The following is a 56,971-nucleotide window of genomic DNA, read 5'->3' on the forward strand; positions in this document are numbered from 1 at the left end:
TCTGGTGCGTGCGCTCGCAAGGCGGAGGGTCTTCCCGGTACTGGGCGTACCGGGGAGATCCCGACAACGCGGCGAGCGTGCGTGCCAGGCGTCGCAGGGCGGGGGGCACCTCCCGGACGGAGTCTGGGGGAGGGAGTTCGACGACAGGCCCCAGGCGAGCCGAGAGCGACCGAGGGAGAGCCAGCGTGGAAGCCGTACGGGACCAGGCCGTCGTCGTGACCGGAGCGGGCGGGGGGATCGGCGCCGCGCTGGCCCGCAGGTTCGCCGCCGAAGGCGCCCGGGTGGTGGTCAACGACCTCGACGCGGCCAAGGCGGCCAGGACCGCGCGGGAGATCGGCGCGGTCGCGGTACCCGGCGACGCGTCCGCCGTCGTGCCCGCCGCGCGCGAGGCGCTCGGCGGCGCCGTCGACATCTTCTGCGCCAACGCCGGCGTCGGCACCGGCGGCGGCCCCGAGGCGCCCGACGAGGACTGGGCGCTGGCCTGGGACGTCAACGTCATGGCGCACGTACGGGCGGCGCGCGAGCTGCTGCCCGGCTGGCTGGCGCGGGGCAGCGGCAGGTTCGTCTCCACGGTGTCGGCCGCCGGCCTGCTCACCATGGTCGACGCGGCGCCGTACAGCGTCACCAAGCACGGCGCGTACGCCTTCGCCGAGTGGCTGTCGCTGACCTACCGGCACCGCGGCATCGACGTGCACGCGATCTGCCCGCAGGGCGTACGCACCGACATGCTGGCCGCCACCGGCGCCGCCGGGGACCTCGTGCTGACCCCCACCGCCGTCGAGCCGTCCCAGGTCGCCGACGCGCTCTTCGACGCGATGCACGAGGACCGTTTCCTGGTCCTGCCGCACCCGGAGGTCGCCGGCTACTACACCGCGCGCGCCACCGAACCGGACCGCTGGCTCGGCGGCATGAACCACCTCCAGCGCAAGTTGGAGCAGGCCGAGGGCCGCGACGTGCGGTAGCCGGGCCGGCCTGGCGCCGGCCGGGCCACCCCGCGCACCACCCCGGATGTGCCTTCAGGGACGATCAGGCGATCAGGAAGAAAGGGCCGCACCCCGATGACCACGTACCAGGACAAGCCGTGGCTGACGCAGCTCAACGACGCGCAGCGGGCCCCCGTCCGGCCGCCCGCCTCGACGCTGCACGCCTTCCGTGACGCGGTCGGCCGGGCCCCCGACCGCACCGCGCTCGCCTACTTCGACGGCCGGCTCTCCTACGCGGAGACCGACGCGCTCTCCGACGGGATCGCCGCGCACCTCGCCGGGCGCGGTTTCCGGCGCGGCGACCGGGCGGCGGTCATGCTCCAGAACACCCCGCACTTCGTGCTCGCCGTCCTCGGCGTGTGGAAGGCCGGCGGCGTGGTCGTCCCCGTCAACCCCATGTACAAATCGGGCGAGATGACGCACATCCTGAGCGACGCCGAGGTCACCGCCGTCGTCTGCGCCGACCGCACCTGGGACGCCTTCCTCCGCGCCACCGCAGCCGAAGCCCCGTCCGTACGGATCGCCCTGACCGCCTGTGAGGCGGGACTCCAGACCCGCGACGACACCCGGGTGCTGCGCGGCGAGCGGCTCGGGCCGCGGGAGGGCGCCGACGACCTGCTGACCGTGGCGCGGGCGGCGGGCGCCCCGTACCCGGTGCCCGAAGACGCCGGGCTCACCGCCGACGACGTGGCGCTGATCAGCTACACGTCGGGCACCAGCGGCACCCCCAAGGGCGCCACCAACACCCACGGCAACATCACCTACAACGCCGAACGCCAGCGCACCGGCCTCGGCGTGCCCGAGGGCGGCACCTACTTCGCGCTCGCCCCGCTCTTCCACATCACCGGCATGGTCTGCGAACTGATCGCCTCCTTCGCCAACGCCGGCACCCTCGCGCTGGCCTACCGCTTCGACGCCGGCGTGGTCCTCGACGCCTTCCTGGAGCACCGCCCCGCCTTCACCGTCGGCCCGTCCACCGCCTACATGGCCCTGATGGCGCACCCCGGGGTCACCCGCGACCACTTCGCGTCGTTCGCGACCCTGTCATCGGGCGGCGCGCCGCTGCCGCCCGCTCTGGTGGAGTCCTTCCGCGCCGGCTTCGGTCCCTACCTGCACAACGGCTACGGGCTGACCGAGTGCACCGCCCCGTGCGCCAGCGTCCCGCCCGGCAAGCGGGCACCGGTCGACAAGGTCTCCGGCACCCTCGCGGTCGGCGTGCCGGGCCCCGACACCGTCGTACGGATCATGGACGAGGACGGCCGGGACGTGCCGTTCGGCGAGCAGGGCGAGATCGCGGTACGCGGCCCCCAGGTCGTGCCCGGCTACTGGCGGCGCCCCGACGCCACCGCCGAGGCGCTGCCGGACGGTGAACTCCGTACCGGCGACATCGGGTTCATGGACCGCGACGGCTGGCTCTACGTCGTCGACCGCAAGAAGGACATGATCAACGCCTCCGGCTTCAAGGTCTGGCCCCGGGAGGTCGAGGACGTCCTCTACACCCACCCGGCGGTGCGCGAGGCGGCGGTCGTCGGCGTGCCCGACGCCTACCGCGGGGAGTCGGTGAAGGCGTACGTCAGCCTGCGGCCCGGCAGTGAAGCGGACCCCGCCGGGCTGTCCGGCTACTGCGCGGAACGGCTGGCGGCGTACAAATATCCCCGGGAGGTCGAGATCCTGCCCGAGCTGCCGAAGACCACGAGTGGCAAGATCCTCCGACGGGAGCTGCGCGACCGTGCCTGACGTGGGCGCGCCCCGCGCCCGGCTCCCGAAGGACCCGCGTACGACGAAGGACAGGTGAGGGCGATGGCCGGCACGAAGGACGGCGCCACCGGCGGCGCCACGAAGCCGGTGGCCCAGCGGCTGCTCGCCACCGCCACCAGGCTCTTCGCCGAGCAGGGCTACGACCGCACGTCCGTCCAGGAGATCGTCGACGCGGCGGGAGTCACCAAGGGCGCGCTCTACCACTACTTCGGCTCCAAGGACGACCTGCTGCACGAGGTCTACGGCCGGGTGCTGCGCCTCCAGCAGGAGCGCCTCGACCACTTCGCCGGCGCCGACGCCCCGGTCGAGCAGCGGCTGCGGGACGCCGCCGCCGACGTCGTGGTCACCACCATCGAGAACCTCGACGACACCAAGATCTTCTTCCGTTCGATGCACCACCTGGGACCGGAGAAGGACAAGCAGGTGCGGGCCGAACGGCGGCGCTACCACGAGCGGTTCCGGGCGCTGGTCGAGGAGGGGCAGCGTGCCGGTGTGTTCGCCGCCGACATCCCCGCCGACCTCGTCGTGGACTACCACTTCGGCTCCGTCCACCACCTCGGCACCTGGTACCGCGAGTGCGGCCCGCTCACCCCGCAGCAGGTCGCCGACCACCTCGCCGACCTGCTGCTGCGGGCACTGCGCCCGTAGCCGGGAACGCTGCGTCCGTAGGCGGGAACGCTGCGCCCGCAGCCGGGAACACCACCCCGCCCCCCGGCGTTGTGGCCCCGCAGGGGGCGCGCCCGACCCCTACGGGAGGCGTTCGACCGCGCCCTACGGATACCCGTACGTCTACCGGTACCGCTTCAGCTCACGCCGGGCCAGCGAGCGCTGGTGCACCTCGTCGGGGCCGTCCGCGAGTTGCAGCGTCCGGGCGCCCGCCCACAGTTCGGCCAGCGGGAAGTCCTGGCTGACGCCGCCCGCGCCGTGCAGCTGCACCGCCTTGTCGAGGATGTCCACGACGGTGCGCGGGGTGGCGATCTTGATGGCCTGGATCTCGGTGTGCGCGCCCTTGTTGCCGACGGTGTCCATCAGCCAGGCGGTCTTCAGCACCAGCAGCCGCAGCTGTTCCACCGCGACCCGCGCGTCCGCGATCCACTCCTGGACGACGCCCTGCTGGGCCAGCGGCTTGCCGAACGCGGTACGTGCCACCGCTCGCTTGCACATCAGCTCGATGGCGCGCTCGGCCATGCCGATCAGCCGCATGCAGTGGTGGATCCGTCCCGGGCCCAACCGCGCCTGGGCGATGGCGAAGCCGCCGCCCTCCTCGCCGATGAGGTTGCCGGCCGGCACCCGCACGTCGTCGAAGATCACCTCGGCGTGCCCGCCGTGGTAGTGGTCCTCGTAGCCGTAGACCTGCATGGCGCGCTTGACGGTCAGGCCGGGGGTGTCGCGCGGCACCAGCACCATCGACTGCTGGCGGCGGATGTCCTCGCCGTCCGGGTCGGTCTTGCCCATCACGATGAAGATCTGGCACAGCGGGTTCATCGCGCCGGAGATGTACCACTTGCGGCCGTTGATGACGTAGTCGTCGCCGTCCCGGGCGATGTGCGTCTCGATGTTCGTCGCGTCCGACGACGCCACATCGGGCTCGGTCATCGCGAACGCCGACCGGATCTCGCCGGCCAGCAGCGGATCGAGCCACTGCTTGCGCTGCGCGGCGTTGCCGAACTGCGCCAGCACCTCCATGTTGCCGGTGTCGGGCGCCGCGCAGTTCAGCGCGGTCGGCGCCAGCTGCGGGCTGCGGCCGGTGATCTCGGCGAGCGGCGCGTACTGGAGGTTGGTCAGCCCGGCGCCGTGCTGTGCGTCGGGCAGGAAGAGGTTCCACAGGCCCTGCCGCCGCGCCTCGGCCTTCAGGTCCTCGACGACCGCCGGGGTGTCCCAGGGGGAGGCGAGCTGCGCCCGCTGTTCGTGGACGGTCTCCTCGGCGGGCAGGACGTGCTCGTCCATGAACGCCAGCAGCTGCTCGCGGAGTTCTTCCGTCCTGGCGTCGAATGCGAAGTCCATGGGTGGCTCAGCCTTCCTTGAGGGTGGTCAGTCCGCGGTCGATGAACACGGGCACCAGCTCGCCGATCCGGTCGAAACCGGCGCCGACGGTCTGGCCGAGCGTGAAGCGGTAGTGGATGCCTTCGAGGATCACGGCGAGCTTGAACCAGGCGAAGGCCGTGTACCAGGCGATGGCCGAGGTGTCCCGGCCGGAGCGGGTGGCGTAGCGCTCGATCAGCTCGGCGGGGGAGGGGTGGCCGGGCGCGCCGCTCGTGGTGCTGACCGGCGAGGCGGGCAGGCCCAGGTCCGCGCTGTACATCGCCAGCAGCCCGAGGTCGGTCAGCGGATCGCCGAGGGTGGACATCTCCCAGTCCAGGACCGCCTTGAGGGTGTCGTCGGCGCCGACGAGGACGTTGTCGAGGCGGTAGTCGCCGTGCACGACGGCCGCCGCGGACGAGGCGGGCAGCCTCCGGCCCAGCGTCTCGTGCAGCTCGTCGATGCCCGGCAGGTCACGGTTCTTGGACGCTGCCAACTGCTTTCCCCAGCGCCGCAGTTGACGCTCCAGGAAGCCGTCGGGGCGCCCGAAGTCGCCGAGGCCCACCGCTTCGGGGCCGACCGCGTGCAGGTCGACGAGGGTGTCGACGAGCGAGAGCACCACCGCGCGGGTGCGCTCGGCGCCCAGCGGCGCCAGCTGCTCGGCCGTGCGGTACGGCGTGCCGTCGACCAGCTCCATCACGTAGAAGGGCGCGCCGATGACCGACTCGTCCTCGCACAGCAGCAGCGCTTCGGGCACCGGTACGGGGGTGCCGTGCAGCGCGCTGATCACCCGGTGCTCGCGCCGCATGTCGTGTGCGGTGGCGAGGACATGGCCCAGCGGCGGGCGGCGCACGACCCAGGACGAGGTGCCGTCGGCGACGCGGTAGGTGAGGTTGGACCGCCCGCCTTCGATCAGCTGCGCGCGCAGCGGCCCTGCGGTGAGACCCGGCCGCGCGCGCTCCAGATGGCCGCGCAGATTCTCCAGGTCGAGGCCGGGTGGAGTCTCCCGGTCCGCGCCCGGTGGGGGAGGGGTGCCCTTGCTCATCGTGCTCCTCCGTACGGAGTGGACGGCCGGACTCCGGACGGTGCCGGCCGCTGGGTCACTGAGTCGCTGGGCACGATCATGCCGACTAGTCGGTATGGAGTCCAGAGGTGGAACATGGGGCGTCGGTCACGCACGGGCGCGCGGACCCGCGACCGGGGCCCGCGCGCCCGCCGCCGGCCCTCAGGCGTGGCAGCAGATCGGCACCCCGCCGTTGAGCGCCGTCATGTCCCCGAACCCCATCAGCGCGTCCAGCGGCGCCCCCGGCTCGCCGCCCGCCTGCTCCGCGTACGCGCGGTGCAGGTTGGCCACCAGCCGCTCGCTCTCGGCCAGTTCGGCGAACGGCCCGAGGTCGGCGTCCCTGGCCACCTCCAGCGGCGTCCGCCCGTCCGCCCTGCCCTGCCGCGCCAGCTCGTCGACGAACCGCAGATAGCGCTCGATGCCGTCGTACACCTCGGGCCCGGTCACCCGACCGTGCCCCGGGACGACGGTCACCGCGTCCAGCGAGCGCAGCAGCTCCAGCGCGCGCAGCGACCCGGCGAGCGAGCCCATGAAGACGAACGGGGTACCGCCGTTGAAGACCAGGTCGCCGGTGAAGACGATGCGCTGCTGCGGCAGCCAGACGATCGTGTCGCCCGGGGTGTGGGCCACGCCCGGGTGGATCAGCTGCACCTCTATGTCCCCGACGTGCACGGTGAGGGTGTCGGTGAAGGTCACCGACGGCGGCGTCAGCGGCGTCTCGCCGTAGTCCACGTCCGGCCACACCGCGTGCAGTTGGAGCCCGGCGGCGAGCAGCTCGCTGCGGCAGGCGGCGTGCCCGATGACCGTCGCACCGGGTGTGAACACCGCGTTGCCGTAGGTGTGGTCGCCGTGGTGGTGGGTGTTGACGACGGTGCGCGGGGCCGGGGCGCCGCTCTCCGCGATCATGCGGGCCAGCAGCCGCGCCCGGCGCTCGGTGGCCGCGGTGTCCACCACCAGGGTCGTGGAGCCGTCGGTCACCACACCGGCGTTGTTCAGGCACCAGCCGCCGTCCGGCTGGACGAACGCGCTGACCCCGGGGGCCAGTTCGGTGAGGTAGGGCTCGGCGAGCTGAGGCTCGGTCATGCGGGGGTTCCTCCAAGGCGATGGGTACACACCCGCCGCCCCGGGGACGGCCGTTGTGGCTCCCCGGCCGTGGCGGCGGGTCGCGTCACCGTACCGCCGGAGCCACCCGGGCCCGCAGGCCGGGACACCGCCGTGACCTGCGGCCCGTCGTCGGCCTGCGGTCCGTCGCCCGGCGCCGCGGACGCCCCGGCACCGGTCCGTTCACAGCCCCGGCAGCAGCAGGGCCGCGCCCAGGACCGCGAAGGCGACCGTGCAGCCGGCCAGCAGCAGGGCGCTGCGCGGCGCCAGGGAGGGGGGCCGGCCCGCGGCCATCGCCCGTATCCGGCGGTGCGCCACCAGCCCGAACACCAGCCACGCCACCCCCACCAGTGCCACCGCCGCCACCTGGACGGCCCCCGGTGCCCGGCTCTGCGCCAGTTGCCGGGCGGCCAGCACCGTGACCGCCGTGCAGGACAGGGTGGTACGCCGCCACGCCAGCCGGGTGCGTTCGGGCTGGAGCCCGGGATCCCGGTCGTCCCGCGCCGGCGGCCCGGCGCCCCGGTGTTCTCCCGTGGCCATCGGTCAGCGGGTCCAGCCGAGCGCGACCAGGACCACCATCGCCACCGCCAATGCCCCGACCCCCAGGGCCAGCAGCGAGGGGAAGCGGGAGACCGGCAGATCCGTGCCGCGCCGCATGGCCCGTTCGCAGCGCACCCAGTGGTTCACCGCGCGCACCGCACAGAGCGCCCCGCACACCAGCAGGAAGACGGTGAACGTCACCCGCAGCCAGGGGTGCAGCCCCGGCAGGAACTGGTCCACCGCGAAGCCGCCGCCGACCAGCGCGAGGCCGGTCCGCAACCAGGCGAGCAGGGTGCGTTCGTTGGCCAGCGAGAAGCGGTAGTCGGGGGTGGTGCCCTCCTCGCGGACCCGCGCGGGCGAGAGCCACAGCCGTACCGCCGCGCCGAGCGACCGCAGTCCGTCGATCATGGCCGAAACCCTACCGGCCGGTCCGCGCCGCCCTCGGGCGCCGTGGACATCAGCCCTTCCCGGAGGCGCGCCACTCCAGCATCCGCCGGTACGCCGCCAGTCCGTCCGGCACCCACGGCCACTCGTCGAGGCGCTGCGTCAGCTCGTCATCCGTCAGGAACGTGTGCCAGGCGACCTCCGACTCCTGCGGAGCGACCGGCAGCGTGCAGCGCACTTCGTAGACCGCCGACCACCAGGAGTGCCCGTCCTCCTCGTAGAGGAAGGTGAAACGCGGCTCCGGCTGCCCGAGCCCCTCGACCCCCAGCTCCTCCTCGGCCTCGCGCAGGGCCGCCTCGTCGTAGCTCTCGCCGGCTCCCACGACCCCGCCGACGAACATGTCGTAATGCGAGGGGAAGACCAGCTTCCGGTCGGTCCTGCGGTGCACGAAGATCCGGTCATCGGCGTCCCTGACCAGGACGAAAGCGCACCGGTGCCGCAGGTTGCGGGCGTATGCCTCACCGCGCGGCGCCTGCCCCACCACCCGGTCGCACTCGTCGACGATGTCGAGGATCTCGTCCGCGTTGAGCGGTTGCTGATCAGTCATGGGCCCATGCAATCACCCGCGCGGGCCGGGCGGCCGGGAGGGCCCGCACGCCGCGGCCGGGCGCCGGGCCGCCGCTTCAGTGCGGCTGCAACGCGCGCAGCGGGTGGTGCCTGCCCGAGCCCGGCGGCATCGCCGGATGCCTGCCGATCAGGACGATGCCCACGACGATCGCCACGATCCCGGCCGCCTCCCAGGCCAGCGCACCGGGGGTCAGCCGGAGCCGGTCGCCGAGGAACCCCACCCCGCAGGCGATCCCGGCCAGCGGCTGCGCCGCCGTCAGCGCGGGCAGCGACAGCCGCAGCGGCGCCGACTCGAAGGCGCTCTGCACCAGGAGCAGCGCCGTCACCCCGAGCACGAGCACCGTGTACGGCTGCCAGCTGGTGGCGATCGCCGGCCAGCCGCCCCGCGTGAAGAGATCGCCGCTCATCCGGGTCAGCGCGTCCTGGAGCCCGTAGAGCAGTCCGGCGGCGACCCCCAGCAGCGCCGCCTCCAGGGCCAGCCACACGCGCTTGGCGCAGGCCGTCAGCAGCAGGGCGGTGCCCAGGACGATGCCCATGATCAGCCACTGGACCAGCGGATCGGCCGCGCTGCGCCCGCCGTGCGGCCGGCCCGCCACGATGAAGGCCGTGACACCACCGGCCAGCAGCCACAGGCCGGCCCAGCCGCTGCGGCCGAGCCGCTGCCGGGTCAGCCACCGCGACAGCGCCATCGCGAACAGCAGGTTCGTCGCCAGCAGCGGCTCGACCAGCGTGATGTCGCCCATCCCCAGCGCGAAGGCGCCGAGCGCCATGCCGCACACCATCAGCCCGATGCCGGCCAGCCAGCGCGGCATCCGCATCAGATCGAGCAGCAGCCGCGGGGAGAGGAAGTCCTTCATGGGGGCGTGCTGCGCCGCCGCCTGCTGGAAGACGAAGCCCAGCCCCAGACAACAGGCCGCGCCCAGGGCCAGCAGGATCACCGTCACGTCGCACACCTCGTATCGCGCGGGGTGGAGGTGTGCCTGAGGATAGCCACCCGAAGGCCCGGGTGCGGTGGCCGTCGTCGCCCCGGCCTGCCGCGGCGGCCGTGCTGACCGGTCGGTAGCACATGGTTGACGGCGGTGGCCGGGGCGCTGAGGATCGGATCACCACGGCGGCCGGGGCGTCCGGCGCGCCCCGGTGAGGAGAGCTGAGATGGCGTACGACGCTGATGTGATCGTGATAGGCGCGGGTCTGGCGGGCCTGGCGGCCACCGCGGAGCTCGTGGACGCGGGCCGCAAGGTGATCCTCATCGACCAGGAACCCGAGCAGTCCATCGGCGGGCAGGCCCACTGGTCCTTCGGCGGCCTCTTCCTCGTCGACTCTCCCGAACAGCGCCGGCTGCGGATCCGCGACAGTCACGCCCTCGCCTGGCAGGACTGGCTCGGCACCGCAGGCTTCGACCGCCCCGAGGACCACTGGCCCCGCAAATGGGCCGAGGCGTACGTCGACTTCGCCGCGGGCGAGAAGCGCTCCTGGCTGCACCGGCAGGGCCTGCGGCTGTTCCCCGTCGTCGGCTGGGCCGAGCGGGGCGGCTACGACGCGACGGGGCACGGCAACTCCGTGCCGCGCTTCCACATCACCTGGGGGACGGGCCCCGGCATCGTCGCGCCGTTCGAGCGGCGGGTGCGCGCCGGTGTCGCCCGCGGCCTGGTGGAGCTGCGCTTCAGGCACCGGGTGACGGGGCTCGCGCGCAGCGCGGGCAGCGTGGACACGGTCAGCGGCGAGGTCCTGGTGCCGTCGGCCGCCGAGCGCGGCACGCCCAGCAGCCGCGAGGTGGCCGGCGCCTTCGAGCTGCGCGCGCAGGCCGTGATCGTGACGTCGGGCGGCATCGGCGGCAACCACGACCTGGTGCGGGCCAACTGGCCCGAGCGGCTCGGCACCCCGCCGCGGCGGATGCTGTCCGGGGTGCCCGCGCACGTGGACGGCAAGATGCTGGGCATCGCCGAGGCGGCCGGCGGCCGGATCATCAACCGCGACCGCATGTGGCACTACACCGAGGGCATCGACAACTGGAACCCGATCTGGCCGATGCACGGCATCCGGATCCTGTCGGGCCCGTCCCCGCTGTGGCTGGACGCCACCGGCAAGCGGCTGCCGGTGCCGCTCTTCCCCGGCTTCGACACCCTCGGCACCCTCGAACACATCATGCGGACCGGCCACGACCACACCTGGTTCGTGCTCACCCGGAAGATCATCGAGAAGGAGTTCACGCTCTCCGGATCGGAGCAGAATCCGGATCTGACCGGAAAGAGCATCCGCGACGTGCTCGGCAGGGCCCGCGGCGGCGCGCCCGGCCCGGTGCAGGCGTTCATGGACCACGGCGTGGACTTCCTCGTCGAGCGGTCGCTCGGCACGCTGGTCCGCCGGATGAACGAGCTGACCGGCGAGCCGCTGATCGACGAGGCGGCGCTGCGCGGCGAGATCGTCGCACGCGACCGCGAGATCGCCCACCCCTTCACCAAGGACCTCCAGGTCACCGCGGTGCGCGGAGCCCGCAAGTACCTCGGCGACCGGCTGATCCGCACCGCGGCCCCGCACCGGCTGCTCGACCCCAAGGCGGGCCCGCTGATCGCCGTACGCCTCAGCATCCTCACCCGCAAAACGCTCGGCGGGCTGGAGACGGACCTCTCCTCGCGGGTGCTGGGCGAGGACGGCGCTCCTCTGCCGGGTGTCTACGCGGCGGGCGAGGCGGCCGGATTCGGCGGCGGCGGTGTGCACGGCTACCGCTCCCTGGAGGGCACCTTCCTCGGCGGCTGCCTGTTCTCCGGGCGCACCGCGGGCCGGGCGGCGGCGAAGGCGGTGGACTGACGGGGCGTCAACAGGTGTCCCGGCGCGCCCGCGCCCTTGCTGAGCGAATGGTCAACACCCAGGAAAGCAAGCGGAGTTGACGGATTCGGTCATTCGCCGCACAGCCTTGACGCCGGGCAGTGCCGCCCGCTTTGCTGTGCGTGACCAACCGGTGGCGGACCGGGTACGGATCCTGCACACGCGGGCCGCGCTACGGAGCCGGACACCCGCGCCCCGAGGATGCCCCGCACCGCCCCGCCCGGCCCACGGCCCCACCCCGCACGGGTGACGCCGCCGCGCCGGGAGACCGGGGCAGGTGCGGGCGGACCGTCCCGCCCGGCCACCAAGGACGACACACGGTGAGGTGAACGCGCGGTGCAGCACGTCATGGAGGCACCTCTTCCATGACCCCTCCGCCACCACCCCTGGGCCGCCCCCGCCGCAAGGACGCGCCGGTCCTCACCCCGGCCCTGGGTGACACCCAACTCACGGCGGCGGCCGACGCGTTGGCCCACGGCAGATGGGCGCGGGTACGCACCCTGCTCGCCCGGACCGGCGAGGACTGGGACCGCAGGGGTCACCGTCTGGTCGTGCTCGGCGCGACACCGGGCGCCGCCGCCTGGGCCCGCGAGTGGCTGCTCGCCGAACCCGAGAGCGGCGACGCCGCGACCCTCGCCGCCCTCGCCGCCGTGCATCTCGCCCTGCACGGCAAGGAGGACACCGGAACGGCCGAAACCGCCTGCCGGACCGCGGCCCGTATGCTGCCCGCCGACCCCACCCCCTGGCTCGGCTCCCTCCTGCTGGCCCGCCGCGACGGCACCCCCGACAGTCGCGAGCAGGCGTTCGACCGGATCAGGGCCCGCCACCCCGATCACCACCACGCCCACCACCTCATGGCGGCCTGCCTCGCCGAACACCAACAGGGCACCGCCGACGACCCGTTGCACCAGGTCTACGACTTCGCCGCCTGGGCCGCCGAACAGGCACCCGCCGACTCCCCGCTCGCCGTCCTGCCCGTCGTCGCCCACGCCGAGCGCTACCGCGTACTGGCCGCGGCCGGCGCCGCGCCCCGCGACCCGCGGGACTCCGCGCACTGGACCACCCGCCGCGCCCGCCAGGCCATGAAGACCGCCTTCGACTGGTGGCTGGAGTGGGAGGGCGATGACCACCCGCGCGGCAAGGTCGACCTCAACTTCCTCGCCCACGCCAAGTTCCACGAAGGCCGGATGGCCGAGGCGGCGGCCCTCTTCCACCGCATCGGCCCCTACGTCACCCCGGCGCCCTGGTCGTACCCGGACCGCGACGCCCGTAAGGCGTTCAAGGCCGCCCGCGACACCGCGTTCCGCTCCATCTGACCCGGCGCCGCTCACCCCGCCCCACGGAAAGGACAACCCCGCCATGCCGACGGGCAGTTCGGGACGTACGCGCAGCGCCGCCACCGCGCACCGCACCGGGCGGCCGGACCGACCCCAGGGCGCGATCAGCACCTTCAAAGGGCAGGAACGCGCGCTGCGGGCCGGCCGGATCGGCACCCCGGGACTGCTGCTGTCCGTCCTCGCCGCCAGCGCCCCGCTGATGGCCGTCGCCGGGGTCATGGTGACCACCTATCAGGTCATGGGGATCGTCGGGCAGCCGCTGCTGTTCGTCATCCTCGGCGTGGTCATGGCCCTGTTCGGCGTCGGCTACGCCGAGATGAGCCGGCACGTCCACAACGCCGGAGCCTTCTACGCGTACATCGCCCGCGGCCTCGGCGGCACCGTCGGATCCGGCGCCGCCTGCGTCGCCCTCACCGCCTACAGCGCCCTCCAGGTCGGCATCTACGGCATCTTCGGCTTCGAGGTCGCCGGACTCATCGGCCGCTACCTGTCGGTGACCGTCGCCTGGTGGATCCCCGCGTCGGCCGGGGTGGCCGTCATCGGGGCGCTCGGCGCCCTGAAGATCGACCTCAACGCCAAGGTGCTCGGCGTCCTGCTCGTCATCGAGGTCGCCCTGATCGCCGTCTTCGACGTCGCGTTCGCCGCCGCACCGGGACCGCAGGGCCTGTCCCTGCGCGCCTTCGACCCGGCCGCGCTCGGCGGGGCGGGACTCGGCACCGCCCTGTGCTTCGCCGTCGCCGCGTTCGTCGGCTTCGAACAGGCCCCCGTCTACGCCGAGGAGACCAGCCGCCCGCAGACCGTCGTGGCCCGGGTGATGTTCCTCGCCGTCGGCTTCGTCGCGGTGTTCTTCGCCGTCAGCTCCTGGCTCATCGGCGTCGCCACCGGCCCGGGGAACGTCGTCGCCGCGGCCGGCAAGGAGGGCCCGGGGCTGATCTTCTCGCTCACCGGGCCCAGGCTCGGCGCCGCCTTCACCGACGCCCTGCACCTGTTCTTCGTGACCGGGATCTTCGCCTCGATGCTCAGCTTCCACAACGTCGTGGCCCGCTACGCCTTCGCGATGGGCCGCGAGGGCCTGCTGCCCGCCGCCCTCGGCAGGACCGCGAAGGCCGGCGGCGCCCCGGTCACCGGCTCCCTGCTCCAGACCGTCGTCTCGGCCGTCGTCGTCCTCGGCTTCGCACTCGGCGACCACTCCACGGCAGGCGACCCCGCCACCCCCGTCCTCGCCCTCTTCACCTGGGGCGGCAACGTCGGCGCGCTCGGCGTGATCCTGCTGATGGCCACCGCGTCCGTCGCCGTCATCGCCTTCTTCGTCCGCCGCGGCGCGGGCCGCGTCCAGGCCGTCAGGCTGCTCGCCTCCGGCCTCGCCGCGCTGGCCCTGCTGGCCGTACTGGCCTACGCCGTCAAGGACTTCGACGTCCTGGTCGCCGCGGAGCGGGGCTCCGCCCTGCGCTGGCTGCTGCCGTCGCTGATCGGCGTCGCGGCCCTCGCCGGCCTCGTCCACGGCCGGGTGCTGCGGGTGCGCAGACCGGCCGTGCACGCCGGGATCGGCCTGGGCAACGAAGCCTTCCAACTGGAGAAAGCGGCCGGAGACGGTCACGGAACACCGCCGCCCGCGCCGCACCACGCCGCCCCGGAGAAGCGCCGGCCGTGCCCGTGACGGCCACCGCCGCAACCCGCCCCGCCCAGTTGCAGAGAAACCTCTGCAAAGGACTCTCTGCATCCCTACCCTGAGCACATGACCGAGGCCCACGAGCAGCCCACGCCCCCGGGGCAGGAGCCGGCACCCTCCGGCGCCCGGCCCACCCGCCACCTGGACGCCCGCAGCCTGCGCGGCATCGCCCACCCGCTGCGGATGCGGATCCTGGAACTGCTGACCCTCGACGGCCCCGACACCGCCACCGGACTCGGCCGCCGCCTCGACGAGAACACCGGCACGGTCAGCTGGCACCTGCGCCACCTCGCCGACCACGGCTTCATCGAGGAGGAGACCGGCCGCGGCACCCGCCGCGAGCGCTGGTGGCGCGCGGTCGCGGTCACCCGCAACCTCGACACCAACCGCTTCCGCGACGACCCCGGCAGCCGGGCCGCACTCGGCATCTACGTCGACGAAATCGTCCGGCAGCAGTTCCGGCAGGTCGCCCGCTACGTCGCCGAGGACTGGGATCCGGCCTGGCGGGACGCCGGAACCCTCACCCAGTGGCACGACCTGCGCCTGACCAGTGACCAACTCGCCGCGCTCAACGAGGAGTTGGCCGAGGTCGTGGACCGGCACCGGGCGGCGGCACGGCAGCCGCCGGCGGAGAGCGGACCCGCGCCGGACTCCCGGCCCGTCCTCGTCCAGCTGCAGTCCTTCCCCCGCAAGGAACGGCACCGGACGTGAGCGGACTGCTGCGCAGGCACCGGGACTTCCGGCTGCTGTGGTGCGGCGAGACCGCGGGAAAGTTCGGCGCCGCGGTCACCGGCGTCGCCCTGCCGCTGGTCGCGGTCGCCACCCTGCGGGCCGGCACCTTCGCCGTCGGCCTCCTCGCGGCGTGCAGCTGGCTCCCGTGGCTGCTGATCGGCCTCCCGGTCGGCGTCTGGGTGGACCGGGTGCGCCGCCGGCCCCTGATGCTGGCCGCCGCTTCCCTCTCGCTGGCCCTGTTCACCGCCGTCCCCCTGATCGCCGCCGCCGGCGGGCTCACCATCGGCCTGCTGATCGCGCTCGCCCTGCTGGCGGGCGCCGCCGCGGTGGTCTTCCAGACCGCCTACAGCGCCTACCTCCCCGTCCTCCTCGCCCCCGCCGACCGCGCGGAGGGCAACGCCGCCCTGCACGGCAGCGCGTCGGCCGCACAGATCGCCGGACGGGGGGCGGCCGGCGCGCTCATCCCCTGGGCGGGCGCGGTCGGCGGGCTCTTCGCCCAGGCGGCGGCCTTCCTGGTGTCCGTCCTGTGCCTGCTGGGCATCCGCCACCGCGAGCCCCGCCCGGCCACCGCTCCCGGCGGCCCGCGCGCCATGACCGCCGAGGTCGCCGCGGGGCTGCGACTGGTCGCCCGCGACCCGTGGTTCCGTACGCTGACGCTCTTCGGCGCCGCGTCCAACCTCGCCCTGATGGGGTACCAGTCGCTGCTCCCGGTCTTCCTGGTCCGCGAGGCCGGCCTGTCGCCCGCCGCCGTCGGCGGACTGCTGGCCGCGGCCGGCACGGGCGGACTGGCCGGCGCCTTCCTGGCCCGCCGGGCCGCCGACAGGTTCGGCACCGCCCGCGCCACCCTGCTGTGCGAACTGCTGCTGCCCCTGCCGGTGTTGCTGATCCCGCTGACGTCCGCGGGCGCCGGCGCCCTGCTGTACCTCGCGGGCGGATGTGCCGTCTCGGCCGGTGTGGTGGCGGGGAACATCATCAAGGCGGGCTTCCAGCAACGCCGTTGCCCACCGCACCTGCTCGGCCGGCTCACCGCCTGCGCCGCCTTCCTCAACTACGGAACGCTGCCGCTGGGCGCCCTGCTCGGCGGCGCACTCGGCTCCCTGCTCGGCGTCCGCACCGCGATGTGGATCACGACGGCGGGTGTCCCGCTCGCCGGCCTGATCCTGCTCTGCTCCCCGGTCCGCCGGGTCCGCGAGCTGCCGGGGGCCGACCCCGGTCCCGGACCGGGGAACGCAACCGCCCCGGCGGCCGAAGGGAACCACCCCGCACAGCCCACCACATGAGCACCGGACCCGGCCTCACGACCTGGGGAGTCAGCTCTCCAGCGCCTCCCGCACGCGCCGCGACACCGTGAACGCGTACAGATCGAGCACCCCGGGCGGCGGCGCGATGCCGGGACCGCCCGCACGGATCCACGCCGCGATGTCCGCCAGCGCGTCGTCGTCGTTGACCAGACCCAGCCACACCGGCCGCCCGCCCGCCGCCCGGCCCGCGGCCGACGGCTGCACCACGACCACATTGGCCTGATCGCAGACGTCCAGACACTCGGAGGCCCGTACCGGCGCGGCACCCGCGAGCGCGGCCCGCAGCCGGGGAATCTGCCCGGCGTGATCAACACCCGGGATCTTGGCGCCGTCGCCGCAGCAGCAGCCACGGCACACGGTGACCCGGCAGGGTGTCTCGACGGCCGCCCGGCCGGAACGCTTGGAGCTCATTGCCCCCATGCTACGGGGGCGCCCCGCCCGGCCCCACGGGCCGTCGCCCCCGGCGGGACGGCCCCCGGCCACCGCACGCCGCCGTACCCCGGCCACTGCGCCAACACCCCGGTACACGACGGCATTTCAGGATAGGAATGCGGCATGACATCCCTCACCGCCCCCACCGGCACCGCCGTACCGGGCCCGGCAGGACTCCCCGTCATCGGCTCGATGCTGGACCTGCGGCGGGACTCGCTCGCCGCCTTCCTGAACGCCCAGCGCGCACACGGCGACGTGGTACGCCTCCAGGCCGGCCCGCCCGGCCTGCGCAGCGTCTTCTACGCCGCCTTCGCACCCGAGGGCGTCCAGCAGATCCTGGGCTCCGAAGCCGCCAACTTCCGCAAGGACCACCCGCTGTACGAAGAGGTCAGGCAGGCACTCGGCAACGGCCTGCTCACCAGCCAGGACGAGGACTACCTCCGGCAGCGGCGACTCGTGCAGCCGCTCTTCACCCGGCGCCGGGTCGACGGCTACGCCGCGGCCGTCACCACCGAGGCGGCCATCGTCGCCGACCGCTGGCGCACCGCGCGGCACGCCACCGTCGACGTGATGAGCGAGATGAACCGGCTCGCGCTGCGCACGGTCTCGCGCATCCTCTTCGGCACGGACGTGGAAGCCGCCGTCGACGCCGTCGACCGCTGCCTGCCGGTCATCAACTCCTACGTCGTGCGGCGCGCCTACGCACCCCTGACCCTCCCCAGGGACTGGCCGACCCCCGGCAACCGCAAGGTCATGGCGGCCATCGGCGAACTGACCGCCGCCTGCGACCGGATCGTCGCCGAGCGGCGCGCGGCACCCGGCGGCGCCGGACAGGACGCCGACGCCGACCTGCTGTCGCTGCTCGCGGCGGCCGGCAACGAAGCCGACGGCTCCCTCGACGCGACCGAGGTCCGCGAGCAGGTGCTGATCTTCCTGCTGGCCGGCCACGAGACCACCGCCACCTCCATGGCCTTCACCCTGCACCTCCTCGCCCGCCACCCCGAGCAGCGGGAACGGGTCCGCGCCGAGATCGACCGCGTCCTCGGCGACCGCACCGCCACCGCCGCCGACCTGGAACGCCTCCCGGAACTGACCATGGCACTCAAGGAGGCGATGCGGCTCTTCCCGCCGGCCCCGGTGATCAGCAGGCGCGCCGTCCGGGCCACCGAGATCGGCGGCCACCCCGTCCCCGCGGGCGCCGACGTGATCGTCTCGCCCTGGGTGACGCACCGCCACCCGGGCCTGTGGGACGACCCGGAACGCTTCGACCCGCAGCGCTTCACCCCCGAACGGGAGGCCGCCAGGCGCCGCTACGCCTGGTTCCCGTTCGGCGGCGGCCCGCGGGCCTGCATCGGGCAGCACTTCTCGATGCTGGAGTCGGTACTGGCCCTCGCGACCCTGCTGCGCGCCTACGACCTGGAGGCCGTGGACCACGACGTGCCGGTCGCCGCGGGCATCACCCTCCAGCCGATGGGCACCGCCCGCGTCCGGCTGCGCCCGCACGGCTGACACCCACGGCCGCGGCCCGCCGTCCGCGCGGCGGCGGGCCGCCACCTCAGAAGTGCTGCAACAGCTCGCCGAACGACGCCAGTTGCAGCACCTTCTCGTCGGCCGGGTCGATGTCCCCGTGCTCCAGCGACCAGGTCCTGTCGTGCGGGATGAACACCGCGTTCAGACCGGCCGACCGGGCGGGAAGAATGTCCGACTTCGGGGAGTTGCCGATCATCCAGGTCGTCTCCGGAACCAGCTGATACGCCCGCTTCAGCTCCTCGTACGTGGCCACGTCCTTCTCCGCGACGATGCGCACGTCCCGGAAGTGCCCGGTCAGCCCGGACGCCGCCACCTTGCGCCGCTGCTCGTCCGCCTCGCCCTTGGTCAGCATCAGCATCTCGTGCCGCCCGGACAGCTCGGCCAGCGTCTCCGGCACCCCGGCGATCAGCTCCACCCGGCTGTGGTCGAACCTCGCGGCCCACCCCGAGATCCGCGCCGACTCCGCCGCCGTCGCGGCCCGCCCGCGCAGCTCCACCAGGCACTCCCCGAGACTGCGCAGGAACACCTTGCCGCCGTAGCCGTGCGTCAGCGCGTTCGCCGCCTCGATCCCGTCGAGCACGGCCCGCGCCTGCGCCCTGTCGAGCCCGGGGCGCACCATCCACCCCAGGAATTCGTCGATGATCCGCTCGAAGATCACGTTGTTCTCCCACAACGTGTCGTCCGCATCGAAGATCAGCACCGGCCCGCCCTCTTTTCCCGCACTCCACCGACCTGCGCACCCTACTGATCCGACCCCGGCGAGCGCACCGGAAAAAATGCGCGAGCGCACCGGAAAAAGCAAAAGACCCCAGATCAACTGGGGTCTCGCTGGTGTCCGAGGGGGGACTTGAACCCCCACGCCCGATAAAGGGCACTAGCACCTCAAGCTAGCGCGTCTGCCATTCCGCCACCCGGACAAGGTGTCTGCCGTACCGGCTGGGCCGTTCCGACATGGAAAACAATAGCAAACCTTTCGGGGTGGTCGATCACCCGCACGGGGAGCCGGGAGCGGGGCTGTGACCAGGGCATGTCGGGAGTATTTCGGCCTTGGGCGCAGCGGCGGGGAGAGAGAGGATGGCAGTGGACCCCGCCGCGGACCGCGCTCCTCCAAAGGGGCGTGACGCGGCCGTGAACCCCAGAGGAGGCAGTGTGAGCGAGCTCTGCGAGCGAACCATGGAGAGGTGCGAGCCCCGCGGAAACGCGGCCGAGCGAAGCGAGGTTCCGGCATGAGCGAGTCGCAGCCGGCCCGTACGGTCACCGGCGAGGACGAGGTCGTCGACCTCTGCCGGGATCTGATCAGGATGGACACCAGCAACTACGGCGACCATTCGGGCCCCGGTGAGCGCGTGGCGGCCGAGTACGTCGCGGAGAAGCTCGCCGAGGTCGGTCTCGAACCGCAGATCTTCGAGTCGCACAAGGGCCGGGCGTCGACCGTCGCCCGGATCGCGGGCGAGGACCCCTCCCGGCCCGCGCTGCTCATCCACGGGCACACCGACGTCGTACCGGCCAACGCCGGTGACTGGACCCACCACCCCTTCTCCGGCGAGATCGCCGACGGGTGCGTGTGGGGCCGCGGCGCGGTCGACATGAAGGACATGGACGCCATGACGCTGGCGGTCGTCCGGGACCGGATGCGCTCCGGCCGGAAGCCGCCGCGGGACATCGTGCTGGCGTTCCTCGCCGACGAGGAGGCGGGCGGCACCTACGGCGCGCGCTACCTGGTCGACAAGCACCCCGGTCTCTTCGACGGCGTGACGGAGGCGATCAGCGAGGTCGGCGGCTTCTCCTTCACCGTCAACGAGAACCTGCGGCTCTACCTCGTCGAGACGGCGCAGAAGGGCATGCACTGGATGAAGCTGACCGTGGACGGCACCGCCGGACACGGTTCGATGATCCACCGGGACAACGCCATCACCGAACTGTCCGAAGCGGTCGGCCGGTTGGGCCGGTACGAGTTCCCGGTGCGGGTCACCAAGACGCTGCGGCACTTCCTGGACGAACTGGGTGACGCGCTGGGCACCGAGCTGGACCCGGAGGACATGGACGGCACGCTGGCCAAGCTCGGCGGCATCGCCAAGCTGATCGGCGCCTCGCTCAAGAACACCGCCAACCCGACCCAGCTCGGCGCCGGTTACAAGGTCAACGTCATCCCGGGACAGGCCACCGCCCACGTCGACGGCCGCTTCCTGCCCGGCTACGAGGAGGAGTTCCTGGCCGACCTCGACCGGATCCTGGGCCCGCGCGTCGTACGCGAGGACGTGCACGCCGACAAGGCGCTGGAGACCACCTTCGACGGCGCCCTGGTCGACGCGATGCAGTCCGCGCTGCGCGCCGAGGACCCGATCGCGCGGGCGGTGCCGTACATGCTGTCCGCGGGCACGGACGCCAAGTCCTTCGACGACCTGGGCATCCGCGGGTTCGGGTTCGCGCCGCTGAAGCTGCCGCCCGAGCTGGACTTCGCGGGCATGTTCCACGGCGTGGACGAGCGGGTGCCGGTGGACGGGCTCAAGTTCGGTGTGCGGGTGCTGGACCGGTTCATCGACCAGAGCTGAGGAACCGTAACAGGAGCAAACTGTCCGCTACTTGTTCCTGCTTCGCTGAAAAGAGTGAATACCGCGATCTGTTCGTAGCTTGAATGCCCTTCGCCTCGTTGCAGTGTGTGCGGTCCGCGGCTGGGATCGCATTGCCAACAAGGAGGAAGAATGATCAAGAAGGTCGTCGCTGCTGCGGCGCTCACCGGTGGTTTCGTGCTCGCCGGCGCGGGCCTGGCCGTTGCCGACTCGGGTGCTCTGGGTGGTGCCTCGCACTCCCCGGGCGTCGTGTCGGGCAACGTGATCCAGGTGCCGGTGCACGTCCCGGTCAACGTCTGCGGCAACACGATCTCCGTGGTCGGGCTGCTGAACCCCGCCTTCGGCAACACCTGCATCAACACCTGAAGTTGCACCTGAACCCGTAAGGGTCTGCTCCCGGTCGGCTCCGGAATGCGCCACTCGCGTTCCGGAGCCGCTGGGGATTTCGGCAGGCGGGGCGACCGTGCACCGCCCGCATTCCAAAGGAACAAGGCAGGGGAACAACCTATGAGACAGGTCGCACGAAAGGGCCTGATCACCGTGGCGGCTGCCGGTGGCGTTCTCGTCGCCGGCGCGGGTTTCGCCCACGCGGACGCGGGAGCCCAGGGCGGAGCGGCAGGCTCACCCGGCGTCGCATCCGGAAACACCATTCAGGTACCGGTCCACGTACCGGTGAACGCATGCGGAAACACCGTCAGTGTCGTCGGACTGCTGAACCCGGCATTCGGCAACGCCTGCGCCAACGGCTCCCAGGGCGGCGGTCACCACGACAACGGTGGCCGGCCCGACAACGGTGACCAGCACGCCAACCAGGGCGGCGGACACCAGGGCGGGCACGGCGGCTCCGGGGCCCAGGGCAGCGCCAAGGGTTCGCCCGGCGTCGGCTCGGGCAACAGCATCCAGGCGCCTATCGACGTCCCGGTCAACGCCTGCGGCAACAGCATCGACGTCGTCGGCCTGCTGAACCCCGCATTCGGCAACGACTGCGACAACGGCGCCAAGGTGCCGCCGACGAGCCCGGAGTACCCCGGTACGCCGGGCAAGCCGGAGCAGCCCCGTACCCCGTCGACGCCGGAGCACCCCTCCACGCCGAAGACGCCGGAGCTGCACGTGCAGACCGCATCGCACGCGAAGATCGCGACGCCTGAGCCCGCACAGGAGCTCGCGCACACCGGCGCCGGATCGATCGGGTACGCGATTCCGGCCAGCGCGGGTCTGCTGCTCGGCGGAGCCGTGCTCTACCGCAAGGCGCGCACCGCGCGCAGGTGATCACCGCACCCGGCATCGCATGACGAAGCGGGCTCCGCACCAGCGGGGCCCGCTTTGCCGTGCCAGGACCCCCGCCGCCCGCAACCGTTCCACCGGGGCGACGGTGCGTCACCGACGGGCACTTCAGGTCACCACGTGGCGCGAAGCTGGCGGATGATCCGGCGGCGCAGCCGCACCTTGCGGCTGCCGTCGGGATTGAGGCGGAGTCGGTCCAACTCCCAGTGTCCGTACTCGGCATGGTCGGTGAGCAGGCGTGTGGCGGCCTTGCGGGAGACCCCCCGAGGCACGTACACATCGCAGAATTCGTATTCCGGCATCGCATCTATTGTGCGGGACCGGCCCCGGTACGGATAGCGTCTGCACTATGTCTGATGCTGCGCAGCCTTCCGCTGCCGAGGTACGTGCCGCCGCCGAGGCGGTCAAAGCCGCACTGGACCGTCACCTCGACGCGGTGGAACGCCGCTCGGGGCAGGACGATCCCGCCGTCTACGCCGCGTTCGACGAACTCGCCGCCGCGGCCGAGGTCTACGACGAGCTGCTCTACGACACCTACGACGAGGTCACGCCCTTCGAGATCCCCGGGAGCGATCATCTCCCCTCCTACAACGGGCCGGAGGAACCCAGTGCGCTGAGCGTCCTGATCCGGCGCGACTACGCGGTGGCCCAGCCGCAGCGGCTGTTGCATCAGGCGCAGCGCATCGCCGATCTCGACCCGGAGGCCGTGGACGACACGGCGAACGGCAGCGGGGATGCGGGCTCGGCCGCCGCGGTGGTCGGGACCAGCGTGTACGCCGCGCTCGGCGTGCTGTTCGGCGAGTTCGAGCCGGACGAGATCGCCTCCCGGCACAAGGAGTTCGGTCTGGAGGAGGGCGATTCCACCCTCTGGGTCGCCGCCGCCGATGACCTCGCGGAACCGGGCGAGTGGCTGTCCGCGCCGTTCGACGACATCGACCCGCAGCAGGTGGTCTGCCGCTTCGATGTCAGCGCCGTCTTCGACGAGGAGCTGGACGAGGACGAGGACGCGGCGGACCCCGTCGAACGGGGTCGCTGAGCTGCGGCCGATGGCGGGCGGGGCCGGATGCCCCGGCGGACGCGGCTGCGAGCCCGTCTCCGCCCGCCTCGGCCCGGACCCGTAAGAACCCGTGACCGGAGCCCCGTAACGCTGCCCCGGTCCGTCGGGAGGGCGCATCGCTCTCCGACGGGCCGGGGCAGCGGCGTGCCCGGTCCGTCGGAGAGGGCGGGGCTCAGCCCGCGGCTGCCGCGTCGGCCGCGGCCTGGACGCTCTGGAGTTGCAGCAGGGTGCGCAGCCGGGTGGTGCGCTCCTTCACCGGTACCTCGGCGATCGCCTTGGGCAACGCCTGGTCCACTCCCTGCACCACCGACAGGTGGCGCTCGCCGCGGCTGAACGCGGTGTAGACCCAGGACCGGGTCAGGCCGCGCGCGGCGTCGCCCGGCAGCACGACCACGGCGGCGGGCCAGCGCAGGCCGGCCGCCTGATGCGCGGTGAGCGCCCAGCCGTGCCGCAGCGCGCCGGAACCGACCCGCTCGCGGGGCACCAGGACGGCGCTGCCGCCGCAGTCGAGCCGCAGGCCGTCCTGGTCCGCGCCGGTGACCGTGCCGGGCAGGGTGCGGCCGGGGGCGGGGGAGTAGGCGACGCGGTCGCCGGGGTCGAATCCGCCGAAGCGGCCGGGGCCGGGATTGAGCCGTTCCTTGAGCGCGGCGTTGAGCGCGCGGGTGCCGGCCGAGCCGCCGTGCCCGACGGTGATGACCTGCGTCTGCTCCGGGGGGACGCCGAGCGCCCGCGGCACCGAGTCGGCGACCAGCTGCACCGTACGGTGCACCGCCTCCGGCGCGTCGCGCACCGGGACGATCACGAGCTCCTTGCCGGGCGCGTCGACCTGGCTCAGCTCGCCGATGCCGATGCCCGAGACCAGCTCGCCGATCGGGCCGAAGTCCGGGGTGCGGGAGGCGACCTGGGGACAGCAGCGGGCCGCGATGAGGTCGGCGAAGAGCCGGCCGGGACCGGCGGACCACAGGACTCCGGGGTCGCCGCTGAGGACAAGCCGCGACCCGTCGGTCAGCGACTCGATGAGCATCGCCGCCGTCTCCAGATCCAGCTGCGGGGCATCGAGCACGACCAGCAGATCGAGGGCGAGCGCGCCTTCCGCGTCCCTGCCGGGGCCTTCCTGGCCGGAGAGCAGCCCGGCGACGGTGACCGCCGCAGCTCCGGGTGTGTCGGCGCCATCGGCTGCCGGGTGCGCGGCGCTCTCCGCCAGCTGCGCGGCCAGCCGTTCGCGGCCGTTCGCGCTGTGCGTGGCGCCGTAGGCCCGCAGGCCCAGCGCGCGGGCGGCGGCGACCAGGGCCGCGGGCTCGGCGCGTGCCGCCTCGGCGCCGGTGTGCGCCACGAGCCCGCTGCGGGCCGCGGCCCTGATCAGTTCGGCGGCCGACGGCGACGGGGCCGCCGCCGCGGCGCTCTCCCAATCCGTCGCAGACGGCCGCACCGGGCGCGCCGCCGCATCCTGGGGACCGTCCGGAGCGTCCTCCGCGCCCGCTTCGACGCCGTCGGCCGTGTCCTCCGCGGCCTCCTCGCCGCTCTCGGCCGCGGTGTCCGGGCCGACCGCCGTATCGAAGGTGTTGAGCAGCCGCGCCAGGCCGTCGGCGACGCTCTCCTCGGCCATCGCGAACCGGTCGAGCCCCAGCAGGACCCGGACCGGCGTTTCCTCTTCCTCGTCGTCGGCCGCGGGCCTGGCCCGGCCCGGGGTGTCGATCGCGTCCTGGAAGACCAGGACGGCGCCGTCGGCGAGCGCGGTCTGGAGGGCTTCGTCGGGATCGGGGACGGCGCGCTGGGCCAGCGCAGCGCGCAGCGCGGGCGCCTCCAGGGCGGAGTGCCCGGCCACGGCGGCCTGCTCCAGCAGCCAGACGACCAGCGCCTGTGCGCGCCGCTCGTCGTCCGGCCCGCAGCCGGGGCCGAGCAGCGCCCGCGCGAAGGCGTCGGCCTGCTCGGGGCGCACGCCGGGCACGGCCAGCAGCCGCCAGGGGTCCTCGCTCAGCTCCTCGCCCGCCCGCTCGCCGAGCAGCTCCGCCGCTTTCTCGGCCAGCGCCTCGGGGGCGCCGCCCGCGGCCAGGACCTGGCGCACCCCGTCGATCCCCGGGGACGTCGGCCGGACCGTGCTCTCCGGGGCGGGGGCCGCGGTACCGGGGGAGCCGACGGCGCCGCCCGCTTCGTGTGCCGGGGCGGCCGGGGGATGCTGCGGTGCGGTGTCCGCCGGGGCGCGCTGCGGCGTCACCTGCGGCGCCGGGGCGGCCGGGGCCGCGGCTGCGGCACGGGGCGGGGCGGCGGCGCGGGCGGCGGGCCGCGGGGTGTCGTTGAAGAACGAGGCGGCCGAGCGTTCGCCGCTCTCCACCGCCCGCACGGCGGCGGCCAGCGCGGCGGCGGAGGCCGCGGGTCCGGCCTTCGCCTCCCGCACCGCCGCCACGGAGCCGTCGGCCGCCGCACCGGTCTCCTGACCCGCGCCCTGGCTGCCGTCCGCGGCGCCATTGGTCTCCTGATCCGCGTCCTGGCTACCGCCCTCCGAGGCACCGCCCTCCTGACCCGCGCCCTGGCTGCCGTCCGCGGCGGCCGGCCCGGAGTCCTGGTCCGACGGGGCCTCGGCGGCGCTGGGCGTGGCCTCCTGCTCGGGCGCGGTCTCGCCGGCGGGGCGGTCGGTACTCACAGCGTGCTCCAGTTGTGATCGGGATAGTGGTGCACCGGAGCGGACACCTCGTCCAGCGCCCGGCTGATCTCGTCAGGAAGACTAAGGGTCTCCACCGACAACGCCGCTCCGAGCTGCTGCGCGGTGCGCGCGCCCACGATCGGGGCGGCCACACCGGGGCGGTCGCGGACCCAGGACAGCGCGACCTGGAGAGGCATCACGGCCAGGCCGTCGGCGGCCGTGGTGACCGCGTCGACGATGCGGTTCGACGCCTCGTCGAGATACGGCGCCACGAACGCGGCGAGAGGGTCGGACGCGCCCCGCGAATCGGCCGGAGTGCCGCGCCGGTACTTGCCGGTGAGCACCCCGCGGCCGAGCGGCGACGCGGGCAGCAGGCCGATGCCCAGATCGAGGGCGGCCGGCTGCACCTCGCGTTCCACGCCGCGCTGGAGCAGGGAGTACTCCAGCTGCGCGGCGGCCACGCGGGTGCGTACGGCGGGGTCGGCCAGCTGCCAGGTCGCGGCCTTGGCGAGCTGCCAGCCGGAGAAGTTCGCCAGCCCCGCGTAGCGCGCCCGGCCGCTGCTGACGGCGAGGTCCAGGGCCTGGAGGGTCTCCTCCAGAGGGGTGTGCGGGTCGAAGGCGTGCAGTTGCCAGAGATCGACGTGGTCCGTCCCCAGCCGCCGCAGTGAGGCGTCCAGTGCGGCCAGCAGGTGGCGCCGGGAGCCGTCGACCCGCCGGTCCGGCTCCCGCACGCTGCCTGCCTTGGTGGCGATCACCAGCTCGTCGCGCGGCACGAGCCCCTGTATCAGCCGCCCCAGGAGGTGTTCCGCGCCGCCGTCGGCATAGAGATCCGCGGTGTCGACGAGGGTGCCGCCGGCCTCCCGGAACGCCTTGAGCTGCTCGGCCGCCTCCCGCTCGTCCGTATCGCGCGCCCAGGTCAGGGTGCCGAGGCCGATGCGGGACACCCGCAGGCCGGTACGTCCGAGGTGCCTTTGCTCCATGGGCCCCGAGATTAGTGGCCGCGCGCCGGGCGCAGGAGACCTGTGGACAACCCGGCCATGACGGCGGCGGGCGGTGCGCGCTAGAGTCCCCGCAACAGTGACGTTACTGATGGGTAAGGGGAGCGGCATGAGGCTTGGGATCAACCTCGGTTACTGGGGTGCCGGCATGGACGGGGACAATCTCGCCGTCGCGCAGGAGGCCGACCGGCTCGGTTACGCGGTCTGCTGGGCGGCCGAGGCGTACGGCTCCGACGCCCCCACGGTCCTGTCCTGGGTGGCGGCCAAGACCGAGCGCATCGACGTCGGTTCGGCGATCTTCCAGATCCCGGCCAGGACACCCGCCATGACCGCGATGACCGCGGCGACCCTCGACTCGCTCTCCGGTGGCCGCTTCCGGCTCGGCCTCGGCGTCTCGGGCCCGCAGGTCTCCGAGGGCTGGTACGGCGTGAAGTTCGACAAGCCCCTGGCGCGCACCCGCGAGTACGTCGACATCGTCCGCAAGGCCATGTCCCGCGAGCGGCTGTCCTACGAAGGGCAGCACTGGACGCTGCCGCTGCCCGACGGCCCCGGCAAGCCGCTGAAGCTCACCGTCCACCCGACCCGTGAGCACATCCCGCTCTACATCGCGGCGATCGGCCCCAAGAACCTCGAACAGACCGGTGAGATCGCCGACGGCGCGCTGCTGATCTTCCCCTCCGCCGACCACCTGGAGGAGACCGCGCTCGCCCCCATCCGGGCGGGCCGCGAGAAGGCCGGCAAGACCATGGACGGGTTCGACGTCTGCCCGACGCTGCCGCTGGCCGTCGGCGACGACGTCGGCGCCCTCGCGGACATGTTCCGCCCGTACACGGCGCTGTACGTCGGCGGCATGGGCAGCCGCAAGCAGAACTTCTACAACAAGCTGGCCCAGCGCATGGGTTACGAGAAGGAAGCCGCCGAGATCCAGGACAAGTACCTCTCCGGTGACAAGGAGGGCGCCGCCGCCGCGATCCCGCAGCGGCTCATCGACCAGACCACGCTGCTGGGCTCCGTCGAGCGGATCGCCGAGCGGATGCAGGCGTACGCCGCCGCGGGGGTCACCACGCTGACGCTGGCGCCCGCCGGCTTCACCCTGGAGGACCGGATCGCGTCGCTGCGCGCGGGCACCGAGGCGCTGGAGAAGGCCGGACTGGCCTGACCGCCGACGGCCCGGCCGGCTGCGGCCGGGCCGTCGGATCGTTCGCACGGGTGAACGCCGCGAGCCTCCGGTTGCCGTGCCTCCCGGACCGTCCTTGACTGTGCCTTCAGGCGCGTCCGTTCGGAGGTGGTGCTGATGCTCTCGGCCAGAAGCCTGTTCCAGGAGATCGTCGACAACGACGATTCCTACCGCCTCTTCTGCTCCATCGCGGCGAGCGGAGAGGCACAGGGTGGCTGGGAGAACGGCCGGATCGCCGCGCTGCTGCCCGTCGCGCAGCGCCACCTCGCGCCCAAGGTGGCACGGCACGGCGCCGACGAGGACAAGCACGGCCGGATCTTCCGTGCGCTGCTGCGCAAACGCGGACTGAGCCCCGCCGACGTCCCCGGCGAAGCGGACTACACGATGCTGCTGGAGCGCCGCGGCATCGGCCTCGCACACGACACGCTGCGGCGCGCCGAGCCCCTCACCGAGCAGGACGTCATCACCTACCTCGCGCACAGCCGGGTCACCGAACAGCGCGCGTCCGAGCAGATGCTGCTGCTGAAGAAGTACTTCGGCGACGACCCCGAACTGGGCCGGGCGATCCGGATGATCTCCGAGGACGAGGACAACCACCTCGCCTACTGCCACGAGGAACTGCTGCGGTTCGCCCACGCCGGGCACGGCCGCCGCATCCAGCGGACGCTGCGCGCCTGCGCGCTCGCCGAGATCGCCGTCCACCGGGACGTCAGCCTCGCCGTGATGGACCGCATGGGCCGCATCCTGGGCTGGCCCGCCGCCAAGTCCGCGGTGCTCGCGGCGGGCATCCACGCCCGCTACGCGTACGAACGGCTGGCCGGCTGGCGGCGGATGGTCAGCCTGCGGATGCCCGAGCGGCGCGATGCGCTGGGCGGTCGGGCGACCGAGTTCGCCTGAGGGCCCGGGGGTCGCGTCACAGCCAGCCGCGGCGTTTGAACAGCCGGAACAGGGACAGTTCGATGGCCGCCATCGCCAACAGCACACCGTAGTAGCCAAATCCCCAGTTCAATTCGGGCATGTGCGTGAAGTTCATGCCGTAGATGCCGGCGATCAGGGTCGGCACGGCCGCCAGCGCCGCCCACGCCGAGATCTTGCGCATGTCGTCGTTCTGCCGCACACCCATCTGCGCCAGATGGGCGGAGAGGATGTCGGACAGCAGCCGGTCGAGACCTTCGACGGACTCGTTGGCGCGGGTCAGGTGGTCGCCGACGTCCCGGAAGAACGGCCTCGCCTGGTCGTGCACGAAGGGCACCCCGGCGCTCTGGAGCCGCGCCATCGGCTCGGTCAACGGCCCCGTGGCGCGCCGGAATTCCAGCACCTCCCGTTTGAACGCGTAGATCTCGGCGGCGGTGTTCCTGGTGCTCGACCGGGTCGGCGCGAACACCTCGGCCTCCAACTCCTCCAGATCCACCTGGAGTTCGCCCGCCACCTCGATGTAGTGGTCCACCACCGCGTCACTGACCGCGTAGAGGACCGACGTCGGGCCGTGCCTGAGGATGTCCGGCTGGTGTTCGAGGCGGCGGCGCACCGCGCTCAGCGGGCTGGCCTCGCCGTGCCGGACGGTGACGACGAACGAGTCGCCGACGAAGACCATCAGCTCCGACGCGGTCACGGTGTCCGCGTGCACGTCGTAGGTGACCGGCTTGAGCACGAGGAACAGCGAGTCGTCGTAGACCTCCAGCTTCGGCCGCTGATGGGCCTTGAGCGCGTCCTCGACGGCCAGCGGATGCAGGGCGAAATCCCTGGTGATCCGGTCGAATTCGGCCTGCGTCGGCTCGTGGACGCCCAGCCACAGGAACGCGCCGGCGCTCCCGGCCCGCGCGTCGTGCAGGGCGGCGGAGAAGTCGGCCGGTGCGTCGGCGCGGCGGCCCTCCCGGTAGATGGCGCAGTCCACGATCACACCTGGCATTCTCACCCGGTACCCGGCCTCCTGCCAGGGAGGAGTTGCCGGGAACGTAGGCTGGCTGCCATGCCCACGCTGATCCTGGTGCGGCACGGCCGCTCCACCGCCAATACCTCCGGCGTACTCGCAGGACGCACTCCCCGGGTTGCACTCGACGAACGCGGCGCCGCCCAGGCCGCCGCGCTGCCGGGACGGCTGGCCGACGTGCCGCTGGCCGCCGCCGTGACCAGCCCGCTCCAGCGCTGCCAGGAGACCCTGCGCCCGCTGCTCGACGCCCGTCCCGGCCTGCCGTTGCACACCGAGGACCGCATCAACGAATGCGATTACGGCGACTGGTCGGGGCGCAAGCTCGCCGAGTTGAGCGATCACCCGCTGATGGAGGTCGTCCAGCGGCACCCGTCGGCGGCGGCCTTCCCCGGAGGCGAGTCGATGCGGGGGATGCAGGCCCGCGCGGTCGACGCCGTGCACGACTGGAACGCCAGGATCGAGGCGGCGCACGGCCCGTCGGCCGCCTATCTGATGTGCTCGCACGGCGACATCATCAAGGCGCTGGTCGCCGACGCCCTCGGCCTGCACCTCGACCTGTTCCAGCGGATCTCCGTCGACCCCTGCTCGGTGACCGCGATCCGCTACACCCGCCTGCGGCCGTTCCTCGTACGCCTCGGTGACACCGGCGACTTCGGTGCGCTGGCGCCGTCCGGCGAGGAGCCGGACGAGGCGGCCACGGAGGGCGAGGGGGACGCCGCCGTCGGTGGCGGTGCGGGAGCACCGTGATCAGCGGGCGCAGTAGGGTGGTGCGACGGCGCTGCCCGCCACGCCGCTGAGAACTGTGCACAGACCGCAGTGACCACAGGGGCCGCAGCGACCGCAGTGCCCCCGCAGTCGAGCAAATCGGAGCAGGACGTTGTCCCGTCAGGTGTTCTTCTACGACGCCCCGGACCGCTTTGTGGCCGGCACGGTCGGGCTGCCTGGCCGCCGTAGCTTCTTCCTCCAGGCCACAGCGGCCGGCCGGACCACCAGTGTGGCCCTGGAGAAGACCCAGGTCGCCGCGCTCGCCGAGCGGATCGACGAGCTGCTGGACGAGGTGGTGCGGCGCAGCGGCGGCAATGCCCCGGTGCCCGCCGTCGCGCCGTCCGAGCTGGCCGACACCGCCCCGCTGGAATCGCCGGTCGAGGAAGAGTTCAAGGTCGGCACGATGGCGCTCGCCTGGGACGGCGAGGACGAGCGCATGATCATCGAGGCGCAGGCGCTGGTCGAGCTGGAGGCCGACAGCGACGAAGACCTCGCGGAGGCCGAGGAGCGCCTGCTCCAGGACGACGAGAACGGCCCGCCCATGCTGCGGGTGCGGATGACCGGCACCATGGCCAGGGCCTTCGCCAAGCGCGCCCTGGAGGTCGTCAACGCCGGGCGGCCCCCGTGCCCCCTGTGCAGCCTGCCGCTCGACCCGGAGGGACACGTATGCCCGCGCCAGAACGGATACCGACGGGACGCCTGAGCCCGATGGAGCCCTCCGCCCAGCAGGCCGTCCCCGGGCCCGCGGCGCCGCCGGACGGCGCGCCGCCCCCGGCGGAACCGGCCGACCTGCCCGCCGCCTTCCTCGCCGACGGCGAGCTGACCGTGCGCGGGCAGATCCAGGAGGCGTCCAACGCGGTCCTGTACTGCACCGTGACCCACGAGGGCCGCACCGCCGCCTGCGTCTACAAGCCGGTCGCGGGCGAGCGCCCGCTGTGGGACTTCCCCGACGGCACCCTCGCCCAGCGTGAGGTCGCCGCGTACGAGATCTCCCGGGCGACGGGCTGGGGCCTGGTCCCCACGACGGTGCTGCGCGAGGGCCCGTACGGCACCGGCATGGTCCAGGAGTGGATCGAGGCGCCGGGCGATGACGACGAGGTCCCCGAGCTGCTGGCGCTGGTCGAGGGCGAGGAGCCGGGGCCCGGCTGGAAGGCCGTCGGCTTCGCCGAGACCGGCCAGGGCCGCCCCGCGCTGCTGGTGCACGCCGACGACCGGCGGCTGCGGCGCCTCGCCGTGCTCGACGCGGTGATCAACAACGGTGACCGCAAGGGCGGGCACCTGCTGCCGGGTGCGGGCGGCCGGGTCTTCGCGATCGACCACGGTGTGACGTTCAACTCCGATGACAAGCTGCGCACCCTGCTGTGGGGCTGGGCCGGGGAACCGCTGACCGACGAGGCGCTGGCGGTGCTGCGGGCGCTCGCCGAGGCCCTGGAGGCGGGCCGGCCGCTCGTCACCCGGCTGGCCGAGCTGATCACGGAGGCCGAGATCGGGGCCCTGCGGGCACGGGTGGCCGGGCTGCTGGCCGACGGGCGCCACCCCGAACCCAGCGGGCAGTGGCCGCCGATTCCCTGGCCGCCGGTCTGATTCCGGACGCCGGTGGCGGGCCGTCATGCACGTCGCGGCTTCGAACGCAAGAGCGCCTATCCGGTCAAGAGAGCCGGTCCGGTTCGTATGCGGAACGTGCATCCGGTTAGGCTCAAGGCATGCATGCATGGCCCGCTTCTGAGGTCCCCGCCCTGCCCGGCCAGGGCCGCGACCTGAGGATCCACGACACCGCGACCGGCGGACGGGTAACCCTCGCCCCCGGTCCCGTCGCCCGTATCTATGTCTGCGGCATCACGCCGTACGACGCCACCCACATGGGGCACGCGGCGACCTACAACGCGTTCGACCTGGTCCAACGCGTGTGGCTCGACACGAAGCGCCAGGTTCACTACGTGCAGAACGTCACCGACGTCGACGATCCGCTGCTGGAGCGGGCCGTCGCCACGGGGGACGACTGGACGGCGCTCGCCGAGCGTGAGACCGCGTTGTTCCGCGAGGACATGACGGCCCTGCGGATGCTGCCGCCGCGCCACTACATAGGCGCCGTCGAGTCGATACCCGGCATCGTGCCGCTCGTCGAGCGGCTGCGCGACAACGGCGCCGCCTATGAGCTGGACGGCGACATCTACTTCTCCGTCGAGTCCGACACCCACTTCGGTGCGGTCTCCGGTCTCGACGCGGAGGCGATGCGGCTGCTGTCCGCCGAGCGCGGCGGCGACCCCGAGCGGGAGGGCAAGAAGAACCCGCTCGACCCGATGCTGTGGATGGCCGCCCGTGACGGCGAGCCGAGCTGGGACGGCGGCTCGCTGGGCCGCGGCCGGCCCGGCTGGCACATCGAGTGTGTGGCCATCGCCCTCGAACACCTCGGCATGGGCTTCGACGTGCAGGGCGGCGGCTCCGATCTCGCCTTCCCGCACCACGAGATGGGCGCCTCGCACGCCCAGGCGCTCACCGGCGAATTCCCGTTCGCCAAGGCGTATGTGCACGCCGGGATGGTGGCCCTGAACGGCGAGAAGATGTCCAAGTCCAAGGGCAATCTGGTCTTCGTCTCGAAGGTGCGGCGGGACGGCACCGACCCGGCGGCCATCCGCCTGGCGCTGCTCGCCCACCACTACCGCGCCGACTGGGAGTGGACCGACGCGGTGCTCGACGAGGCCGTGGCGCGGCTGGCGCGCTGGCGTGCCGCCGTCTCCCGCCCGGACGGCCCGGCGGCCGACGCGCTCCTGGAGGAGATCCGCACGGCGCTCGCCGACGACCTGGACTCGCCCGCCGCGCTCGCGGCCGTCGACCGCTGGGCCGCGGCGCAGCAGACCGACGGCGGCAGCGAGGAAGGCGCGCCCGGCCTGGTCTCGCGTGCGGTGGACGCGCTCCTGGGCGTGGCTCTGTGATCCGCTGACCCGTTGCTTCCCGGGCGCCCCCGCCGATCGGCGGGGGCGCCCTTTTTCCGTGGTCCGGGGGAGGGGCGCGGCCCGGCGGCGGGTGAGAAGTCCAGGAAGCGGGGCCGAAGAGTCCATGGTCATGTCCGCGCCAGGGCGTTAGATCTCGGGCATGAGGAAATCAACAGGACTGCGGGCGGCGGTCGTTGCCGCGCTGCTCGGGCTCGCGGCGGCGCTCGCGGGGCCGGCGGGCAGCGCCGGGGCCGCCGAGCCCGCCCCCGCACACACCGTCGGCGACGTCACCGGCTTCGACGCCGACGGGCCCGTCTACCGTCTGCACGCCGGAAAGGCGCAGGCGCGCGTCAGCTTCGTCTCCGACCTGACCTTCCGCATCGAACTCGCCCCCGACGGGAAATTCACCGACCCGACGGGCAAGGACATCGTGCTGCCCCAGGGCGCACCGCCGCGCACGCACTGGAAGGACGCGGGCGACGCCTACGAACTCGCCACCGGCAAGGTGACCCTGCGGGCCTTCAAGGCACCGCTGCGCTTCGAACTGCGCCGCGCCGACGGCTCCTTGGTGTGGTCCGAGGCGAAGGGGCTGAGCTGGGACGGTGACTCCACCACCCAGACCCTGGCTCGCGGCGGCGACGAGCAGTTCTACGGCGCCGGCATGCAGAACGGCCGCGGCAACACCTCGCACCGCGGCCACACCGTCGAGGTCGGCGTCGACGACAACTGGGACGACGGCGGGCACCCCAACTCGGTGCCCTTCTACCTCTCGACGGCGGGCTACGGCGTCTTCCGGAACACGTACGCGCCCAACACGTACGCGTTCCACGACCCGGTGACGGCCACCGCGAAGGAACGCCGCTTCGACGCCTACTACTTCGCGGGGCCGAGCGCGAAGGACGTCATCGGCCAGTACACGACGCTGACCGGCAAGCCGTTCCTGCCGCCGCTGTACGGCCTGGAGATCGGCGACTCCGACTGCTATCTGCACAACGCCAACCGCGGCGAGCGGCACACCCTGGACGCGCTGAAGGTCGCCGACCTCTACACGCAGCACGACATGCCCAACGGCTGGATGCTGGTCAACGACGGCTACGGCTGCGGCTACGAGCGCCTCGCCGAGGCGTCGAAGGGCCTCGGTGAGCGGAAGATGAAGCTCGGACTGTGGACCGAGGACGGCCTCGACAAGCTCGCCGACCAGGTCAAGGCGGGCCAGCGGGTCGCCAAACTCGACGTCGCCTGGGTCGGCGACGGCTACAAGCACGCGCTGGACGGCTGCAAGGACGCCTACCGAGGCATCGAGGACAACAGTGACGCCCGCGGGTTCACCTGGGCCCCGGAGAGCTGGGCGGGCGCGCAGCGCTGCGGCGTCCAGTGGTCAGGCGACCAGAAGGGCACTTGGGACTACATCCGCTGGCAGATCCCGACCTACGCGGGCGCGAGCATGTCGGGGCTCGCGTACACCACGGGCGACGTGGACGGCATCTTCGGCGGCAGCCCCCGGACGTACGTCCGTGACCTGGAGTGGAAGTCGTTCCTCCCGGCGATGATGACGATGGACGGCTGGGCGGAGAGCGACAAGCAGCCCTTCAGGCGCGGGGAGCCGTACACCTCCATCAGCCGGAAGTACCTCAAGCTCAAGGAGTCGCTGCTGCCGTACATGTACTCCTACGCGGCGCAGGCGACCGGGACCGGCGTCGGACCGGTCCGCCCGCTGTCGCTGGAGTACCCGGACGACCCGAAGGCGGGCTCGGACGCCGCCAAGTACGAGTTCCTCAGCGGCGAGGACTTCCTTGTCGCGCCCGTCTACCAGGACACCGAAACCCGCGACGGCATCTACCTGCCGAAGGGCACCTGGGTGGACTACTGGAGCGGCCGTACCTACCGGGGGCCGGTCACCGTCAACGGTTACCACGCCCCGCTGGACACCCTGCCGCTGTTCGTCAAGGCCGGTGCGAGCGTGCCGATGTGGCCCGGCATCACGTCCTACCAGGACCGCACGGCCGCCTCGCCGCTCGCCTGGGACGTCTATCCGCAGGGCCGTTCGTCGTTCACGCTCTACGAGGACGACGGTGTCACCCGCGCCCACCGGGACGGGGCCTTCGCCACCCAGCGGGTGGACGTCGCGGCGCCGAAGTCCGGCGCGGGCGACGTACGGATACGGGTCGGGGCCTCCCGCGGCACCTTCCACGGCAAGCAGACCTCCCGGCCCTACGCGTTCACCGTGCACACCGGTGACGCGCCGCGCGGGGTGCGGCTGGCGGGGCGGCAGCTGCCGCGGCTGCACTCGGCGGCGGCGTTCGACGCGGCGGGTGAGGGCTGGTACCACGATCCGTCCGACCGGGCCGGTGTGGTCAAGGTCAAGACCGCGAGCCGCGCCACCGACCGCGCCTTCTCGCTGATGCTCAAGGGCGCGAGCGCGGTCGGCGGGAAGTGACCTGCGCCCTGCGGTAGCGGGGTGCGGACGACGGAACGGGGGCGCCCGCCGGTGGGGCGCCCCCGTTTCCGTGCCGTGCGCGGCGGCTCAGCGGCCCTCGCCGGTCTCCTCCGGGCCGTCTCCGCGGTCGCCGCGTGGCCCGGACTCGGGCCGGTCGTCGGCGCCCTTGTGTCCGTCACCTGCGCCGTCGGCGGAATCCGCCGCGGCTGGGCCCTCCGCGTCCGGGGCGGTTGCGTCCCGCCCGTCGGACGGCCGGTTCTCGCGCGGCTCCTTGGGCGCGGGGCGCGGGGGCCGGGTGCGGCCCGCGGCGGTGTCCCGCAGGTACGAGCCGCCCGGCCCGTCCGCGAGCCCGCCTTCGGTGGCAAGACCAGGACCGGCCTGCGGGTCGCGGCGCCGCAGGTAGCGCTCGAATTCGCGGGCGATGGCCTCGCCGGACGCCTCCGGAAGGTCCGCGGTGTCCCGCGCCTCCTCCAGCGACTGGACGTACTCGGCGACCTCGCTGTCCTCGGCCGCCAGCTGGTCCACGCCGAGCTGCCAGGCGCGTGCGTCCTCGCTCAGCTCGCCCTGCGGGATGCGGATGCCGAGCAGGTCCTCCAGGCGGTTGAGCAGCGCGAGGGACGCCTTCGGGTTGGGCGGCTGGGAGACGTAGTGCGGTACGGCGGCCCAGAGGCTGACCGCGGGCACACCGGCGTGGGTGCACGCCTCCTGGAGGATGCCGACGATGCCGGTGGGGCCTTCGTAGCGGGACTCCTCCAGATCCAGCCGGGCGGCGAGGTCCGCGTCGGACGTCACGCCGCTCACCGGGACCGGCCGGGTGTGCGGGGTGTCGCCGAGCAGCGCGCCGAGCACGACCAGCATCTCCACACCCAGTTCATGGGCGAACCCCAGGATCTCGGTGCAGAACGTCCGCCAGCGCATGCTCGGTTCGATGCCGCGGACCAGGACCAGGTCCCGCGGGCGGCCCTTGCCGTCGGAGTCGGCGACGCGGACGACGGAGAGCCGGGTCGTCGGCCAGGTGACCTTGCGGACGCCGCCTTCCAGGAAGACGTTCGGGCGGTTGACCTGGAAGTCGTAGTAGTCCTCGGCGTCCAGCGCCGCGAACACCTCGCCCTTCCACTCCCGGTCCAGGTGCGCGACCGCGGCGGAGGCGGCGTCGCCGGCGTCGTTCCAGCCCTCGAACGCGGCCACCATGACCGGGTCGATCAGCTCGGGAACCCCCTCGAGCTCGATCACCCAGCGCCTCCTTCCGACCGGCCGGGCCGCCTCGCGACGGCCGCCGGCAGCAGTTCTCTTGCGTGCGTTCCCCAGACTACGGGGTCTGCGGTACCCGTCCGCAGCCCCTTTGCACGTACGAGTGCTCATTCATCCGACCTGTCGGGCCCGCTCCTCGGGCAACTTCGGCACGGGTCTGGACGCTGGCTCGCGGGCGGCGCTATACATCGGATGACCGGGAAAGGTCCGATGTTCTTCCGCGACGTCCCAGGGGGCATGCGCATGGCCGCGACCGACACCGTCACGGAACTGGAGGTCCACGACGTCCGCTTCCCCACGTCGGAGCAGCTCGACGGCTCGGACGCGATGAACCCCGACCCCGACTACTCCGCCGCGTACGTCGTCCTGCACACCGAGGGCGCCGCGCGGGGGCACGGCCTCTGCTTCACCATCGGCCGCGGCAACGACGTCATGGCCGCCGCGATCCGCGCGCTCGCCCCGTACGTCGTCGGCCGCCCGGCCCCCGCCACCGCCGCCGCGCTGGCCACGCTGTACCGCACCCTGACCCGCGACTCCCAACTGCGCTGGCTCGGCCCGGAGAAGGGCGTGATGCACATGGCGGCAGGCGCGGTCGTCAACGCCGCGTGGGACCTGGCCGCCACCCGCGCGGGCCTGCCGGTCTGGGAGTTCCTGGCCGCGATGACCCCCGAAGAGCTGGTCTCACTGGTCGACTTCCGCCACCTGTCGGACGCGCTGACCCCCGACGAGGCGCTGGCCCTGCTGCGCGCCGCCGCCCCCGGCCGCGCCGCCCGCACCGCCCGCCTCAAGGCCGACGGCTACCCCGCGTACACCACATCGCCGGGCTGGCTCGGCTACGACGACGGCAAACTGGTGCGGCTGGCGAAGGAAGCGGTCGCCGACGGCTTCCGGCAGATCAAGCTCAAGGTCGGCGGCGACCCCGACGACGACCTGCGGCGGCTGCGGCTGGCCAGAGAGGCCGTCGGGCCAGGCGTGCGGATCGCGGTCGACGCCAACCAGCGCTGGGACGTACCGGAAGCGATCGGCCGGATGACCGCGCTCGCGCCGTACGACCCGTACTGGATCGAGGAGCCGACCGGGCCCGACGACATCCTCGGCCACGCCGCGGTCCGCGCCGGGCAGCCGGTCAAGGTCGCCACCGGCGAACACGCCGCCAACCGCATCGTCTTCAAACAGCTGCTCCAGGCCGGGGCCGTCGACTTTGTACAGATCGACGCGGCCCGTGTGGCGGGGGTCAACGAGAACCTCGCGATCCTGCTGCTGGCCGCCAAGTACGGCGTGCCGGTCTGCCCGCACGCGGGCGGGGTCGGGCTGTGCGAGCTGGTGCAGCATCTGGCGATGTTCGACTACGTGGCGGTGTCAGGGAGTTGGGACGACCGGGTCATCGAGTACGTCGACCACCTCCACGAGCACTTCACCGACCCCGCGGTGGTCGAGTGCGGACGCTACCGCGCCCCCACGGCCCCCGGCTTCTCGGCCCGGATGAAACCCGCGTCGGTCGCCGCCCACCGCTACCCCGAAGGACCGGTGTGGCGCGACCGCACCCCGCGTCCGCACGGCGAACAGGAGGTCTCCGCATGAGCCAGGAACAGCTTCCCGCGGCCCCGACGGCCGACTTCACCGGCATGGGCGCCCTCGTCACCGGCGGCGGCTCCGGCATCGGCGCGGCCACCGCCGCCCTGCTGCTGGCCCGCGGCGCCCGGGTCGCCGTCCTCGACCGCGACCCGTCGGGCGCACCCGAAGGCGCCCTGCGGGTGGCCGCCGACGTCACGTCCGACGCCGCGGTACGCCGGGCCGTCGACGAGGCGGCAACGGAACTCGGCGCCCTGCACACCCTCGTCGGCAACGCCGGCATCGGCGCCGTCGGCACCGTCGAGGACAACGACGACGCGGAGTGGAGCCGGGTGCTGGACGTGAACGTGCTGGGGCTGGTGCGCTGCGCCCGCGCCGCGCTGCCGTGGCTGCGCCGCACCGCCGCCACCGACACCGGCCACGTCTCGGTCACCCACACCTGCTCCATCGCCGCCACCGCGGGACTGCCGCAGCGCGCCCTCTACAGCGCCAGCAAGGGCGCCGTCCTCTCGCTGACCCTCGCCATGGCCGCCGACCACATCCGCGACGGCATCCGCGTCAACTGCGTCAACCCCGGCACCGCCGACACCCCCTGGGTCGGCCGGCTGCTCGACCGCGCCGACGACCCGGCCGCCGAACGCGCCGCCCTCAACGCGCGCCAGCCGATGGGCCGGATGGTGACGGCGGACGAGGTCGCCGCGGCCATCGTCCACCTGGCGTCCCCGGCCGCGTCCGGCATCACCGGCACCGCGCTCGCCGTGGACGGCGGCATGCACGGACTGCGGCTGCGCCCCGCCACCTGACCGCCCGCCGCACACCACGACCGAGGGACCACCCATGAGACTGCGTACGACCGGCGCGGCGGCCTGTGCCGTCCTGCTCGCCACCGCCGCACTCGCCGGCTGCAACCGCGGCAGCGACGCGGCAGGCCGGATCGGCATCGACATCCCGCGTGCCGACACCGACTTCTGGAACTCCTACCAGCAGTACGTGTCGAAGGACCTGGACCGCGACGGCACGGCAGCCCTGCCGCTGTCCAACTCGCAGAACGACATCTCCAAGGTCGTCTCCAACGTGCAGGCCCTCACCGACCAGGGCGCCAAGGCGATCGTGATGGCCCCGCAGGACACCGGCGCCATCAGCGCCGAACTCCGGCAGCTGGCGGAGAAGAAGATCCCGGTCGTCAGCGTGGACACCCGTCCCGACGAGGGCGCGGTCTACATGGTGGTCCGGGCCGACAACCGCGCGTACGGCGAGAAGTCCTGCGACTACCTCGGCAAGAAGCTCGGCGGCAGGGGCCGGGTCGCCGAACTCCAGGGCGACCTCAGCTCGATCAACGGCCGGGACCGCTCGGCCGCCTTCGCCGCCTGCATGAAGAAGAAGTACCCGAAGATCACCGTGCACGAGCTGGCCACCGACTGGAAGGGCGAGGTCGCCTCCGCCAAGCTCCAGAGCCTGCTCGCCCAGCACCGGGACATCGACGGCATCTACCTCCAGGCCGGCGGCGTCTTCCTCCAGCCGACGCTGGCCCTGCTGGAACAGAAGAAGCTCCTCAAGCCCGCCGGATCCCCGGGGCACATCACCGTCATCTCCAACGACGGCATCCCCGACGAACTGGCCGCGATCCGGGCCGGGAAGATCGACGCCACCCTCTCCCAGCCCGCCGACCTCTACGCCAAGTACGCGCTGTACTACGCCAAGGCGGGTGTGGCGGGGAAGAAGTTCACACCGGGCCCGACCGACCACGGCTCGACCATCGTGAAGATCAAGAACGGCCTGGAGGACCAGCTGCCCGCCCCGTTGGTCACCAAGGACACCGTCGACGACGGGAAACTCTGGGCCAACCAGCTGGAGAAGAAATAGTGCCGCCCGCAGCCACCGGCCCCACCGGGACGCCACCGGCCGCGGCGGCCGTCCGCGCCGAAGGCATCGTCAGGCGCTACGGCCCCACGCTCGCTCTCGACGGCGCCCGGCTGACCGTCGCGGCCGGTGAGGCGCACGCCCTCGTCGGACGCAACGGCGCCGGCAAGTCCACCCTGGTCTCGGTGCTCACCGGCATGCAGCGGCCGGACGCGGGCGAGATCACCTTCGGCGGCGCGCCCGCGCCCCGCTGGGGCGACACCGCCGCCTGGCAGCGCACCGTCGCCTGCGTCTACCAGAAATCGATGACCGTCCCCGACCTGACCGTCGCGGAGAACCTCTACCTGGGCCGGCTGCCGGGCCGCCGCGCCATCCGGTGGCGGGCGCTGCGCGACCGGGCCCGCGAACTGCTCACCGATTACGGCGTGGACGTCGACCCGGCCGCCCGCATCCGTGATCTCGGCGTCGAGCAGCGGCAGTTCGTGGAGATCGCCCGCGCGCTCTCCTTCGGCGCCCGGCTGATCATCCTCGACGAGCCGACCGCCAGGCTCGACGCGGGCGGCATCGACCGGCTCTTCGGCAAGCTCCGCGCGCTGCGCGCCCAGGGAGTCGCCTTCCTGTTCATCTCGCACCACCTCCAGGAGGTCCACGAGCTGTGCGACACCGTCACCGTCTTCCGTGACGCGCGCCATGTGCTGACCGCGCCCGTCGCAAGCCTCACCGATGACGCGCTGGTCGAGGCGATGACGGGGGAGCCGCGGGCCGCGGCGGCCCGGCGCCGCGCACCGGCGGCACGGCCCCCGGGCGAGCCGGTGCTGCGCACCGAACAGCTGGCCGTCCAGGGCCACTTCGCGCCCCTGGACCTGACCGTACGGGCCGGCGAGGTGGTGGGCCTGGCCGGGGCGACCGGCAGCGGGAACACTGCGATCGGCGAGACGCTGGTGGGCCTGCGGGCCCCGGACGGCGGCCGGATCACGGTGCGCGGCCGGCCGGTGCGCGGCGGCAGCGTCCCGCACGCACTGGGCGCCGGCATCGGCTACGTCCCCGAGGACCGCCACCGCGAGGGCCTCATCGCGGGCCGCAGCGTCGCCGAGAACGCCACGCTGACCGTCACCGACCAGCTCGGCCCGTTCGGCACCGTACTGCCGTCGCGGACCCGGGAGTTCGCCCACCGGATGATCACCTCGCTGGACATCAAGACGTCAGGTCCGGGACAGCCGGTGTCCGGTCTGTCAGGCGGCAACCAGCAGAAGGTCGTCATCGCCCGCGCGCTGGCCCGCGAGCCCGCCGTGCTGGTGGCCGTCCGCCCCACCAACGGGGTGGACGTCAAGTCCAAGGACGCGCTGCTCGGCGTGGTGCGGGAGACCGCCGACGGCGGCGGCTGCGCGCTGATCGTCTCCGACGAACTCGACGATCTGCGAATCTGCGACCGGGTGCTCGCGGTCTTCCACGGCCGGGTGGCCGCCGCGTTCCCGGCCGGCTGGAGCGACCACGAACTGGTCGCGGCGATGGAGGGGATGGCGGGGGCGGAGGGGGCGGAGGCGGCGGAAGGGGCGGAGGCGGCGGTCGGCCCGGACGATGCCCCGCACCGCACGGACGACGCCCCGCACCGCCCGGACGGCACCCCGCCCGGCCCCCGGCGGGCAGCAGGAACCGCAGGAACCGCAGGAACGGACGGCATCGAAGGCACCGGAGGCACCGGAGGCACCGAAGGGACCGCGCCATGACCGAGACCGCACCACCACCGGCCACCCACACCGCCAGGCCCCCCGCGCCCGCCCGCCCCCGGGCCCTGCCGGGCCGCTGGCGTGACCTCTCCCTGGTGCCGGTGATCTTCGTCCTCGGCGTCATCGGCTTCATCGTCTCGCCCGCCTTCCTCACCCAGGACAACCTCATCGGCGTCGTCCAGCAGTCCACCGAACTGGGCCTGCTGGTGCTCGGCGAGGCGCTGATCCTGATCAGCGGGCGGATGGACCTGTCACTGGAGTCGACGATCGGCCTCGCCCCGGTGGTCGCGCTGTGGCTGGTGATGCCCGCGCACGGCGCCCGCTTCGCCGGACTCGGGCTGCTCCCCGCCTGGAGCGCCGTCCCGCTCTGCCTGGCCGTGGGCGCGGCCATCGGCGCCACCAACGGCTTCCTCATCCTCAAGCTCCGCGTCAACGGCTTCATCGCCACCCTCGGCATGCTCACCATGCTGCGCGGCCTCCAGGTCGGCATCTCCGAGGGCCAGTCCATCGGCAACGTCCCGGCGTCCTTCGCCTACCTCGGCAAGGCCGAGTGGCTGGGCGTCCCCGCCGCCGTCTGGATCTGCCTGGCGCTCTTCGCCGCGGGCGGCGGCGTACTCGGCTACCTGCGGCACGGGCGGGCGCTGTACGCCGTCGGCGGCAACCCGGAGGCGGCCCGCGCCGCCGGCATCCGGGTGGACCGCCTCACCTGGATCGTGCTGACCGCCGGCGGGGTGCTCGCCGCCTTCGCCGGCATCCTCTACACCGGCCACTACGGCGCGGTCTCCGCGAGCCAGGGCGACGGCTGGATCTTCCAGGTCTTCGCCGCCGCGGTGATCGGCGGCATCAGCCTCAAGGGCGGCCGTGGCACCCTCTTCGGCGCGCTGACCGGCGTCCTGACCCTCCAGTTGGTCATCAACGTGATGACGCTGGGCGGGGTGCCGCCGCTGTGGACCCAGTTCCTCAACGGCATGATCATCATCATCGCGCTGGTCATCTCCCGCTTCACCAGCGGCGAGAAGCAGGACTGAGGCCCGGCATGCCGTATCTCCCGCACGGACCGAGGGAGTTGGGCCGCAGCGGCGTCACCGTCCCGCCCCTCGGCCTCGGCTGCGCCCCGCTGGGCAACCTCTACCGCGCCGTCCCCGAGGCCCAGGCCCAGGACGTGCTGCGCACCGCCCTCGCCACCGGAGCCCGCTACCTCGACACCGCCCCGCACTACGGCGTCGGCCTCGCCGAGGAGCGCATCGGCCGGGCACTGCGCGGTCGCGACCGGGCCACGTACACCCTCTCCACCAAGGTGGGCCGCCGGCTGCGACCGCTGGCACCGGGCGAGGAGGCCGCAGGCGAGGGTTTCGTCGACACCCCCGCACGCGCCCGGGTACGGGACTTCAGCCGCGACGGCATCCGGGCCGGCCTCGACGCGTCCCTGGAACGGCTCGGCGTGGAATCCGTCGACATCGTCTACCTCCACGACGTCGAAGACCACCTGCGCGAGGTGTACGAGACCGGCTTCCCCGCCCTCGCCGAACTCCGCGACCAGCGGGCCGTACGCGCCATCGGCTTCGGCATGAACCACAGCGGCGTGCTGGCCCGCCTGGTCGCCGACCTCGACGTGGACGTGGTGCTCTGCGCCGGCCGCTGGACGCTGCTGGAGCGCACCGCGTTCGACGACCTGCTGCCGGTGTGCGCGCGGCGCGGCACCTCGGTCGTGGTCGGCGGCGTCTACAACTCCGGCCTGCTGGCCGACCCGTCGCCCGGCGCGCCGTACGACTACGCCCCCGCGCCGCCCGCCGTCCTGGCGCGGGCCCGCCAACTGGCCGACGTCTGCGCGGAGTTCGGCGTCCCCCTCAAGGCCGCCGCGCTGCGCTTCCCGTTCGGTCACCCCGCCGTCGCCTCGGCGGTCGTCGGCGCCGCCACCGCCGACGAGGCCGCCCAGAACGCCGCGCTGTTCACCCACGACATCCCCGACGCCCTGTGGCACACCCTCGTCGCCCGTGGCCTGCTCGGCCCTGACCTGCCGCTGCCCACCGCCGACCCCGGAGCGCGCCCCTGATGCGTATCGACGCCCATCACCACCTGTGGAACCTCGGCAGGCGCCCGCAGCCCTGGATGGACGGCCCCTGGGCCGATCCCATCCGCCGCGACTTCACCCTCTCCGATCTCGCCCCGCAGCTCGCCGCGCACGGCATCGAGGGCACCGTGCTCGTCCAGTCCTCGTCCTCGTACGAGGAGACCGCCGAGCTGCTGGCCGTCGCGGCGGGGGAGGGGCCGGTGCGCGGCGTCGTCGGCTGGGCCGATCTCACCGATCCGGCGCTAGGCGAGGCGTCGGCCGCCCTCGGGCCCGGCCTGGTGGGCATCCGCCACCAGGTCCAGGACGAGCCGGATCCCGACTGGCTGACCCGGCCCGACGTGCTGCGCGGGCTGCGCACCCTGGCCGCAGCGGGGCTCGTCTACGACCTGCTGGTCACGCCGCGCGAGCTGCCCGCGGCGCTGGCCGCGGCGCGCGCGGTGCCGGAGCTGTCCTTCGTGCTGGACCACGCGGGGAAGCCGCCGGTGGCCCGCGGCGCACGCCTGCCCTGGGCCGGTCACCTCACCGCCATCGCCCGGCTGCCGAACGTCAGCTGCAAACTCTCCGGCCTGGTCACCGAGGCCGATTGGACCACCTGGCGGCCGGACCAACTCCTGCCGTACGCCCGGCACGTCCTGGACGCCTTCGGGCCCGACCGGGTCCTCTTCGGCTCCGACTGGCCGGTGTGCACCCTCGCCGCCCGCTACGACGAGGTCGTCGCCCTCGCCGAGTCGGCCACCGGCCATCTCACCGCCGCCGAACGCGCCGCCGTCTTCGGGGGAACGGCGGCGCGGGTGTACGGCATCGGGCGGCCGGAGGCACGGCAGCGAGCGGGGTGAGGGGAGGGAGGAGCGGGGGCCGAGGGCGGGTGTCACAGCGTCGAGCGCAGCCACTGCTCCACGCTCGCGATGTGCACCGTCGCCCACGCCCGCGCGGCCTCCGCGTCGCGGTCGCGCAGTGCCCCGATGATCGCGCGGTGCTCGGTGAGGGTGCGGGCCACCGCGTCCTTCTGCGTCAGCCCCCGCCAGATCCGGGCCCGGGTGGTCGGCCCCGACAGGCCGTCCAGCAGCGAACAGAGCACGGAGTTGCCGGACGCGGCGACGATCCTGCGGTGGAACTCCAGGTCGCCGCCCACCAGATCCTCCACCGATGGATCCGGGCCCAGCGCGTCCAACTGCGCCTCCAGGGCGTCCAGTTCGGCCGGATCGATCCGGCCGGCCGCCATCGCGGTGGCGGCCGGCTCCAGGATCCGGCGGACGGAGAGGAACTCAAGGACCGTGTCGTCGCGGTGGAAGTCCACCACGAAGCTCATGGCCTCCAGCAGGAGCTGCGGATCCAGGCTGGTGACGTACGTCCCGTCGCCCTGCCGTACGTCCAGGATGCGGATCAGTGAGAGCGCGCGGACCGCCTCGCGCAGGGAATTGCGCGACAGGCCCAGATCGGCCGCCAGTTCGCTCTCCTTGGGCAGCCGGTCGCCCGGCCGCAGCGCCCCGGAGACGATCATGCCCTTGATCTTCTCGATGGCCTCGTCAGTGACGGCCATGGCCGACCTCCCCGCTCGGACCCGCCGGACATCCCACCAGACATCCGATGTCTGGCCCCATTATGGCCTCTCCCGAGCCCCGAAGGCCCTCCGTACGCGGACCGGGCCGCCTGCCCTCCATGGCCAACGCCACACCCCGGCCCACCGCACGCCGAAGGGGCGGCCCCGTCCACCGGGAACCGCCCCTTCATCCGTTCACGCCGGGGATCAGCCCTCCAGCATGCCCTTCACCTTGGCGCGGACGTCCTCCGTGTCCAGGCCGCGGATGGTGAGCGTGGTACGGCGGCGCAGCACGTCGTCGACGGTCTCGGCCCACTCGTGGTCACGGGCGTAGGCGACCTGCGCCCAGATCTCCGGGGCGTCCGGGTGGATCCGCTCGGCCAGCTCCGGGTTCTCGTTCGCCAGCCGGGCGATGTCGAAGGACAGCGAGCCGTAGTGGGTGGCGAGGTGACGCGCGGTCTCCGGGGCCATCTGCGGGCCGGGGGCGGTGCCGTCGATCAGCAGCCGGTGCGCGACCGCGTTGGGGTTGGCGATGCCGGGCAGCGGGAGCTTCTTCGGCAGGTGCGAGATCGGCTCCATGTCCTCGGCCAGCGGGTGGCCGGGCAGCGCGGCGAGCTTGTTCATGACCGTACGGCCGATGTGCCGGAAGGTCGTCCACTTGCCGCCCGCCACGGACAGCATGCCGCCGCTGCCCTCGGTGACGACCGTCTCGCGCTTGGCCTTCGAGGTGTCGCCGGGGCCGCCGGGCAGCACCCGCAGACCCGCGAAGGAGTACGTGATCAGGTCGCGGGAGAGCTGCTGGTCACGGACCGAGAAGGCGGCCTCGTCGAGGATCTGCGCGGTGTCCTTCTCGGTGACCGCGACGTCCGCCGGGTCGCCCTCGAACTCCTCGTCGGTGGTGCCGAGCAGCAGCATGTCCTCCCAGGGGAGGGCGAAGGTGATGCGGTACTTGTCGATCGGCGTGGCCAGCGCGGCCTTCCAGGGGGCGGTGCGCTTGAGCACCAGGTGCGCGCCCTTCGACAGCCGGATGGAGGGGTCCGCGCCCTTGTCCTCCATCTTGCGCAGGTGGTCGACCCACGGTCCGGTGGCGTTGAGCACGAGGCGGGCGTTGACGCCGAACTCCTCGCCCTCCATCCGGTCCTTCAGCTCCGCGCCTGTGACCCGTCCCTGGGTGAAGCGCAGGCCGGTGACCTCGGCGTGGTTGAGGACCGTGGCGCCGGCCGCGACGGCGGCGCGGACGGTCATCAGGGCCATCCGGGAGTCGTTCATCTGGTCGTCGCCGTACACGGCCACGGCCTTGAGGTTCTCGGTGCGCAGCTCCGGCACGTCACGCTGGGCCTTGGCCGGCGATATGACGTGGCCGACGCCGTCGCCGAAGGCGGACAGCGCGGAGTACGCGAAGACGCCGGCGCCGAGCTTGGCCGCGCCGTGCGGGCCGCCCTTGTAGACGGGCAGGTAGAAGGTCAGGGGGTTGGCGAGGTGCGGTGCCACCTGACGGGAGACCGCACGCCGCTCGAAGTGGTTCTCCGCCACCAGCTTGACCGCGCCGGTCTGCAGGTAGCGCAGACCGCCGTGCAGCAGCTTGGAGGAGGCGGAGGAGGTGGCGCCGGCGAAGTCACCGGCGTCCACCAGGGCCACCCGCAGTCCGGCCTGCGCGGCGTGCCAGGCAGTGGAGATGCCCAGGATGCCGCCACCGATCACCAGGAGGTCGTACGTCGCCTTGGAAAGCTGTTCCCGGGTCTCGGCGCGGCTCGCGGTCGAACCATCGGCCGGGTGCGTCCCCAGTGCCGGGACGCTCTGCAGGGTGCTCATGATTACTCCTCGACAATGCTGTCATCGAGCCAGCCCATGGAGCGTTCCACGGCCTTGAGCCAGCTCTTGTACTCGCGGTCACGGGTGGCCGCTTCCATCCGGGGGGTCCACTCGGCGGCCCGGCGCCAGTTGGCGCGCAGTTCGTCGGTGCTGGACCAGAAGCCGACGGCCAGTCCGGCCGCGTAGGCGGCGCCGAGGCAGGTCGTCTCGGCGACCATCGGGCGCACCACGGGCGCGTCCAGGAAGTCCGAGATGGTCTGCATCAGCAGGTTGTTGGAGGTCATGCCGCCGTCGACCTTCAGTGCGGTCAGCTCGACGCCGGAGTCCTTGGTCATGGCGTCGGTGATCTCGCGGGTCTGCCAGGCGGTGGCCTCAAGCACGGCGCGCGCGATGTGCGCCTTGGTGACGTAGCGGGTCAGGCCCGCGATGACGCCGCGCGCGTCCGAGCGCCAATAGGGGGCGAACAGGCCGGAGAACGCCGGCACGAAGTACGCGCCGCCGTTGTCGTCGACCGTGCTGGCCAGCGTCTCGATCTCGGCGGCGGAGTTGATCAGGCCCATCTGGTCGCGCATCCACTGCACCAGCGAACCGGTGACGGCGATGGAGCCTTCCAGCGCGTACACCGCCTGCTGGTCGCCGATGCGGTAGCCGACGGTGGTGAGCAGGCCGTTGTACGAGTTCACCGGCTCGTGCCCGGTGTTCATCAGCATGAAGGTGCCGGTGCCGTACGTGGACTTGGCCTCGCCCTGGTCGAAGCAGGTCTGGCCGAACAGCGCGGCCTGCTGGTCGCCGAGCGCGGAGGCGACCGGGACACCCGCCAGGGCGCCGCCCGCGGTGATGCCGTAGACCTCGGCGGACGACTTGATCTCGGGGAGGACCTCCGCCGGGATGTGGATCGACTGGAGGATCTTCTCGTCCCACTCCAGGCGGTGCAGGTTCATCAGCAGGGTGCGCGAGGCGTTGGTGACGTCCGTGACGTGCACACCGCCGTTGACGCCGCCGGTGAGGTTCCAGATGACCCAGGAGTCCATGGTGCCGAAGAGGATGTCGCCGCGCTCGGCGCGCTCGCGCAGGCCCTCGACGTTGTCCAGCAGCCAGCGGATCTTGGGCCCGGCGAAGTACGAGGCCAGCGGCAGGCCGGTCTCGCGGCGGAAGCGGTCCTGGCCGACGTTGCGGCCCAGTTCCTTGCAGAGCGCGTCGGTGCGGGTGTCCTGCCAGACGATGGCGTTGTGGACGGGCTCACCGGTGTGCTTGTCCCAGAGCAGCGTGGTCTCGCGCTGGTTGGTGATGCCGATCGCCTTGACGTCGGCGGCGGTGATGCCGGCCTTCTCCATGGCGCCGGCCACGACCTGCTGGACGTTGGCCCAGATCTCGGTCGCGTCGTGCTCGACCCAGCCCGGCTTCGGGAAGATCTGCTCGTGTTCCTTCTGGTCGACCGCCACGATGCGGCCGTCCTTGTCGAAGACGATGCAGCGGCTGGACGTCGTGCCCTGGTCGATGGCCGCGATGAACGGTCCGTGGCCGTGGGAGGAGGGCGTGTTGTGGGTGTCACTCATGGTGTGCTCCAGAAAATCTGTGCGGGCGGAGTCGGGAGGCGGCGCGGATCAGGCGAATGCCACCTGATAGATGCCACCGGCGATGGCCCCGCCAATCAGCGGGCCGACGACCGGGATCCAGGCGTATCCCCAGTCCGAGCCGCCCTTGTTCGGCAGCGGCAGCAGCGCGTGCACGATGCGCGGCCCGAGGTCGCGGACCGGGTTGATGCCGTAGCCGGTGGGTCCGCCCAGCGACAGACCGATACCGACGACGACCAGGGCGACCAGCAGGGAGCCCAGCGGCCCGACACCCTTGCCGTCGTCGCTCAGGCCGAGGGTGAGGATCGCCAGCACGAGCACGATGGTGGCGATGATCTCGGTTGCGAGGTTCTGTACCGCGTGCCTGATCTCCGGGCCGGTGGAGAAGATGCCGAGGACCGGTCCCGCCTTCGGGGCCGCTGCCTGATCGACGAGTCCGTCCGTGCCGTTGTGCGCTGCCAGCACCTCGGGGTCCGTCAGGTGCGCACGGAACTGCCCGTAGTACGAGACCCACACCAGGAACGCGCCGATCATGGCGCCGAGCAGCTCACCGCCGAAGTAGACGGGTACCTGGCTCCACTCGATGCCGCCCTTGATGGCGAGACCGATGGTGACCGCAGGGTTGAGGTGCGCGCCGGACTTCGCGGCGATGTAGGCGCCCGTGAGGACGGCGAAGCCCCACCCGAACGCGATGGCGACCCAGCCGGCGTTGTACGCCTTGGAGCGCTTGAACGTGACGGCGGCGCAGACGCCACCGCCCAGCAATGTCAGAACAGCGGTACCGATGGTCTCGCTGATGAAGATGTCGGAGCTGGACACCCGCGACTCCTTTGTCCTTCGTCCAGGGGAAGGCGGACCCCCAGGTCCCTCCGGTGGTCCGCACCCTCCAAGAGGGTGGTGGTCGGCCCGCGGCACTGCCCACCATAACGAAGATTGTCGCAAGGTGTTCGACAATGCCGACCGACGAACGGCAGTTTTGTTTACCCGCAGGAAACCGTCAAGGCATCCGTGGCGAAAACCTTGGGTGAATATATGCACCCAAAAAGGTCAAAACCGACCTGCACCAAGATCTCTGGACACGGCGCGTGCACAATCCCTCACCGCAGCGACGATTTCCGGCCGCAGCTCCCCCTCCTGGCACACCCGTTCCACGGCCCCTGTGATTCCCACCGCACCGACCGGCATCCGCCTGCGGTCGTGGATCGGCGCGGCCACCGACGCCACGCCCTCCCAGGTCTCCTCGACGTCGGCGGCCCAGCCGCGCGCCCGGGTCACGTCCAGGACACCCTCGAATTCCTCCATGCCGGTCACCGTGCGCGGCGTGAGCGACTGCCGCTCCACCTCCGTGACCTCGCTGTGCGCCACCGGGTCGTACGCGCACAGCACCTTGCCGAGCGCCGTGCTGTGCAGCGGGTGCATCGCGCCCACCTCAAGGACCTGGCGGCTGTCGTCCGGCCGGAAGACGTGGTGCACGATCAGTACGCCCTGCTGGTGCAGCACCCCGAGATAGACGCTCTCGCCGCTGGAGCGGGCCAGGTCGTCGGTCCACACCAGGGCCCGCGCGCGCAGCTCGTGCACGTCCAGGTAGCTGTTGCCCAGGCGCAGCAGTTCGGCGCCCAGTTGGTAGCGCCCGGACGCCGGGTCCTGCTCGACGAAGCCCTCCTGCTGGAGCGTGCGCAGGATGCCGTGCGCGGTCCCCTTGGCCAGACCGATGGCGGAGGAGATGTCGGACAGTCCCAGCCGCCGTTCCCCGCCGGCCAGCAGCCGCAGCACTGCGGCGGCTCGCTCCAGCGACTGGATGGTGCGTGCCATCGGACAACCTCCGGTATTGAGCGGTTCGACAATGCTGAACGATATCGGCCCATGCCGACCGGCGGGGGGCACTGGAGCCATCCCACGATCATGAACCGCGCAGCGCAAGAGGCAGGCCACACGGCTGTCCACGCGCTGGAATGCCGCACACCTGTACCGGGTCGGCAGCTACGCTGGCCGGGTGCGCCCTCTCCCGGAGGGTGCAAAGCCGACAGCCGTCGCAACCAGGGGAGTATCTCCATGGCCTCGTACACGCCATCGTCCGACAGCACATCCCGCATCGATTCCTTCCGCGAGGCACTGGCCTCCCGGGTGGTGGTCGCCGACGGGGCGATGGGCACGATGCTGCAGGCACAGGACCCGACGATGGAGGACTTCCAGCAGCTGGAGGGCTGCAACGAAGTACTCAACATCACCCGTCCGGACATCGTGCGCTCGGTGCACGAGGAGTACTTCGCGGTCGGCGTCGACTGCGTGGAGACCAACACCTTCGGCGCGAACTTCGCCGCACTGGCCGAGTACGACATCCCCGAGCGGGTCTTCGAACTGTCCGAGTCCGGCGCCCGCATCGCCCGCGAGGTCGCCGACGAGTTCACCGCGTCGACCGGGCAGCAGCGCTGGGTGCTGGGCTCGATGGGCCCCGGCACCAAGCTGCCGACGCTGGGCCACGCCCCGTACGTCACGCTGCGCGACGCCTACCAGCAGAACGCCGAGGGCATGATCGCCGGCGGCGCCGACGCGCTGCTGGTGGAGACCACGCAGGACCTGCTGCAGACCAAGGCCGCCATCCTCGGCGCCCGCCGCGCCCTCGCGGCGACCGGCACCCGCCTCCCGGTGATCTGCTCGGTGACGGTCGAGACCACCGGCACCATGCTGCTGGGCTCGGAGATCGGCGCCGCGCTGACCGCCCTGGAGCCGCTCGGCATCGACATGATCGGCCTCAACTGCGCCACCGGACCTTCCGAGATGAGCGAGCACCTGCGCTATCTCGCCCGCAATTCCCGCGTCCCGATCTCCTGCATGCCCAACGCGGGCCTGCCGGTCCTGGGCAAGGACGGCGCGCACTACCCGCTGTCCGCCGGTGAACTGGCCGACGCCCAGGAGTCGTTCGTCGCCGAGTACGGCCTGTCGCTGGTCGGCGGCTGCTGCGGCACCACCCCCGAGCACCTGCGGCAGGTCGTCGAGCGGGTGCGCGGCCAGGTCCCGCCGGCCCGCGTGGCGCGGCCCGAGCCCGGCGCCGCCTCGCTCTACCAGACCGTGCCCTTCCGCCAGGACACCTCCTACCTGGCCATCGGTGAGCGCACCAACGCCAACGGATCGAAGAAGTTCCGCGAGGCGATGCTGGAGGCCCGCTGGGACGACTGCGTGGAGATCGCCCGCGACCAGATCCGTGAGGGCGCCCACATGCTCGACCTGTGTGTCGACTACGTCGGCCGGGACGGCGTCGCCGACATGGAGGAACTCGCCGGCCGGCTCGCCACCGCCTCCACGCTGCCGATCGTGCTGGACTCCACCGAACTGCCCGTGCTCCAGGCCGGCTTGGAGAAGCTGGGTGGCCGCGCGGTGATCAACTCCGTCAACTACGAGGACGGCGACGGTCCCGAGTCCCGCTGGGCGAAGGTGACCGCGCTGGCCGCCGAGCACGGCGCGGCGCTGATCGCGCTGACCATCGACGAGACGGGCCAGGCCCGCACCGCCGATGACAAGGTCGCCATCGCGGAACGGATGATCGCCGACCTGACCGGCAACTGGGGCATCCACGAGTCGGACATCCTCATCGACACCCTGACCTTCACCATCTGCACCGGTCAGGAGGAGTCCCGCAAGGACGGCATCAACACCATCGAGGCGATCCGCGAACTCAAGCGCCGCCACCCCGACGTACAGACCACGCTGGGCCTGTCGAACATCTCCTTCGGTCTGAACCCCGCCGCCCGCATCACCCTCAACTCCGTCTTCCTCGACGAGTGCGTCAAGGCGGGACTGGACTCGGCGATCGTGCACGCCTCGAAGATCCTGCCGATCGCCCGGCTGGAGGAGGAGCAGGTCAAGGCCGCCCTCGACCTGATCTACGACCGCCGCGCCGAGGGCTACGACCCGCTGCAGAAGCTCATGGAGCTGTTCGAGGGCGTCAACACCAAGTCCCTCAAGGACGGCCGCGCCGAGGAACTCCTGGCCCTGCCGCTGGACGAGCGCCTCCAGCGCCGCATCATCGACGGCGAGAAGAACGGCCTGGAGGCCGACCTGGACGAGGCGCTGACGAGCCGTCCGGCGCTGGACATCGTCAACGACACGCTCCTGGAGGGCATGAAGGTCGTCGGCGAACTGTTCGGCTCCGGCCAGATGCAGCTGCCGTTCGTCCTCCAGTCCGCCGAGGTCATGAAGACCGCGGTCGCCCACCTCGAACCGCACATGGAGAAGAGCGACGACGAGGGCAAGGGCACCATCGTGCTCGCCACCGTCCGCGGCGACGTCCACGACATCGGCAAGAACCTCGTCGACATCATCCTGTCCAACAACGGCTACAACGTCGTCAACCTCGGCATCAAGCAGCCCGTCTCGGCGATCCTGGAGGCCGCCGAGGAACACCGCGCGGACGTCATCGGCATGTCGGGACTCCTGGTCAAGTCCACGGTGATCATGAAGGAGAACCTCCAGGAGCTGAACCAGCGCAACATGGCGGCCGACTTCCCCGTCATCCTCGGCGGCGCCGCCCTCACCCGCGCCTACGTCGAACAGGACCTGCACGAGATCTACGAGGGCGAGGTCCGCTACGCCAGGGACGCCTTCGAGGGACTGCGCCTGATGGACGCCCTGATCGCCGTCAAGCGCGGGGTGCCGGGCGCGGCGCTGCCCGAACTGAAGCAGCGGCGGGTGCCCAAGCGCGAGACGGCCGTGGTGGAGGCCGACGAGCCCGAGGGCTCGGTGCGCTCCGACGTCGCCGTCGACAACCCCGTCCCCGCCCCGCCGTTCTGGGGCACCCGCGTCGTCAAGGGCATCCAGCTCGCCGACTACGCCTCCTGGCTGGACGAGGGCGCGCTCTTCAAGGGTCAGTGGGGCCTCAAGCAGGCCCGTACGGGAGACGGTCCGACGTACGAGGAGCTGGTGGAGACCGAGGGCCGGCCGCGGCTGCGCGGCTGGCTGGACAAGCTCCAGACCGAGAACCTCCTGGAAGCCGCCGTCGTCCAGGGCTACTTCCCCTGCTACTCCAAGGGCGACGACCTCATCCTCCTGCACGAGGACGGCACCGAGCGCACCCGCTTCACCTTCCCGCGCCAGCGCCGCGGGCGCCGCCTGTGCCTGGCCGACTTCTTCCGTCCCGAGGAGTCGGGCGAGCGGGACGTGGTCGGGCTCCAGGTCGTCACCGTCGGCTCACGGATCGGTGAGGCGACGGCCAAGCTGTTCGCCGACAACGCCTACCGCGACTACCTCGAACTGCACGGCCTGTCCGTCCAGCTCGCCGAGGCGCTGGCCGAGTACTGGCACGCGCGGGTCCGCTCGGAGCTGGGCTTCGCGGGCGAGGACCCCGCCGACGTCGAGGACATGTTCGCCCTCAAGTACCGCGGCGCGCGCTTCTCGCTGGGCTACGGCGCCTGCCCCGACCTGGAGGACCGCGCGAAGATCGCCGACCTGCTGGAACCGGGGCGCATCGGCGTCGAGCTGTCCGAGGAATTCCAGCTGCACCCCGAACAGTCCACCGACGCGATCATCATCCACCACCCGGAGGCGAAGTACTTCAACGCACGGTGAGCGCCGGGTGGCCGCCCGTCACCTCCGGCGGGCGGCCCGCCGCGGTCCCGGCGGGCGTCCCGCGGCGGCCGGTCGTACACTGGTCGGTCCGGTAGTGGCCGGTCGCTCTCCCCGCACGGGGCGGCGACCGGCCCTTTCGTCCCTTCGGGGACGCCCTCACGGAGGTGAACGGATGACCAGCAGCATCCCCGCGGTCGCCACCCGTACGGCCGAAGACGCGACCCTCCAGGCCGTCTTCCTCGATCTGGACGGCACCCTCGTCGACACCGAGGGCTTCTGGTGGGAGGCGGAGGCGGAGGTCTTCGCCGAACTGGGGCACATCCTGGACGACACCCACCGCGGTGTCGTCGTCGGCGGCCCGATGACCCGCAGCGCCGGCTATCTCATCCGGGCCACCGGAGCCGAGATCGGCCTGACGGAGCTGAGCGGTCTGCTCAACGCCCGCTTCGCCGCCCGGATCGCGGGCGGCGTGCCGCTGATGCCGGGCGCGCACCGGCTGCTCGCCGAACTGTCCGCGCACGCCGTGCCCACCGCGCTGGTCTCGGCCTCGCACCGGACCATCATCGACCGGATGCTGCACTCCCTGGGAGCGGCCAACTTCCGTCTGACGCTCGCGGGTGACGAACTGGCACGCACCAAACCGCACCCGGACCCGTATCTGACGGCGGCGGCACGGCTGGGTGTCGACCCCGCGCGGTGCGCGGTGGTGGAGGACACGATGACGGGTGTGACGGCGGGCGAGGCCGCGGGCTGCCGGGTCGTCGCCGTGCCGTCGGTGCTGCCGATCCCGCCCGCCGAAGGCCGTACGGTCGTCCGTTCGCTCGAAGAAGTCGATCTGCCTTTTCTCCGGTCACTCATCACGGAAAGCCGCGGCGGTGTGTACTGAGCGTGCTTCGGTGAAAACCACCGGAACTCAGGGGAGTGGTCCGCTCATTTTCCGTGACGAATGCACGGTCGAATTCCTGCGCGGTGAAGGGTAATTGGACGCGTGAGGTTTCTCACGCGCCGTGCCATCGACAGTTGGGGCGACAGGTGTTCCAGGGGGCCTCTTCGGCTCTTTGCGCGGGGGTAAGTGTCCGGATTGGTGGAGCGACGTACGAATCGTTCCACCGTCCGGTTATCGGTGACCCGGGTGCGGTTATCCCGTCGCGATATACCGGCAACTCCGTTCCGTCCCGGACCGGCTGGCCGTGCCTACTAATGTCGACGCGAGCAACACCTCTGCAGCTGATAAGGAACCTGCCGACGATGAATCGCAAGACCTTGGTGCTGCCGGCCCTGGCCGGTCTGCTCGCCCCCGTACTCGCTGCCTGCGGCAGCTCGGACGGCGCGGACGGGAGCGGCGACCCGATCGTCGTCGGGGTCGCCACGCAGATCGAGGCCACCAAGGCAGCGCCCGCCCCGTTCGACCCGGCACAGGCGTACGACGTCGACGCGATGAACGTCCTGCGCGGCACCCTCCAGACGCTGATGCGCCTGCCCAGGACCGGTACGGCGCCGGTGCCCGAGGCCGCCAAGACCTGTGGGTTCCGCGATACCAGGAACGAACAGTTCCGGTGCACTCTGCGCAGCGATCTGAAATTCTCCAACGGCCATGCGCTCACCGCGCGGGACGTGAAGTTCTCCATCGACCGCGTGCAGAAGATCAACTACGCCAACGGTCCCGGGACGCTGGTCAACGACATCGACAAGGTGGAAACGCCCAGCGATACCGAAGTGGTTTTCCACCTCAAGAAGCCGGACGCCACCTTCCCGCAGAAGCTCACCACACCGGCCGCCGGCATCGTCGACCACCAGGTCTACCCCAAGGACCATCTCTACAACGGTTTCGACCTCGTCGGCTCCGGTCCTTACACGCTCAAGGCCGAGCACAGCGGTGAGCGGGTAACCAAGATCGTTTTCTCCAGG

General features: G+C 72.4%; 49 protein-coding genes and 1 tRNA gene (1 of these 50 cut by a window edge). 30 read left to right on the forward strand and 20 right to left on the reverse strand.

All coding sequences use genetic code 11. The features are described 5' to 3' along the window. The first annotated feature begins 185 nt into the window (after positions 1–185). The 3 genes from ACIBK8_RS19065 to ACIBK8_RS19075 all read left to right on the forward strand — a co-directional run bounded on the left by ACIBK8_RS19065 (position 186) and on the right by ACIBK8_RS19075 (position 3,389). A complete protein-coding gene (locus ACIBK8_RS19065; protein WP_399043019.1) occupies positions 186–962 on the forward strand; it encodes an SDR family oxidoreductase in 777 nt (258 codons plus the stop codon). 96 nt (positions 963–1,058) lie between these two features. Further along, entirely contained in the window at positions 1,059–2,720 is a 1,662-nt protein-coding gene (locus tag ACIBK8_RS19070) for an AMP-binding protein (protein WP_399043020.1), read from the forward strand. A gap of 63 nt (positions 2,721–2,783) precedes the next feature. Then, the gene (locus ACIBK8_RS19075) at positions 2,784–3,389 is read left to right on the forward strand and encodes a TetR/AcrR family transcriptional regulator (protein ID WP_393686287.1); all 606 of its coding nucleotides are present in this window, start codon (positions 2,784–2,786) and stop codon (positions 3,387–3,389) included. A gap of 141 nt (positions 3,390–3,530) precedes the next feature. Here ACIBK8_RS19075 and ACIBK8_RS19080 read toward each other — a convergent pair whose 3' ends face one another. From ACIBK8_RS19080 to ACIBK8_RS19110, 7 genes are all read right to left on the reverse strand, one after another. Beyond that, entirely contained in the window at positions 3,531–4,745 is a 1,215-nt protein-coding gene (locus tag ACIBK8_RS19080) for an acyl-CoA dehydrogenase family protein (RefSeq protein ID WP_399043021.1), read from the reverse strand. A 7-nt stretch (positions 4,746–4,752) separates the two neighbouring features. Then, positions 4,753–5,805: a phosphotransferase family protein gene (locus tag ACIBK8_RS19085; RefSeq protein ID WP_399043022.1), complete on the reverse strand. Its 1,053-nt coding sequence runs from the start codon at positions 5,803–5,805 to the stop codon at positions 4,753–4,755. 180 nt (positions 5,806–5,985) lie between these two features. Continuing rightward, positions 5,986–6,906 carry an MBL fold metallo-hydrolase gene (locus ACIBK8_RS19090; protein ID WP_399043023.1) on the reverse strand — a complete coding sequence of 307 codons (921 nt, stop codon included), beginning with the start codon at positions 6,904–6,906 and terminating at the stop codon, positions 5,986–5,988. Positions 6,907–7,107: 201 nt separating this feature from the next. Beyond that, positions 7,108–7,464: a DUF202 domain-containing protein gene (locus ACIBK8_RS19095; protein WP_399043024.1), complete on the reverse strand. Its 357-nt coding sequence runs from the start codon at positions 7,462–7,464 to the stop codon at positions 7,108–7,110. A gap of 3 nt (positions 7,465–7,467) precedes the next feature. Further along, complete coding sequence (locus ACIBK8_RS19100) at positions 7,468–7,872, reverse strand: YidH family protein (RefSeq protein ID WP_399043025.1); 405 nt, start codon at positions 7,870–7,872, stop codon at positions 7,468–7,470. A gap of 49 nt (positions 7,873–7,921) precedes the next feature. Then, positions 7,922–8,455, reverse strand: coding sequence for an NUDIX hydrolase (locus ACIBK8_RS19105; RefSeq protein ID WP_399043026.1), 534 nt, complete (start codon positions 8,453–8,455; stop codon positions 7,922–7,924). Positions 8,456–8,531: 76 nt separating this feature from the next. After that, a complete protein-coding gene (locus tag ACIBK8_RS19110) occupies positions 8,532–9,419 on the reverse strand; it encodes a DMT family transporter (protein WP_393686276.1) in 888 nt (295 codons plus the stop codon). Between the two features lie 208 nt (positions 9,420–9,627). On the opposite strand from ACIBK8_RS19110, the gene ACIBK8_RS19115 reads away from it, so the two are divergent. From ACIBK8_RS19115 to ACIBK8_RS19135, 5 genes are all read left to right on the forward strand, one after another. Next, positions 9,628–11,283, forward strand: coding sequence for an FAD-binding dehydrogenase (locus tag ACIBK8_RS19115; RefSeq protein WP_399043027.1), 1,656 nt, complete (start codon positions 9,628–9,630; stop codon positions 11,281–11,283). 383 nt (positions 11,284–11,666) lie between these two features. After that, entirely contained in the window at positions 11,667–12,617 is a 951-nt protein-coding gene (locus tag ACIBK8_RS19120; RefSeq protein ID WP_399043028.1) for a hypothetical protein, read from the forward strand. 43 nt (positions 12,618–12,660) lie between these two features. Continuing rightward, complete coding sequence (locus ACIBK8_RS19125; protein WP_399043029.1) at positions 12,661–14,295, forward strand: APC family permease; 1,635 nt, start codon at positions 12,661–12,663, stop codon at positions 14,293–14,295. A 78-nt stretch (positions 14,296–14,373) separates the two neighbouring features. Next, positions 14,374–15,018, forward strand: a complete 645-nt coding sequence (locus tag ACIBK8_RS19130; RefSeq protein ID WP_399043030.1) for a helix-turn-helix domain-containing protein — start codon at positions 14,374–14,376, stop codon at positions 15,016–15,018. Continuing rightward, entirely contained in the window at positions 15,015–16,319 is a 1,305-nt protein-coding gene (locus ACIBK8_RS19135) for an MFS transporter (protein WP_399043031.1), read from the forward strand. Before ACIBK8_RS19130 ends, ACIBK8_RS19135 begins: the two co-directional genes overlap by 4 nt. A gap of 30 nt (positions 16,320–16,349) precedes the next feature. Here the strand turns inward: ACIBK8_RS19135 and ACIBK8_RS19140 are convergent, their stop codons facing one another. Beyond that, positions 16,350–16,751 carry a (2Fe-2S) ferredoxin domain-containing protein gene (locus ACIBK8_RS19140; protein WP_393686266.1) on the reverse strand — a complete coding sequence of 134 codons (402 nt, stop codon included), beginning with the start codon at positions 16,749–16,751 and terminating at the stop codon, positions 16,350–16,352. Positions 16,752–16,895: 144 nt separating this feature from the next. On the opposite strand from ACIBK8_RS19140, the gene ACIBK8_RS19145 reads away from it, so the two are divergent. Next, positions 16,896–18,281, forward strand: coding sequence for a cytochrome P450 (locus tag ACIBK8_RS19145; protein ID WP_399043032.1), 1,386 nt, complete (start codon positions 16,896–16,898; stop codon positions 18,279–18,281). 46 nt (positions 18,282–18,327) lie between these two features. Here ACIBK8_RS19145 and ACIBK8_RS19150 read toward each other — a convergent pair whose 3' ends face one another. Beyond that, on the reverse strand, positions 18,328–19,002 hold the full coding sequence (locus ACIBK8_RS19150) for an HAD family hydrolase (RefSeq protein WP_399043033.1): 675 nt from the start codon (positions 19,000–19,002) through the stop codon (positions 18,328–18,330). A gap of 129 nt (positions 19,003–19,131) precedes the next feature. After that, a tRNA-Leu gene (locus tag ACIBK8_RS19155) sits at positions 19,132–19,219 on the reverse strand. 309 nt (positions 19,220–19,528) lie between these two features. Between ACIBK8_RS19155 and ACIBK8_RS19160 the strand changes: the two genes are divergently transcribed. From ACIBK8_RS19160 to ACIBK8_RS19170, 3 genes are all read left to right on the forward strand, one after another. Continuing rightward, positions 19,529–20,854, forward strand: a complete 1,326-nt coding sequence (locus tag ACIBK8_RS19160) for a M20/M25/M40 family metallo-hydrolase (RefSeq protein ID WP_399043034.1) — start codon at positions 19,529–19,531, stop codon at positions 20,852–20,854. A 150-nt stretch (positions 20,855–21,004) separates the two neighbouring features. Continuing rightward, a complete protein-coding gene (gene chpH / locus ACIBK8_RS19165; protein ID WP_393686258.1) occupies positions 21,005–21,238 on the forward strand; it encodes a chaplin ChpH in 234 nt (77 codons plus the stop codon). A 141-nt stretch (positions 21,239–21,379) separates the two neighbouring features. Then, positions 21,380–22,141, forward strand: coding sequence for a chaplin family protein (locus tag ACIBK8_RS19170; RefSeq protein WP_399043035.1), 762 nt, complete (start codon positions 21,380–21,382; stop codon positions 22,139–22,141). Between the two features lie 128 nt (positions 22,142–22,269). Here the strand turns inward: ACIBK8_RS19170 and ACIBK8_RS19175 are convergent, their stop codons facing one another. Beyond that, complete coding sequence (locus ACIBK8_RS19175) at positions 22,270–22,458, reverse strand: DUF5703 family protein (protein WP_006607658.1); 189 nt, start codon at positions 22,456–22,458, stop codon at positions 22,270–22,272. Positions 22,459–22,505: 47 nt separating this feature from the next. Here ACIBK8_RS19175 and ACIBK8_RS19180 point away from each other — a divergent pair, with 47 nt between their 5' ends. Next, positions 22,506–23,192 (forward strand): hypothetical protein, encoded by a 687-nt coding sequence (locus ACIBK8_RS19180; RefSeq protein WP_399043036.1) that lies wholly within the window; start codon positions 22,506–22,508, stop codon positions 23,190–23,192. A gap of 193 nt (positions 23,193–23,385) precedes the next feature. Here the strand turns inward: ACIBK8_RS19180 and ACIBK8_RS19185 are convergent, their stop codons facing one another. Both ACIBK8_RS19185 and ACIBK8_RS19190 read right to left on the reverse strand, forming a co-directional pair. Further along, complete coding sequence (locus ACIBK8_RS19185) at positions 23,386–25,854, reverse strand: helix-hairpin-helix domain-containing protein (protein WP_399043037.1); 2,469 nt, start codon at positions 25,852–25,854, stop codon at positions 23,386–23,388. Next, positions 25,851–26,834 (reverse strand): aldo/keto reductase, encoded by a 984-nt coding sequence (locus ACIBK8_RS19190; RefSeq protein ID WP_399043038.1) that lies wholly within the window; start codon positions 26,832–26,834, stop codon positions 25,851–25,853. Before ACIBK8_RS19190 ends, ACIBK8_RS19185 begins: the two co-directional genes overlap by 4 nt. Before the next feature lie 127 nt (positions 26,835–26,961). Here ACIBK8_RS19190 and ACIBK8_RS19195 point away from each other — a divergent pair, with 127 nt between their 5' ends. Then, positions 26,962–28,011: an LLM class F420-dependent oxidoreductase gene (locus tag ACIBK8_RS19195; RefSeq protein ID WP_393686251.1), complete on the forward strand. Its 1,050-nt coding sequence runs from the start codon at positions 26,962–26,964 to the stop codon at positions 28,009–28,011. Between the two features lie 135 nt (positions 28,012–28,146). After that, complete coding sequence (locus ACIBK8_RS19200; protein ID WP_399043039.1) at positions 28,147–28,926, forward strand: ferritin-like domain-containing protein; 780 nt, start codon at positions 28,147–28,149, stop codon at positions 28,924–28,926. A 16-nt stretch (positions 28,927–28,942) separates the two neighbouring features. On the opposite strand, the gene corA is transcribed toward ACIBK8_RS19200, so the two are convergent. After that, positions 28,943–29,938, reverse strand: coding sequence for a magnesium/cobalt transporter CorA (gene corA, locus ACIBK8_RS19205; RefSeq protein ID WP_393686247.1), 996 nt, complete (start codon positions 29,936–29,938; stop codon positions 28,943–28,945). A 60-nt stretch (positions 29,939–29,998) separates the two neighbouring features. On the opposite strand from corA, the gene ACIBK8_RS19210 reads away from it, so the two are divergent. The 5 genes from ACIBK8_RS19210 to ACIBK8_RS19230 all read left to right on the forward strand — a co-directional run bounded on the left by ACIBK8_RS19210 (position 29,999) and on the right by ACIBK8_RS19230 (position 36,094). Next, the gene (locus ACIBK8_RS19210) at positions 29,999–30,706 is read left to right on the forward strand and encodes a histidine phosphatase family protein (RefSeq protein WP_399043040.1); all 708 of its coding nucleotides are present in this window, start codon (positions 29,999–30,001) and stop codon (positions 30,704–30,706) included. Positions 30,707–30,836: 130 nt separating this feature from the next. Continuing rightward, positions 30,837–31,427 (forward strand): DUF3090 domain-containing protein, encoded by a 591-nt coding sequence (locus ACIBK8_RS19215; protein ID WP_393686243.1) that lies wholly within the window; start codon positions 30,837–30,839, stop codon positions 31,425–31,427. Then, a complete protein-coding gene (locus ACIBK8_RS19220) occupies positions 31,391–32,308 on the forward strand; it encodes an SCO1664 family protein (protein WP_399043041.1) in 918 nt (305 codons plus the stop codon). The genes ACIBK8_RS19215 and ACIBK8_RS19220 overlap by 37 nt, the downstream gene beginning before the upstream one ends. Positions 32,309–32,427: 119 nt before the next feature. After that, a complete protein-coding gene (mshC, locus tag ACIBK8_RS19225) occupies positions 32,428–33,657 on the forward strand; it encodes a cysteine--1-D-myo-inosityl 2-amino-2-deoxy-alpha-D-glucopyranoside ligase (RefSeq protein ID WP_399043042.1) in 1,230 nt (409 codons plus the stop codon). A 160-nt stretch (positions 33,658–33,817) separates the two neighbouring features. Continuing rightward, positions 33,818–36,094: a TIM-barrel domain-containing protein gene (locus tag ACIBK8_RS19230; protein ID WP_399043043.1), complete on the forward strand. Its 2,277-nt coding sequence runs from the start codon at positions 33,818–33,820 to the stop codon at positions 36,092–36,094. Positions 36,095–36,181: 87 nt separating this feature from the next. Here the strand turns inward: ACIBK8_RS19230 and ACIBK8_RS19235 are convergent, their stop codons facing one another. Next, on the reverse strand, positions 36,182–37,327 hold the full coding sequence (locus ACIBK8_RS19235) for a PAC2 family protein (protein WP_399043044.1): 1,146 nt from the start codon (positions 37,325–37,327) through the stop codon (positions 36,182–36,184). A 261-nt stretch (positions 37,328–37,588) separates the two neighbouring features. On the opposite strand from ACIBK8_RS19235, the gene ACIBK8_RS19240 reads away from it, so the two are divergent. The 7 genes from ACIBK8_RS19240 to ACIBK8_RS19270 are packed head-to-tail and all read left to right on the forward strand — an operon-like array spanning position 37,589 to position 45,411. After that, positions 37,589–38,926, forward strand: coding sequence for an enolase C-terminal domain-like protein (locus tag ACIBK8_RS19240; protein WP_399043045.1), 1,338 nt, complete (start codon positions 37,589–37,591; stop codon positions 38,924–38,926). Next, a complete protein-coding gene (locus ACIBK8_RS19245; protein WP_399043046.1) occupies positions 38,923–39,720 on the forward strand; it encodes an SDR family NAD(P)-dependent oxidoreductase in 798 nt (265 codons plus the stop codon). Before ACIBK8_RS19240 ends, ACIBK8_RS19245 begins: the two co-directional genes overlap by 4 nt. A gap of 34 nt (positions 39,721–39,754) precedes the next feature. Beyond that, positions 39,755–40,780 (forward strand): sugar ABC transporter substrate-binding protein, encoded by a 1,026-nt coding sequence (locus ACIBK8_RS19250; RefSeq protein ID WP_399043047.1) that lies wholly within the window; start codon positions 39,755–39,757, stop codon positions 40,778–40,780. After that, the gene (locus ACIBK8_RS19255) at positions 40,780–42,504 is read left to right on the forward strand and encodes a sugar ABC transporter ATP-binding protein (protein WP_399043048.1); all 1,725 of its coding nucleotides are present in this window, start codon (positions 40,780–40,782) and stop codon (positions 42,502–42,504) included. The genes ACIBK8_RS19250 and ACIBK8_RS19255 overlap by 1 nt, the downstream gene beginning before the upstream one ends. After that, positions 42,501–43,532, forward strand: coding sequence for an ABC transporter permease (locus ACIBK8_RS19260; RefSeq protein WP_399043049.1), 1,032 nt, complete (start codon positions 42,501–42,503; stop codon positions 43,530–43,532). The genes ACIBK8_RS19255 and ACIBK8_RS19260 overlap by 4 nt, the downstream gene beginning before the upstream one ends. A gap of 8 nt (positions 43,533–43,540) precedes the next feature. Further along, positions 43,541–44,557 carry an aldo/keto reductase gene (locus tag ACIBK8_RS19265; protein WP_399043050.1) on the forward strand — a complete coding sequence of 339 codons (1,017 nt, stop codon included), beginning with the start codon at positions 43,541–43,543 and terminating at the stop codon, positions 44,555–44,557. After that, positions 44,557–45,411 carry an amidohydrolase family protein gene (locus tag ACIBK8_RS19270; RefSeq protein WP_399043051.1) on the forward strand — a complete coding sequence of 285 codons (855 nt, stop codon included), beginning with the start codon at positions 44,557–44,559 and terminating at the stop codon, positions 45,409–45,411. Before ACIBK8_RS19265 ends, ACIBK8_RS19270 begins: the two co-directional genes overlap by 1 nt. A gap of 32 nt (positions 45,412–45,443) precedes the next feature. Here ACIBK8_RS19270 and ACIBK8_RS19275 read toward each other — a convergent pair whose 3' ends face one another. From ACIBK8_RS19275 to ACIBK8_RS19295, 5 genes are all read right to left on the reverse strand, one after another. After that, positions 45,444–46,115 carry a FadR/GntR family transcriptional regulator gene (locus ACIBK8_RS19275; RefSeq protein ID WP_399043052.1) on the reverse strand — a complete coding sequence of 224 codons (672 nt, stop codon included), beginning with the start codon at positions 46,113–46,115 and terminating at the stop codon, positions 45,444–45,446. 207 nt (positions 46,116–46,322) lie between these two features. Further along, entirely contained in the window at positions 46,323–47,927 is a 1,605-nt protein-coding gene (locus tag ACIBK8_RS19280; RefSeq protein WP_399043053.1) for an FAD-dependent oxidoreductase, read from the reverse strand. Between the two features lie 2 nt (positions 47,928–47,929). After that, positions 47,930–49,483 (reverse strand): glycerol kinase GlpK, encoded by a 1,554-nt coding sequence (glpK, locus tag ACIBK8_RS19285; RefSeq protein WP_399043054.1) that lies wholly within the window; start codon positions 49,481–49,483, stop codon positions 47,930–47,932. Between the two features lie 48 nt (positions 49,484–49,531). Beyond that, positions 49,532–50,320, reverse strand: a complete 789-nt coding sequence (locus ACIBK8_RS19290) for an MIP/aquaporin family protein (protein ID WP_399043055.1) — start codon at positions 50,318–50,320, stop codon at positions 49,532–49,534. 228 nt (positions 50,321–50,548) lie between these two features. Then, positions 50,549–51,313: an IclR family transcriptional regulator gene (locus tag ACIBK8_RS19295; protein ID WP_393686215.1), complete on the reverse strand. Its 765-nt coding sequence runs from the start codon at positions 51,311–51,313 to the stop codon at positions 50,549–50,551. Between the two features lie 240 nt (positions 51,314–51,553). On the opposite strand from ACIBK8_RS19295, the gene metH reads away from it, so the two are divergent. The 3 genes from metH to ACIBK8_RS19310 all read left to right on the forward strand — a co-directional run. Next, entirely contained in the window at positions 51,554–55,063 is a 3,510-nt protein-coding gene (metH, locus tag ACIBK8_RS19300) for a methionine synthase (RefSeq protein ID WP_399043056.1), read from the forward strand. Positions 55,064–55,235: 172 nt separating this feature from the next. Next, complete coding sequence (locus tag ACIBK8_RS19305; protein WP_399043057.1) at positions 55,236–55,949, forward strand: HAD family hydrolase; 714 nt, start codon at positions 55,236–55,238, stop codon at positions 55,947–55,949. Positions 55,950–56,311: 362 nt separating this feature from the next. Next, positions 56,312–56,971 carry the 5' portion of an ABC transporter substrate-binding protein gene (locus tag ACIBK8_RS19310; protein ID WP_399043058.1) on the forward strand. 945 nt of this gene lie beyond the right edge of the window, so 660 of the gene's 1,605 nt are visible here — the first part of the coding sequence; the start codon lies at positions 56,312–56,314; its stop codon lies off the right edge, out of view.

The organism is Streptomyces sp. NPDC050161 (assembly GCF_044460025.1).
GTDB lineage: Bacteria > Actinomycetota > Actinomycetes > Streptomycetales > Streptomycetaceae > Streptomyces.

Excerpts from the sequence above, each read along its gene's own strand:
- ACIBK8_RS19070 (WP_399043020.1), top strand. The coding sequence starts at position 1,059 with ATGACCACGTACCAGGACAAGCCGTGGCTGACGCAGCTCAACGACGCG.
- metH (WP_399043056.1), top strand. The coding sequence starts at position 51,554 with ATGGCCTCGTACACGCCATCGTCCGACAGCACATCCCGCATCGATTCC.
- ACIBK8_RS19295 (WP_393686215.1), bottom strand. The coding sequence starts at position 51,313 with ATGGCACGCACCATCCAGTCGCTGGAGCGAGCCGCCGCAGTGCTGCGG.
- ACIBK8_RS19175 (WP_006607658.1), bottom strand. The coding sequence starts at position 22,458 with ATGCCGGAATACGAATTCTGCGATGTGTACGTGCCTCGGGGGGTCTCC.
- ACIBK8_RS19195 (WP_393686251.1), top strand. The coding sequence starts at position 26,962 with ATGAGGCTTGGGATCAACCTCGGTTACTGGGGTGCCGGCATGGACGGG.
- ACIBK8_RS19125 (WP_399043029.1), top strand. The coding sequence starts at position 12,661 with ATGCCGACGGGCAGTTCGGGACGTACGCGCAGCGCCGCCACCGCGCAC.
- ACIBK8_RS19230 (WP_399043043.1), top strand. The coding sequence starts at position 33,818 with ATGAGGAAATCAACAGGACTGCGGGCGGCGGTCGTTGCCGCGCTGCTC.
- mshC (WP_399043042.1), top strand. The coding sequence starts at position 32,428 with ATGCATGCATGGCCCGCTTCTGAGGTCCCCGCCCTGCCCGGCCAGGGC.
- chpH (WP_393686258.1), top strand. The coding sequence starts at position 21,005 with ATGATCAAGAAGGTCGTCGCTGCTGCGGCGCTCACCGGTGGTTTCGTG.
- ACIBK8_RS19085 (WP_399043022.1), bottom strand. The coding sequence starts at position 5,805 with ATGAGCAAGGGCACCCCTCCCCCACCGGGCGCGGACCGGGAGACTCCA.
- ACIBK8_RS19120 (WP_399043028.1), top strand. The coding sequence starts at position 11,667 with ATGACCCCTCCGCCACCACCCCTGGGCCGCCCCCGCCGCAAGGACGCG.
- ACIBK8_RS19250 (WP_399043047.1), top strand. The coding sequence starts at position 39,755 with ATGAGACTGCGTACGACCGGCGCGGCGGCCTGTGCCGTCCTGCTCGCC.
- glpK (WP_399043054.1), bottom strand. The coding sequence starts at position 49,483 with ATGAGTGACACCCACAACACGCCCTCCTCCCACGGCCACGGACCGTTC.
- ACIBK8_RS19190 (WP_399043038.1), bottom strand. The coding sequence starts at position 26,834 with ATGGAGCAAAGGCACCTCGGACGTACCGGCCTGCGGGTGTCCCGCATC.
- ACIBK8_RS19115 (WP_399043027.1), top strand. The coding sequence starts at position 9,628 with ATGGCGTACGACGCTGATGTGATCGTGATAGGCGCGGGTCTGGCGGGC.
- ACIBK8_RS19170 (WP_399043035.1), top strand. The coding sequence starts at position 21,380 with ATGAGACAGGTCGCACGAAAGGGCCTGATCACCGTGGCGGCTGCCGGT.
- ACIBK8_RS19280 (WP_399043053.1), bottom strand. The coding sequence starts at position 47,927 with ATGAGCACCCTGCAGAGCGTCCCGGCACTGGGGACGCACCCGGCCGAT.
- ACIBK8_RS19260 (WP_399043049.1), top strand. The coding sequence starts at position 42,501 with ATGACCGAGACCGCACCACCACCGGCCACCCACACCGCCAGGCCCCCC.
- ACIBK8_RS19105 (WP_399043026.1), bottom strand. The coding sequence starts at position 8,455 with ATGACTGATCAGCAACCGCTCAACGCGGACGAGATCCTCGACATCGTC.
- ACIBK8_RS19265 (WP_399043050.1), top strand. The coding sequence starts at position 43,541 with ATGCCGTATCTCCCGCACGGACCGAGGGAGTTGGGCCGCAGCGGCGTC.
- ACIBK8_RS19305 (WP_399043057.1), top strand. The coding sequence starts at position 55,236 with ATGACCAGCAGCATCCCCGCGGTCGCCACCCGTACGGCCGAAGACGCG.
- ACIBK8_RS19245 (WP_399043046.1), top strand. The coding sequence starts at position 38,923 with ATGAGCCAGGAACAGCTTCCCGCGGCCCCGACGGCCGACTTCACCGGC.
- ACIBK8_RS19275 (WP_399043052.1), bottom strand. The coding sequence starts at position 46,115 with ATGGCCGTCACTGACGAGGCCATCGAGAAGATCAAGGGCATGATCGTC.
- ACIBK8_RS19090 (WP_399043023.1), bottom strand. The coding sequence starts at position 6,906 with ATGACCGAGCCTCAGCTCGCCGAGCCCTACCTCACCGAACTGGCCCCC.
- ACIBK8_RS19140 (WP_393686266.1), bottom strand. The coding sequence starts at position 16,751 with ATGAGCTCCAAGCGTTCCGGCCGGGCGGCCGTCGAGACACCCTGCCGG.
- ACIBK8_RS19180 (WP_399043036.1), top strand. The coding sequence starts at position 22,506 with ATGTCTGATGCTGCGCAGCCTTCCGCTGCCGAGGTACGTGCCGCCGCC.
- ACIBK8_RS19240 (WP_399043045.1), top strand. The coding sequence starts at position 37,589 with ATGGCCGCGACCGACACCGTCACGGAACTGGAGGTCCACGACGTCCGC.
- ACIBK8_RS19145 (WP_399043032.1), top strand. The coding sequence starts at position 16,896 with ATGACATCCCTCACCGCCCCCACCGGCACCGCCGTACCGGGCCCGGCA.
- ACIBK8_RS19130 (WP_399043030.1), top strand. The coding sequence starts at position 14,374 with ATGACCGAGGCCCACGAGCAGCCCACGCCCCCGGGGCAGGAGCCGGCA.
- ACIBK8_RS19075 (WP_393686287.1), top strand. The coding sequence starts at position 2,784 with ATGGCCGGCACGAAGGACGGCGCCACCGGCGGCGCCACGAAGCCGGTG.
- ACIBK8_RS19160 (WP_399043034.1), top strand. The coding sequence starts at position 19,529 with ATGAGCGAGTCGCAGCCGGCCCGTACGGTCACCGGCGAGGACGAGGTC.
- ACIBK8_RS19095 (WP_399043024.1), bottom strand. The coding sequence starts at position 7,464 with ATGGCCACGGGAGAACACCGGGGCGCCGGGCCGCCGGCGCGGGACGAC.
- ACIBK8_RS19270 (WP_399043051.1), top strand. The coding sequence starts at position 44,557 with ATGCGTATCGACGCCCATCACCACCTGTGGAACCTCGGCAGGCGCCCG.
- ACIBK8_RS19080 (WP_399043021.1), bottom strand. The coding sequence starts at position 4,745 with ATGGACTTCGCATTCGACGCCAGGACGGAAGAACTCCGCGAGCAGCTG.
- ACIBK8_RS19100 (WP_399043025.1), bottom strand. The coding sequence starts at position 7,872 with ATGATCGACGGACTGCGGTCGCTCGGCGCGGCGGTACGGCTGTGGCTC.
- corA (WP_393686247.1), bottom strand. The coding sequence starts at position 29,938 with ATGCCAGGTGTGATCGTGGACTGCGCCATCTACCGGGAGGGCCGCCGC.
- ACIBK8_RS19200 (WP_399043039.1), top strand. The coding sequence starts at position 28,147 with ATGCTCTCGGCCAGAAGCCTGTTCCAGGAGATCGTCGACAACGACGAT.
- ACIBK8_RS19210 (WP_399043040.1), top strand. The coding sequence starts at position 29,999 with ATGCCCACGCTGATCCTGGTGCGGCACGGCCGCTCCACCGCCAATACC.
- ACIBK8_RS19220 (WP_399043041.1), top strand. The coding sequence starts at position 31,391 with ATGCCCGCGCCAGAACGGATACCGACGGGACGCCTGAGCCCGATGGAG.